Genomic DNA, 57550 nt, shown 5'->3' on the forward strand with positions numbered 1-57550 from the left:
TAGGTCGTGAAGGTGAGCCGGTGCGCCTGTTCGCGGGGGAGCACCGTGCAGGCGAGCGCGATCCACCGGGCCACGTCCGCGCTGTCGTGCTCCACCACCACGAGCTGCCCCGCCCCGGGGTTCGCGGCCACGTCCCGCAGATCGGCGAAGAACGCGGCGAGCCGCTCGGCCCGGGACACCGCGAACGGCACCAGAGCCTCCCCGCGCAGCAGCCCGGAGGGCTCGACACGGCCGACGGGATCGGGCCTGCCGTCCGGGGGCGTCGACTCCGCCCAACGCGGCGACTCCCAGGTGGAGATGGGCAGCACCCCGTCCGGCAGCCGCGCACCGGCCGACAGCAGCAGGGCGTGCGTGTGGAAGGAGACCGGGCCGCCCGCCCAGTCCGTGCCGGTGCACACGGCACGGCTCAACAGCCGCCCGCCGTCCGCGAGTTCACTGAAGCCGAAGACCGTGGGAAAGCCCTTGAGCTGCTCGGCGTCGGCGTGCTGCGGGCTGTCCGGCGGCGGCTCGTACCCGAGCAGCGACTCGGCCTCGCGCAGCACCCCCGGCGGCACCTCGGCGCCGACCACCGTGAACCGGGGACCGGGATCCGCCGAGCCGGACGGCCCCGAGGCGTAGTGCAACTGGGCGGGCGCAGCCCCCTCACGATGCCCGAACTCCTGACCCGCCACGTCCACTTGCTCCCCACTAACCCTCAGAGACACCATCCCAGCAGATCCGGGCGCCGAGGGAGACCCCTTTCCCGGAATGTTGGCAGGTCGGTGCCGCTGAGGTTTGCCGAGGGTCTACCGCGCGCCGACCGCTGCCCACACGGGCGCAGGACGGCGCCACCAAGGCGGCTGTGTGATGGCACCGGTCAACGTATCGCGCATTCTGGCCCGTCGGCGGTGATCCTGTGCTGCTCGACCTTTCCTGAGGGCCCGACACTGTAGACGCGTCCGTTCGGAACTGTGAACGCACTGTGGGCGCGGATCTTCGTCTCGGTTCTCTCACCTTTCGGAGAGACAACGGCCAGCTTGCTGTTCGAGAGCACGACGCCGCAGGTCTGGAATATTCCGATCTCGCCGTCACTCTCGACCTGGATTTTCTTGACGGGAGCGGATCGGCCCGCCGATGTGATGGCGATCTGCTGGGTTGGCTCACCTGTACCTGCGGAAAACGCTCCGATGATCGTCGAATTTCTGGAGCTGGCGCAGTCGCTTGAGTACTGCGAGACTTCCCGGATCTTCTTTCCGCTTGCCAGGTCGAATTCGTATGCGTCGTTGCCGAGGGTCCACATGGTTCTCTGATCAGGAGAAAGACAGCCGACACTTCCAGGAAGGTCGGCGGAAATCAGGGAAGGGGAAAGCATCCCGCCCTTCAGCGGGAACCGGAACGCGCTCCAGGAATCCGAGGAGTTGGGCTGGACCGAGATCACCAGTGTGCTGCCGTCCGCGGAGACCCTCCCGAGAGAGTCGGCCAGGCCCTTTGTGAACTTTTTGGCGGACACTTTCCCGGCAGTCGACCAGACGATCGACGTGTCCGTTGTCGCGACCCAGGTAGCCTTGTTCATCGCCCAATGGACGATCATGGACTTGCTGGGGAACGACCGAACGGTGGAACCGTCCGAGGTCTGCCAGACAGTATGAGTCCGGGATTCGTGTTCGTTGGTGTCGGCCGTGGCAGATATAACGGCGTTGGGGCATGATCCGGCGCAGTGGACGTCGGTGGGAAAATACTTGCTTTCCTGCCATTCCTTGGTGCCGTCGCTGGTATATCCGGTGAGGACTTCCCGATCGGTGTCGTATGTGATGTATCCGTCGCGGTCTCCGTCGACCAATACTATTGACTGGTTCGAGGTCTGCTGCTCGACAGAGTCCGTGGACGGCGACGAGCAGCCGCCGGCGAGGAAGAGGCAGATGAGCACCTGGGTGAGCGTGATGAGTTTATTTTGATTACTCATGTGTTTCCTGGCTTTTGCTGATGTGGGTGCACGGCTCGCGTCGCGCACCCACATGACCGTCAAGAAACTAGAAAACCCAGGACTGGGCCTTGCACTCGGTGGGCCAAGTGTTCAGCGCGTACCAGTTGTGGACGACGAGCCGGGTCTTTCCGCGCGGAGTGATCGGGCCCTTCCCCTTGCCGTAGTCGTAGGAGAACGACTGCATGTCCCAGCGGATGGTGCCCTTCTTCTGATGGTCCCAGTCATAGCGATGGGCGCCGACCAGGAGCCAGCTGGTCACATCGTTGTCGGACCGAGATTTCTTGATGCCGTGACTGCTCGGATAGAAGTAGCGACTCTGATGCTGCCAGGTCGTGCTTGTCTTCTTCGTGTAGTACGTCCGCACCGTGATTTTCGCGTCTGCGGTTGGCGTGAGTGAGGCGGAGCAGGTCGCATCGGCCTTGGACGTGGTGGCTGCGGACGCCTGGGGTGCGGACACGCTGGTCAGCAGAATTCCGGCGACAACTGGAGCGCCCAACAAAGTGAGCCACTTCTTGGTGGTACTCAAAGTAATTCCTCCCGTTGACTGCACGATCATACTTACGCATGAGGATGGGCTGATCAAGGGAGTTGAGGGTTCTCTGAGGAAGGAGTGATTCAGGCGATGCTTTGAAGCGGGAGTCGAAGCATCGCGGTCTCGACCTGTTTCAGTATGAGGGTGGCCACCTCGGGGGCGGCGCCAAGGACATTCCCGAGGACGTCTGCCTCGACCGCCCCTCGCCGGATGCGATCGGGCAGGAAGCCCGGGGCCAGAACGTACTGTGCGACTGCGACCTTCTGGCAGCCCAGAGCCCGAAGGTCCCGTACCGCATCCTCCGTGCGTGGAAGCGATGCGGAAGCGAATGCGGGGAGCACGGCCCGCCAGCCCGTCTGCCGCCACTCCCGGGCGATGCCGGCGATCACCGCGATGGCCTCGGGGTCGGTGGAGCCTGCCGAGGCGAGCACGACTCCGGTCGAGGATTTGTCCGCAGGCGTCAACCCGGCCTCGTACAAGCGCCGTTCAAGGGCTCGCAACAACAGCGGCGACGGTCCCAGCACCTCCGTCTGCCTGATCCGCAGCTGCGGCGGTGCGTCCCGCAGCACCGCCGGGATGTCGGCCTTCGCGTGGAACGCTCGCGTCAATAGCAGTGGAAGCGCCACGACGTCACGCACGCCTTCAGCGGCCAGTGATTTCAACACCCCGTGCACGGACGGGATGTTGAAATCAAGGAAGCTTGTTTCTACGCGCAGCCCGGGTCGGAGCGACCGTACCTGCCTGATCAGGGCGTGCACTGTCGCGGCGTGCCGTGGATCGCGGCTGCCGTGGGCGATGACGAGGAGAACGGGCCTTTGGCGCATGAGGTGTCAGCTTTTCACCAGGAGACCACGACTGCGCAGAACCCGCCGTTCCAGCGGGCTGAAGATCAGCAGGTCGATGGCGATGCCGACGAACAGGATGAGGAGGATGGCGAGGAATACCTGAGCCATGCTGCTGTTCGAACGGGCAATCTCCAGCAACTGGCCAAGGCCCACCCCCATGTCGGGTGAGTAGGCGATGATCTCGGCCGCCATGAGGGAGCGCCAGGAGAATGCCCAGCCCTGCTTCAGGCCCGCCACATAGCCAGGGAAGGCGGCCGGCAGGATGATGTGCCAGGTACCGCGCAGGCCGGTTGCCCCCAGAGTGCGTCCGGCGCGGAGGAACAAGGGGGGTACCTGATCGACGCCCGACACCAGGCCGTTGGCGATCGAGGGGACGGCACCCAACAGGATCACCGCGTACATCAATGAACTGTCCAGGCCCAGCCAGATCACGGCGGGCGGCACCCAAGCGACCGAGGGCAGGGATTGGAGGCCCGAGAGGACGGGGCCGATCGCCGCACGAATGACCTTGACGCGAGCCACGAGGAGACCGAGCGGTGTGCCGATGACCAGCGCGAACAGGAAGCCGAGCAGACCGCGGGAGACGCTGGTCCAGATGTAGCCGAGCAGGGTGCCCTTGAGCCAGGCGTCCTCGGCTTCGCCCCAGACGTCGGCAGGGGACGGCAGCTTGGAGGGGTCGGTGACGATCTTGAAGGTGATCAGCCCCTGCCAGACCGCGAGGACCACGCCGATGGCGATGAGGGGTGGCAAGATCTTGCTGACGAAAGTCTGCGAAAAAGGCGGGCGATCTACGGCTCTGGTCTCCAGGGCGTCGAGCCCTGCCTCCACGCTCCCACTCTGCTGGGCCGGTGTTGTATCAGTGTTGGCCATGACGGCGGATCTCCCCACGCAGTACTTCGGTGATCTCGACTGAGAGTTCCGCCACCGGGGCGTCCTCGATACGGCGCGGTTGTGGGATGTCCACCGACCACTCACGTGCGATCCGGCCGGGACGGGACGAGAGCAGAACCACGCGCTGAGCGAGCCGTACCGCCTCACGCACGTTGTGCGTGACGAATAGGACGGACAGCCCGGTCTCTCCCCAAATTCGGGTCAGTTCGTCATGCAGAACGTCCCGTGTGATCGCGTCCAGCGCCGCGAACGGCTCGTCCATCAACAGGAGTTGGCTCTCCTGGGCCAGCGCACGGGCCATCGCCACTCGTTGCCGCATCCCGCCCGACAACTCGTGTACACGTTTGTCGTATGCGCCCTTCAGCCGGACGAGTTCCAACAGTTCCTCGGTCTTGGGGCGCCGCTCGGCCTTCGGAACTCCCCTGAGCTTCAGGGCGAGTTCGATGTTCTTGCCCGCGGTCAGCCACGGGAAGAGAGCGTGCTCCTGGAACATCAGGGCGGGGCTTCCCTGTGTGGTGATGGACCCCGTGGTGGGTTTGTCCAACCCCGCCACCAGGTTCAGCAATGTGGATTTGCCGCAGCCCGAGGCCCCCAGGAGGGTGACGAACTCGCCTGGAGCGACATCAAGGGTGATGTCGTCCAGGGCCAGTTGTTGTCCACCTGGTCCCGCGAAGGACTTCGAGACGTGCTCAAGGCGGGCCGCGTACTCGACCGACTCCTCGGCCTTGGCCAGAGTCGTGGACATGGTCGTCACCTCCTGGGAACTCATCGGATCGATCCGGGCTTACTTGACGCCGAGTCCGGCATCGCTGACCGCGCTGTCTCCCTCGGCCTTGAGGACCTTGTTCAGGAGCGTGAGGTCGTAAATGCCATCCAGCTTCGGCTTGTCGAGCAGACCGGCCTTCACCGCGTGCTCAGCCTCGGAATTCAAGGTGGAGGCCAATGGGTCGTCGATGAACTGGATCGACTTCCAGGCCGGGTCGATGACATTGGCGGGCAAGGCCTTGCCCGAATCGATCGCCAACTGCTTGTTCGCCGCCGCCTTCGCAGCGTCCGAGTTGGCATTGATCCACTTATTGGTCTCGACCGAGCCCTTGAGTACGGCCTCGACGACCTTCGGGTACTTCTTGAGGAACTTCTGCGACACGATGATGTTCGTGATCACGAATTTCTTGTCGGGCCAAAGCGACGATTCGTCAAGCAGAACCTTGGCACCTTCGGCGACCAGTTTGGACGCGGTCGGCTCCGGTACCCAGGCGCCGTCGATGGAACCGGACTTGTAGGCGTCAGGGGTGACCTTGTTGTCGGTACGGATGACCGAGACATCGCCCTTGCCGCTCTGCGCGTCGACCTTCCAGCCCTGGTCCGCGATCCAGTTGAGGAACGCCACGTCCTGCGTGTTGCCCAGCTGAGGTGTCGCGATCTTCTTGCCCTTGACGTCGGCGAGAGACTTGATCTTCTTCGGGTTGACGACCAGCTTCACGCCGCCTGAGGCTGATCCGCCGATGATGCGCAGGTTGGTGCCGTTGGACTTGGTGTAGCCGTTGATGGCCGGGGACGGGCCGATCCAGCCGATGTCGATCGAGCCCGCGTTCAGCGCTTCGATCTCGGACGGGCCGGCGTTGAAGATCGAGTACTTGGCCTTGGTGGCGCCGAGCGCTTTCTGGAAGAAGCCCTTTTGGTTTCCGACCAGCGCGGTGGCGTGGGTCAGGTTGCCGAAGTAGCCGATCTTCACGGTGTCCAGGCCGTCGATCTTCTTGGACCCGGCGGAGACCTTTGCGGAGCTGTCCTTCGCGGCGTTCGACCCGTAACCGCAGGCGGCGAGGGTGAGCAGCGGGAGCGCGGCGGCCACGGCTATGCCGCGGCGCAGAAGAGTGGAGCGGTTGGCAGGCACGGGAGGTGTTCCTCTCGTTGGCCCGGCTGGTCACGGTCTCTCAGGTCGTGGCCGGGAGGTCGGCAGGTTTTCGTCGTCGCTTCCGGGACGTCGGGTGGGGGGACTGGGCGCGCAAGCGGTGCGCGTACGTCAGCACGCACATCGCGCCACTCCGCCCTGTCCGCTGCCGAGGGCGCCGCTGCCGACCCGGCCGCCCTCCTTGGCGAACGTGGAGTAGAAGTCCCTGGACGTCATGTCAGAAGTCCCAACCGTCGTCGTCCGAACCGTCCTTGACCGGCTCCGGCGCCGCGAACGACTCACCGACCATGCCGGCGGTCAGCGTGGTGCCGTCCGCCGGGTCGATCAGGATGAACGATCCGGTACGGCGCGAGTCGGCGTACGAGTCCACCGGCAGCGGCTCCGCGGTGCGGATCTTCACCCGGCCGATGTCGTTGGCGACGAGCTGTCCCGGATGCGGGTGCAGGGACAGGTCGTCGAGCGTGAGGCGGGACGGGATGTCCTTGACGATCGCCTTGACCGTGCGCGTGCCGTGCTTGAGGAGCACCCGGTGGCCCACGGTCAGCGGCTGGTCGGCGACATGGCAGACCGTCGCCTCGATGTCCTGCGTGGTCGCCGGGGCGTCCTTGCTGGGCACGATCAGATCGCCGCGCGAGATGTCGATGTCGTCCTCCAGCAGGAGGGTCACCGACTGCGTGGTCCACGCGGCGCCGACCGGCTTGCCGAGCAGGTCGATCCCGGAGATCCGCGTGGCCCGCCCGGACGGCAGCACCGTCACCGCCTCGCCGACCCGGAACGTACCGGCCGCGATCTGGCCCGCGTACCCCCGGTAGTCCGGAAGGTCGGCGCTCTGCGGCCGGATCACGTACTGCACGGGCAGCCGCGCGTGGCAGTGGCTCAGGTCGTGGGCGACCGGCACCGACTCCAGGTGTTCCAGGAAGGTCGGCCCGCCGTACCAGTCCATGTGCGCGGACGGCTCCACCACGTTGTCCCCGGCCAGCGCCGAGATCGGGATCGCGGTGATCTCCGGGACGCCCAGCTCGCTCGCGTACGCCGTGAACTCCTCGGCGATGGAGGCGAACACGGACTCCTTGTACTCGACCAGGTCCATCTTGTTCACGGCCAGCACCACGTGCGGCACCCGCAGCAGCGCGGCGATGGCCGCGTGCCGCCGGGTCTGCTCGACGACACCGTTGCGCGCGTCGACGAGGATCACCGTCAGCTCGGCCGTGGAGGCACCCGTCACCATGTTGCGGGTGTACTGCACGTGACCGGGCGTGTCGGCGAGGATGAACCGGCGCCGGGGGGTGGCGAAGTAGCGGTAGGCCACGTCGATGGTGATGCCCTGCTCGCGCTCGGCGCGCAGCCCGTCGGTGAGGAGCGCGAGGTCGGGCGCCTCCTGCCCGCGGTCGGCCGACACCCGCTGCACGGCTTCGAGTTGGTCGGTCAGCACCGACTTGGAGTCGTGCAAGAGCCGTCCTACGAGGGTGGACTTGCCGTCGTCGACCGAACCGGCCGTCGCGAACCGCAGGAGGGTCGTCTCGGTGAGTTCCGTGATGGTGCTCATGGTTAGAAGTACCCCTCGCGCTTGCGGTCTTCCATCGCGGCCTCGGACAGCTTGTCGTCGGCACGCGTGGCGCCCCGCTCGGTCAGCCGGGAGGCCGCGATCTCGGCGATGACCTGCTCCAGCGTCACCGCGTCGGAGTCGACGGCGCCGGTGCACGACATGTCACCGACGGTCCGGTAGCGGATGAGCCGCTTCTCCACGGTCTCCTCCGCCTTCGGGCCGCCCCACTCGCCGGCGGTCAGCCACATCCCGCCCCGCGCGAACACCTCACGCTCGTGCGCGAAGTAGATCTGCGGGAGTTCGATGCCTTCGCGGGCGATGTACTGCCAGACGTCGAGTTCGGTCCAGTTGGAGAGCGGGAAGACGCGGACGTGTTCGCCGGGTGCGTGCCGCCCGTTGTAGAGGTTCCACAGCTCGGGCCGCTGTCGGCGCGGGTCCCACTGCGAGAACTCGTCCCGCAGGCTGAACACCCGTTCCTTGGCGCGTGCCTTCTCCTCGTCCCGGCGCCCGCCCCCGAACACGGCGTCGAACTTCTCGGCCTGGATCTTCTCGGTGAGGGGGAGGGTCTGGAGGGGGTTGCGGGTCCCGTCGGGTCGTTCGCGCAGGACTCCGCGGTCGATGTAGTCCTGTACGGAGGCGACGTGGAGGCGTAGTCCGTGCTGTTCGACGGTGCGGTCGCGGTACTCCAGGACTTCGGGGAAGTTGTGCCCGGTGTCGACGTGCAGGAGCGAGAAGGGGACCGGGGCGGGCGCGAACGCCTTCAGGGCGAGGTGCAGCATGACGATGGAGTCCTTGCCGCCGGAGAAGAGGATCACCGGCCGTTCGAACTCGCCCGCCACCTCGCGGAAGATGTGCACCGCCTCGGACTCCAGAGCGTCCAGATGCGAGAGGGCGTACGGGGTGTCCGTACCGTCCTCGGCCTTGGCGACGGTCGCCGTCATGCCAGTCCCCTCTCGGTGAGCAGCGCGTGCAGTGCCGCTGCCGACTCCTGCACGGTCTGGTGCTGCGACTCGATCCGCAGGTCCGGCGACTCGGGCTCCTCGTACGGGTCGTCGACCCCGGTGAGCCCGGTCAGTTCACCGGCGGCCTGCTTGGCGTAGAGACCCTTCACATCGCGTACGGAGCACACGTCGACCGGGGTCGCCACATGCACCTCGATGTAGGCGGTGCCGCTCTCCTGGTGCCGCTTGCGGACGGCCTCGCGGCTGTCGGTGTACGGCGCGATGACCGGGACCAGCGCCTTGACGCCGTTGCGGGCGAGCAGTTCGGCGAGGAAGCCGATGCGCTGCACGTTGGTGTGCCGGTCCTCGCGGGAGAAGCCGAGGCCCGCCGAGATGAACTCGCGGATCTCGTCGCCGTCGAGCACCTCGACGAGGTGGCCCTCCTCGCGCAGCCGGCCGGCCAGCTCGTACGCGATGGTGGTCTTGCCGGCACTCGGCAGACCCGTGAGCCAGACGGTGGCTCCGGTCGTCACGTGGATCTCCAACTCTTCGGTGGGGGTGGGCACTCGTGTGGGGGCGGTCATTCGTGCAGCCCGCACTCGGTCTTCCCGCGGCCCGCCCAGCGGCCGGCGCGCGCGTCCTCGCCCTCAAGGACCCGGCGGGTGCAGGGCGCGCAGCCGACGGACGCGTAGCCGTCCATCAGCAACGGGTTGGTGAGGACGCCGTGTTCGGCCACGTAGGCGTCCACGTCGTCCTGGGTCCAGCGGGCGATGGGGGAGACCTTGACCTTGCCGCGCTTCTCGTCCCAGCCGACGACCGGGGTGTTCGCCCGGGTCGGGGACTCGTCGCGGCGCAGCCCCGTCGCCCAGGCCGCGTACGCGGTGAGGCCCTGTTCCAGGGGCTGGACCTTGCGCAGCTTGCAGCACAGGTCCGGGTCGCGGTCGTGCAGTCGCGGGCCGTACTCGGCGTCCTGCTCGGCGACGGACTGGCGCGGGGTGAGCGTGATGACGTTGACGTCCATCACGGCCTCGACCGCGTCGCGGGTGCCGATGGTCTCGGGGAAGTGGTAGCCGGTGTCGAGGAACACCACGTCGACGCCGGGCATCGCGCGGGAGGCGAGGTGGGCGACCACCGCGTCCTCCATCGAGGAGGTCACACAGAACCGCTTGCCGAAGGTCCGCACCGCCCACTGGAGGATCTCCAGCGCGGAGGCGTCCTCCAGGTCGCGGCCCGCCTGCTCGGCGAGGGCTTTCAAGTCGTCGGTGGGGCGCGCTTTCTGAGTCGTCGTCATATCGTGTCTCCCCCTGCGTCGGTCGGCTGGAGACCCCGGGCGAGGAGCCCGAGGAACTTCAGCTGAAAGGCCCGATTGCATGCCGCGCATTCCCACGCGCCGTGGCCCTGCTCGTTGGGACGCAGGTCCTCGTCGCCGCAGTAGGGGCAGTAGAAGGGGGCGGCCCGCTCGCTCACGACAGGGCCTCCTCACTGGCACGCGTGGCCCAGGCGGCGAACCGCTCACCGTCCTCGCGCTCCTGCTGGAACCGGGTGAGGACCCGCTCGACGTAGTCGGGCAGTTCCTCCGAAGTGACCTTCAGGCCGCGGACCTTGCGGCCGAAGCCGGCCTCCAGGCCGAGGGCGCCGCCGAGGTGCACCTGGAAGCCCTCGACCTGCTCGCCCTGGTCGTTGAGGACCAACTGGCCCTTGAGACCGATGTCCGCGACCTGGATACGGGCGCAGGCGTTCGGGCAGCCGTTGATGTTGATGGTGATCGGCTCGTCGAACTCCGGGATGCGGCGCTCCAGTTCGTCGATGAGCGTGATGCCGCGCTGCTTGGTCTCGACGATCGCGAGCTTGCAGTACTCGATGCCGGTGCAGGCCATCGTGCCGCGCCGGAACGGCGAGGGCTTCGCGGTGAGACCCAGGGCCTCCAGGCCCTCGACCAGAGAATCGATCCGGCTCTCCTCGACGTCGAGCACGATCATCTTCTGCTCGACCGTGGTGCGCAGCCGGCCCGAGCCGTGCGCCTGCGCCAGCTCGGCGATCTTGGTGAGGGTGGTGCCGTCGACGCGGCCGACGCGCGGGGCGAAGCCGACGTAGAAGCGGCCGTCCTGCTGGCGGTGGACGCCGACGTGGTCGCGCCAGCGCTGGACCGGCTGCGCGGGGGCGGGGCCGTCGACGAGCTTGCGCTTGAGGTACTCGTCCTCCAGGACCTGGCGGAACTTCTCCTGGCCCCAGTCGGCGACGAGGAACTTCAGCCGGGCCCGGGTGCGCAGCCGCCGGTAGCCGTAGTCGCGGAAGATGCCGATCACGCCGGCCCACACGTCCGGGACCTCGTCCAGCGGGACCCAGGCGCCGAGCCGGACGCCGATCTTCGGGTTGGTGGACAGACCGCCGCCGACCCACAGGTCGAAACCGGGGCCGTGCTCGGGGTGGTCGACGCCGACGAACGCGATGTCGTTGATCTCGTGCGCGACGTCCAGGAGCGGGGAGCCGGAGATCGCCGTCTTGAACTTGCGCGGCAGGTTGGAGAAGTCCTTGTTGCCGATGTACAGGCGGTGGATCTCGTCGATCGCGGAGCTGCCGTCGATGATCTCGTCCTCGGCGATGCCCGCGACCGGGGAGCCGAGGATGGTGCGGGGCGTGTCACCGCAGGCCTCGGTGGTGGAGAGACCGACCGCCTCCAGGCGGTTCCAGATCTCGGGCACGTCCTCGATGCGGATCCAGTGGTACTGCACGTTCTGCCGGTCGGTGAGGTCGGCCGTGCCGCGCGCGAACTCCTGCGAGATCTCGCCGATCACCCGGAGCTGGTCCGTGGTCAGCCGGCCGCCGTCGATGCGGACGCGCAGCATGAAGTACTTGTCGTCCAGCTCCTCCGGCTCCAGGATCGCGGTCTTGCCGCCGTCGATGCCGGGCTTGCGCTGGGTGTACAGCCCCCACCAGCGCATACGGCCGCGCAGGTCGTTCGGGTCGATGGAGTCGAAGCCGCGCTTGGAGTAGATCGTCTCAATGCGTGTCCGCACATTGAGACCGTCGTCGTCCTTCTTGAACTGCTCGTTGCCGTTGAGCGGGGTGAAGTGCCCGGCTGCCCACTGCCCCTCACCGCGGTGACGGCTCACCTTGCGGCGGGGCGCTGCGGCAGCAGGGTTCTCGGGGGTGGCGGCCATGGTTCTACGTCCTCCGGGACAGGCGGGTTATCGGCTCTGACCTGCGCGTACGGGCGCATGCGGGCATACGTGCGCGTCATTGCGCAGGGTGGGGCAGACAGGGGAATTCCGGGGGGTCGCGGCTCGGCTAGCCCGCCGGACAGATGGCGCTGGACATACGGCCGAGGTCGACGTGCCGCCGACTCACCAAGGCAATCCCAGTTCCAGACATGACGGAAGCGTGTCACGGCAATCTGGACACAGTCCAGCTTCGTCCGTCATGCGGACACCTTCGTCTCGATATGCGAGACGAAGGTGTTGTCAGTCACATGACGTGCGCGCGGTCTTGTCGGCGCAGGTCAGACCGGGTAGGCCCCGGGCCACGGACCCGGGGTGGGCACCACCGCCACCTCCTCGACCTGCGTGTCGAACAGCTTGAAGCCCCGGCGCTGGTAATTGTCCATCGCGTGCACCCCGTCCAGGCTGCACGTATGCACCCACACCCGGCGGGTCGGCGTCCGCCCCGGCCAGCGGTCCGCGAGGTCCCAGGCGCGGGCGGTGCCGTAGGAGAGGAGGTGGCCGCCGAGGCGTCGGCCACGGAAGGCGGGGATCAGGCCGAAGTAGGCGATCTCGACGACGCCCTCGTCCTGCGCGTCCAGTTCCAGGTAGCCGGCGGGGGTGCCCCGGTCGTACACGACCCAGGTCTCGGTGCCCGGCCGGTCCAGGTACTCCTGCCAGTGTGCGAACGTCCAGCCGAGCCGGTCGATCCAGAGGATGTCCCCGCCCACGGACGCGTACAGGAAACGGCTGAACTCGGGGGAGGGCACCTCGGCGCGGACGATCCGCACGTCTCCGTCCGGCACGACGGCCGCGAGGAGGTCGCGCGGGTCGGTCTGCTCCAGGGACCAGGTGGTCACGGGGGTGTTCGTCATGCCCGCCAGGGAATCATCCGGCCACGCGATCTGTCGATCAGTGGATCAGTGGGGTGGATCAGTCGAGGGAGCGGTCGATCGACGTCAGCGGCAGCGCGAACAGCATCCGGCCGGACACCGACCAGACCTCGCCCGTCTCCTGCCAGTACGAGAGGGAGTCGCTCAGCGCGCTCCAGCACTGATGCGTCTCGTCGGCCCCGCACTCGGTGGCCCGCGCGTCCTTCGCGTCCTGCCGCCACAGCGAACCGTGCCCGCTCTGCTCCTGGGCCGCGCCGCCCAGGTACCAGGAGGTACCGGTCGCCAGCACACCCCCGACACCGCTGACCTTTGTCGTGTACGCCTCCTCGGGCACCGCGCGCCCCGCCGAGTCGGTGGCCAGCAGCCCCGGCCGCGCGGGATCGCGGCTGAAGGGATAGCGCCACAGCAGCTTCCCGCCGCCGGCGACCAGACTGTCCGGGACCGTGCTGCGGTCCAGCGAGAGACCGGCCGGCGCGGTGGCGGAGCCGCCGCCGGCCAGCCGGTACGACCCGACCGCGGGCAGCACATACCGGTACCCGGCGGCCGACCAGCCCCCGCGCACCCGGCCGACCGCGGAGGCGGTCACCGTGGCGCGCTGGACGCGGTTCATGTCGTACACGTACAGCGCGTCGCGGCTCCCGCCGGTGGTGGTGACCAGCAGCTTGTCCTGGTACCAGACCATGCCGGAGACCTTGGAGACGAGCCCGCGGTAGTCGCGCCCGCCGTCCGTCGGCACGGCGAGGAGGGCCCAGGTGTAGGTGAGACGCGTGGGGTCGCCGGCGTTCACGAAGGCGACCTTGGCCAGGCCGCGGCTGTTCTCGGTCCAGCCGGAGAGGATCACCCGGTTCGAGCCCCACCAGCCGTCCTCGTCGGCGTCGCCCGAGGTGGTCACCGAGCGCGGGGTCCACGCCGGGTCCGCCGCGTCGCCGCTGTCCCAGCAGTACGCGCGGGTGGCCGCAGGTTCCAGGGGCAGCGCCGCCTTCTCGTCCGCCGTGCAGTCGGCGGCGTCGCGCAGGGTGTGGTCGGCACTGCGCAACACGGTGTCCACGCCCACCGGACGCCCCATCGCGGAGGCCAGCCGGTCCAGTGACCGCTGCGGCTCCAGCGTCTCCCGCAGCTCCAGCTTCCCCAACTCGGAAGCCGAGGTCAGCGGCTTCAGCGGCCCAGGGTCGGAACTCACCGTCGCCTGCGAGGCACTGATCATCGTCGCGGCGGCGGTCAGGCCGAGCGCGGCCCCGGCCAGGGCCGCACGCAGCGCCCTGCCCCGCTTGCGCCGGCGATGTCGCCCACGTGCACCCATAAGTGTCCTCCCGAGGCGAGCCAACTGCGCCTGATGATCCGTGCGTTGACCAGGGAGCAGGTGGGGTGGCCCGTAGAGGGATGCTACGGCAGTCGGGGCCGCCCCATGGGCAAGACCCTGCAATTATGCGGAAGATGCCGCCCGACGTGTCTTTTGCGCCACCTGTCCGCTACGGCGCCGGGACCGGCCCGCGCGCCCTGGCCACCGCCGGTGCAGTCGAGAACGGCAGCAGTCCGCGCGGGTCGTCCGGCAGCACCACCTCGACCTCCGCGTCCTCGCCGAAGCGGTACGGCCGGTGCTCCAGGAACGCCCCGAGATAGCGCCGTACCCGGGACATCTCGGCGCGTACGGTCACCGTGCGGCCCGGGTCGCCGAACATGTCCTCGGCCAGGCCCGCCGCGCTGCGGCCGGTGCGGTGCAGGGCCAGGAGATAGAGCAACTCGGCGTGCCGGGGGCTCAGTTCGTGCGTCCACGAGCCGGCGCTGCCGGTCACCGTCACCGACCAGCGGCGCGGCTGCGCGAGATCGAGGACGATCCGGGTGGCGGCGCGCGGCCCGGGTTCGTCGGCGGCCCGCACCAACCAGCCCCCGGCCAGCGGCTCCAGGGAGCACAGCCCGAGCGAGGGCAGCCAACGGCGGCCCGCCGAGAGCGACTTGGGCAGCGCGATCCGCTTCACATACGGCATTCCGGTCACCGCGGCGGTCCAGCCGTCCCGGTCCACCACCAGGGCCTGGCCGCCGATCCGGGGCAGGATCGGCGCGGCCACCGCGCGCAGCCGCTCCAGCGAGGTCATGTGCAGTTCGCGCAGCCGGGCCTCGGCGAGTTTGGCCACCGAGTCGACCCAGGCGAGGGTCGCCGGATGCATGGTCTCCAGCGGGCCGCTGACGTCGACGACACCGATCAGCCGGCCGTCCCTGGGATCGGTGATCGGGGCGCCCGCGCAGGTGAACGAGGCCAGCGCGCGCGAGAGATGCTCGGTGGCGAAGACCTGCACGGGCCGCCGTACCACCGCCGGGGTACCCACCCCGTTGGTGCCGATGACGTCCTCGCGCCAGTCCGTGCCGACCTCGATGCCGACCTCGTCGGCCTTGCGCAGCACGGCCGCGCTGCCCTCGCGCCACAGCGCGCGGCCCTCCTCGTCCGCGATCAGCACGATGTGGTGGGCGGCGTCCGCGACCGACACCAGGCCCTCCCGCAGCACCGGCAGCACGTGCCGCAACGCGCTGGCCCCGCGCCGCCGTTCGACCTCCTCGCGGGAGAGCACCCCGGTGCGCAGATCGTGGTCGGGGTGGGTCCCGCCGCGTAACGCGCGCTCCCAGGACTCCTCGATCACCGGGCGCGGCGCGGTGCGGGCGCGCTGTCCGAGGAGCGTGGTGTGCCGGGCGTCGCTGAGCATCCGCGCCGTCCGCGCCGCGTCGAAGGCGGCGCGCGGCGTCGGGGCGGCCGGCGGGTTCACCATGGGTCCTTCTCTCCGGTCCCGTGTCGACTGTTGTTCTCATAGTGCCGTCCCGCGGTGACGGAGGGAGACAGTCCGACCACAGTGACCGCCAAGTTGCAACCCTCTGCAACCCTGGTGAACGGTCCTGTGGTGTCTGAAACTTGTCCCACGCTGCGAGGGTGGTGCCGTGTCGGCGCAGCACCACCCTCGCGTTGTGCCCCCGCGGCTCAGGCCGTCGGCCGGGCGCGCGCCACGATCGAGGCCAGGTCCAGAGTCGGCGGCAGGGTGCCGAAGCTGGCCCCCCAGTCGCCGCCCAGCCGGGACGCGCAGAACGCGTCGGCGACCTCCGGCGGCGCGTACCGGACCAGCAGCGCCCCCTGGAGCACGAGGGCCATCCGCTCGACCACGCGCCGGGCCCGGCCCTCGATGCCCGCCAGGTCGGCGAGGTCGACGAGCAGGTTCTTCATGGCCCCGTCGAGCCGGTGGTCGGCGCCGCGCACCCGGCCGACCTCGACCAGGAAGGCGTCCAGCACCCGCGGTTCGCGCCGCAGCGCCCGCAGCACGTCCAGGGCCTGGATGTTCCCGGCGCCCTCCCAGACCGAGTTGAGCGGTGACTCCCGTACCAGGCGCGGCAGTCCGGACTCCTCCACATAGCCGTTGCCGCCCAGGCACTCGGCCGCCTCGACGGCCACCGCCGAACAGCGCTTGGTGACCCAGTACTTGGCGACCGGCACCGCCAACCGCAGGAACGCCAGCTCCTGTTCACCGCCGTCGTCGCAGGCCGCCGCGAGTCTCAGGCCGAGCGTGGTGGCGGCCTCCGACTCCAGGGCGAGGTCGGCCAGCACATTGCGCATCAGGGGCTTGTCGAGGAGCCGGCCGCCGAACGCCTCGCGGTGCGCGGTGTGGTGGACGGCCTGGGCGACGGCCTGCCGCATCAGACCCGCCGAGCCGAGCACACAGTCGAGCCGGGTCGCCGAGACCATCCCGATGATGGTCCGCACACCGGCCCCCTCGTCCCCGACCCGGCGTGCCCAGGTCCCGTCGAACTCGACCTCGGCGGAGGCGTTCGACCGGTTGCCCAGCTTGTCCTTGAGCCGCTGGAGCAGGAAGACGTTGCGGGTGCCGTCCGCCAGCACCCGGGGCACGAGGAAACAGGTCAGCCCGCCCGGCGCCTGCGCCAGCACCAGGAAACCGTCGGACATCGGCGCCGAGCAGAACCACTTGTGGCCGGTCAGCTCGTACGTCCCGTCCTCGGCGAGCGGCCGTGCGGCCGTGGTGTTGGCGCGGACGTCGCTGCCGCCCTGCTTCTCGGTCATGCCCATCCCGAAGACCGCCCCGGGCTTGAGGTGGGCGGGCCGCAGCTCACGGTCGTAGACCATGGACGTCAGCCGGGGCTCCCACTCGGCGGCGAGCGCGGGGTCGGCGCGCAGCGCGGGGACCGCCGCGTGGGTCATCGACAGCGGGCAGCCGTTCCCGGCCTCGACCTGGGTCCAGACCAGGAAACCGGCGGCCCGTCTGACATGTCCGGCCGGGCGGTTCCAGGCGGCGGTCAGGCCCGCCGCCACGCCCTTGCCGAGCAGCCGGTGCCAGGCCGGATGGAACTCGACCTCGTCGATCCGGTTGCCGAAGCGGTCGTGGGTGCGCAGGCCCGGGGGGTTGGCGTTGGCCTGCGCACCCCACTCCTGCACCTGGGCCGAGCCGGCCGCCCGGCCCAGGGCGCGGAGTTCGTCCCCTACCTCGGCGCGCAGTTCGGGCGCGGTGTGCCGCTCGACCGCCGAGGTCAGGACGCGGTCGGCGCCGAAGACGTCGTACCCGGCCAGCGGGGGAGGCTGGTTCGTCACGGAGTGGGTGGTGCGTGCCATGGCTGGAACCTACCCGTGCGGACGGCGGTGGTCCGGATCTCCGCGGCGAAACAGCCACCGCCGCCGCCCTCAGGCCGACCGGGACATGGCCGCCAGTATCTCCGTCCCGGCCGCCTCCTCCTCCAGCCAGCCCGTGCGGTACACGGTGTCCAGATAGCGTTCGCCCAGGTCAGGGGCGATGGCCACGGCGGTCGTGCCGTGCCGCCGGTCCGGTCGGCCGTTCCGGGCCAGCCACTGGGCGGCCCCGCTGACGACGGTGCCGGTGGACCCGCCGAACAGGAAGCCCCGCGCGGCCAGCCGACGGCAGGTCTGCACGGTGTCCGTCTCCTCGACATGGATCACGTCGTCGACGTACGACGCGTCGAGGAACGGCGGCGCCACGCTGGTGCCGAGCCCCGGGATCAGCCGGGGCCCCGGCTCCCCGCCGAAGGTGACGGAACCCGCCGCGTCCACGGCGACGATCCGCACCCGGCGCCGCCACTGCCAGAACCAGCGCGCGCAGCCCATCAGGGTCCCGGTGGTGCCCGCCCCCACGAACAGCACGTCCAGCTCCGGGAACCGGCGGGCGATGGCGGGTGCCGTGGTGCGGTAGTGCGCCCGCCAGTTCCCCTCGTTGGTGTACTGGTTGAGCCACACGTACCGCTCGTCCGAGGCGCACAGCGCCCGCACGTACGCGATCCGGGCGCCCAGGAAACCGCCGTGCCGCGCCGGCTGGTCGATGACGTGGACCCGGCTGCCCAGCGTCTCCATCAGCTGCACCGTGGGCAGGTTGCACCGTCTGTCGGTCACACAGAGGAACCCGTAGCCGCGGCTCGCCGCGATCACGCTCAGGGCCACCCCCAGGTTCCCTGACGACGACTCGACCAGCACCGAGCCGGGCCGCAGCACCCCGTCCCGCTCGGCGGCGTCCACCATCTCGGTGGCGGCCTTCAGCTTGATCGAACCGGCGAAGTTGAACCCCTCGCATTTCAGATAGAGCGGCAGCCCCAGCGAGGCCCGCAGATCGACGTAGAGCTCGTCCTCGTTGAACTCCGAGGGATCGGAGATCACAGCCATGAACATTCCCCCTAGTGGTGCGCCACGATCGCCGTCAGCCGTACCGGCGCAGCTCGTGGAAGAACCCGTCGACGACGCGCAGTTCGCCCCGCCGAGCCACTTCGTCGTGGACGAACCTGCCGACCGCGAGGTCCAGCACCCCCAGGCCGAAGGGCGAGAAGACCACCGTGCGGTCCGCCGGTACGGCGACCCGCCCGGTCAGCACGTCGTCCAGCGTGCCGTCGATGAACTCCCGCCCGCCGGTGGCCTGTTCGGCCAGATGCGGTGAGGTGTCGGCCTTCAGGCAGTGCTCGACGTCGTCCACGAAGTTCGCGGACGCGAGCAGGACCGCCGGGTCGAGATCCCGCAGCGACACGTGCAGGACCAGCGGACGGTGGTCGAACCAGGCCGGATCGTGGATGTGCGGGGTACCGGCGATCGTCGCGAAGACCAGCAGGTCGCTGGCGCGGACCAGCCCTTCGGCCTTGTCGTGCACGGTGATCCGGCCCGGCGCGCCCGACCGCTCCAGATAGCCCCGGAAGCCCTCCGCGCTGTCGGCGGACAGGTCGTACACGCCCGTCTCCTCGAACTCCCAGCCGGTGGCGCGGAGATGGGTGTGGATGTAGCGGGCGATCAGGCCCGTCCCGACGAAGCCGACCCGCGTCGGACGCGTCCGCCCCTGGCTCAGCGTCCGGGCGGCGAGCGCCGCCGAGCTCGCCGTGCGCGTCGCGCTGATCACCGAACTCTCCAGGCAGGCATAGGGATAGCCGGTGTCGGGGTCGTTGAGGATCAGCACCGCCGAGGCCCTGGGCAGCCCCGAGCCGGTGTTCCCCGGGAAGCTGGAGATCCACTTCAGGCCGTCCACCCGCAGCGGCCCGCCCAGCGACGCGGGCAGCGCGATGATCCGCGACGAGGGGCGGTCCGGGAACCGCAGGAAGTACGACGGCGGGTTCACCGAGTCGCCCGCGCCGTGCAGCCGGTAGGTGGCCTCCACCAGCGCGCCGATCTCTGACTCCCGCCCGGCCAGCGCCTGTTGCACCTGCTCGCCGCTGACGACCGCGAACGAGGGGGCGCCGAGGTCTGTGGTGAAGTCGCTCATGCCGCACGCACCCCTCCGGTCGGCGCGCAGTCCGTGAGCCGCACCGGGTCGCCGAGTCCGGCGAGCACCTCGCGCGGTCCCTCGAAGGGGTCGCGGCCGTGCGCGGTACGGATGTTGTCCACCAGCAGCAGATCCCCGGAGCGCCACGGAGTGCGCCGGACGTGGGTGTCGTAGGCCCCGTTGATGGCCGACACGATGTCCGCGTCGACCGGATCGCCGTTCCCGAAGCGGGTGTTGAAGGGCAGCGCGTCGGCCCCGTAGACGTCGATGAGGTACTCGCGGACCTCGGGCTCCATCGTCCACTCGTTCAGGAACGCGATCTGGTTGAACCAGCAGCGGCGGCCGGTGACCGGGTGGCGGAGCACGGCGGCGCGGTGCTGCCGGGTGCGCAGCGAACCGTCGGGCTGCCAGGCGAAGTCGATGCCCTGGGCCCGGCAGTAGCGCTCCACGACACCGCGGTCCTCGGTGCCGAAGGCCTCGGCGACCGAGGCCCCGATCTCGTCGTGGTAGGTGCGGGTCAGCAGCCAGCCCTCCCGCTCGAAGCGGTCCACCAGCGTGGCGGGCAGCGAGGACAGGACGGCCTCGGCGTCGGCGACCGGGGTCGCGCCGCCCTCGGTCGGCGCGTCCAGGCAGGCGAAGAGCAGCAGTCCGGGGAAGTCCAGCGCGTAGCTCGACTCGTGGTGCAGACACATCGGCTGGTCGGTCGGCCACTTGGTGGCGGAGTACACGCCCTCCGCGTAGGTGCGGCGCGGCGCGAACGGCTCCCGGTCGGCGGTCAGGGAGTCGGTGAGCCTGCGGAAGACGGTCTCGGTCCCGGCCGGGTCGGCGAGGCCGAGGCCCCGGACCAGGACGCAGCCGTGTTCGGCGACGACGGCCCGCAGCGCGCCACGGTGCCGGTCGGCCCAGCCGACCGGGTCAGCGCCGGCGTCGGCGCGCAGCAGCGGCGGACCGTCCGGGCTCAGGGTGACGGCGTGGAGAAGGGTCGCGGACGATAGCGACATCTCGGTGTTCCTTTCGGTGGTGCTGTCCATCGTTCGGCCGGGGGTGCGGCGGGTCTCAGGAGGAGACCGGCGGGTCCAGCAGTCCGGCCAGGTCCGCGAGGACCGGGTGACGGGTGACGTCCTTGAGGCTGATCGCCCGGTCGAGGGCGACCGCCAGCTTCACCGCGGCCAGCGAGGTGCCGCCCCGGTCGAAGAAGTGGTCCTGGCGGCCGATCCGGTCGGCCGGGATGCCCAGCACCGCCGCCCAGGCCGCCGCCAGCCGCCGTTCGGCCGGTGTGCCGGGCCCCTCGCCCACCGCGTCCAGGTCACCGGCGAGCCCGGTGAGCGTGCGGCGGTCGGTCTTGCCGTTGGCGGTCAGCGGCAGCGACGCCCGCCAGTGCACGACCGAGGGCACCATGTACGCGGGCAGCCACTCGGCGAGCCGTGCGCGCACGGCGTCGGCTTCCACCGGCCGCGCCCCGGTGCAGAACGCCACCAGCTGCGTCCCGCGTACGACGACCACCGCGCCGTCCCGGACCCCGTCCACCCGCAGCAGCGCGTTCTCGATCTCGCCGATCTCGACGCGGAAGCCGCGGATCTTCACCTGGCTGTCCCGGCGCCCCAGGAACTCCAGCTTGCCGTCGGGGCGCCAGCGCCCGTGGTCGCCGCTGCGGTACAGCCGCTCGCCGGGCCGGTAGGGGTCCTCGGTGAAGGCCGCCGCCGTCCGCTCGGGATCGTTGACGTAGCCCCGGCCCACGCACACCCCGGAGAACACGATCTCGCCGGGCGCGCCCAGCGGCACCGGCACCAGGTCCTCGTCGACGACGTAGACCCGCACATTGCCCACCGGCCGGCCGAGCGGGACCCGGGGTCCGTCCGGCGCCCGGTCCATCACCTCGTGGTTGGTGTCGTCCGAAGTCTCGGTCAGGCCATAGGCGTTGACCAGCCGCACCCCGGGCCGCGCCGCGAACCAGCGCTCCACCAGCTCCTTCTTCACGGCCTCCCCGGTCACCGACACACAGCGCAGCGCCGGGAGCGCGCGCGGCGCCCGCTCCAACTCGGCCAGTACGGCCTCCAGATACGACGGCACGACCTGGAGCACGTCGACCCGCCCCGCCTCGATCGTGTCGACGAACCGGGGCACGTCCAGGATCACGTCCTGCTCGACCAGCAGGGTCCGCCCGCCCACGAGCGGCGCGCAGACCAGCTGCCACAGCGAGATGTCGAAGCACTGGGGCGCGGTCTGCGCGACCACCTGCCCGGCCCCGATCCCGAGGTCGTCGAGCTTGGCGAACACGTGGTTGACGAACCCCGCGTGCTCGCACATCGCGCCCTTGGGCTCGCCGGTGGAGCCCGACGTGAAGTAGATGTAGGCGAGTTGACCCGGCGTGACCTCGATCCCGGGGTTCGTGTCGGGGTGTCCCTCGGCGTAGGCCTCGTCGACGTGGAGCGTGCGGTCCGGCGCGTCCAGCGAACCGTCGCTGCCGTGCTCGGTCAGCACCAGCTCGCACCCGGCGCGCTCCAGCACCCGCGCCACCCGGTCCGCCGGGAAGTGCGGCTCGACGGGCAGATAGACCCCGCCCGCCTTGAACACGGCCAGCACGGCGGCCATCCAGTCGAGGGTGCGCTCCATCACCACGGCGACCACGCCCTCGCGGGTCAGACCGCGCGCCAGCAGTGCCCGACTGAGTTGATTCGCCCGGGAGTTGAGCTCGCGGTAGGTCCAGCTCCGCTCGCCCCGCACGGCGGCGACCGCGTCCGGGCACACCGCCACCATGTCCTCGAACAGCTCGTGCACCCGCCGGTCCGGCAGTTCACGCCGGGGCCCCGCCAACTCCTCCAGCTGGAAGCGGACTTCGGCCTCGGACAGCAGGCTCGTCCGCTTCGGATCGGCGAGGACGGTGAGGTGGTAGCCCGCGATCCGGGCGGCGGCCTCGGCGTCCAGCACGTCGGTGCGGTACCGCAGGCGCAGTGTGCGGCCGGTGACACTCACCCGCACCGCCGGGTCCTCCTCGACGCTCTCGCCGCAGAGCGCGGCGAGCACGGTCGCGTGGGCCCGCTTCACAGCGCCGGGCTCGATCAACAGCCCTTCTGGCAGGGACACTTCGTACTCCGCCACACCGGGCACCGGAGTGAGCGTCCACCGCGGAACGATCTCCATCGTTGTCTTCCCCCCTGTTTCCTTCCCCCTGCGGTCACGCCGTCAGGGAGTCATGTGCGGGGCGGGGCCGCGCTGGGCCACCGCCGGATTGCCGCCCCACCGCGACAGCGCGGGCATCTCCTCGCCCTTCATCAGGAACGAGTCGGCGGCGAGTACGGCCCCGTCGCCCATCGACACCCCGTAGTGCACGAGCGCACCCACCCCGAGGGTGCAGCCGGCGCCGATGGTGATGAGTTCGGACTTGAACGTGCCGTCCTCCTGCGAGTGGGACTGCACCTTGGTGTGCGCCGACAGCGTGCAGTCGTCGCCGATCGCGGTGAGGGTGCGCTCGGTGATGTAGGCGCCGTCGTCGAAGACCCGCCGGCCGATGCGCACGCCCAGCAGCCGCCAGATCAGGTTCTTGAACGGCGTCCCGTTGAAGACCTGGAGGTAGGTGTCGGGCACCTTCCACAGCCGCTCGTGCCACCAGAAGTACGGGTCGTAGATCGAGCACAACTTGGCCTCCAGCGGCCGGAATCCGCCGACCAGCCGCTCCACCAGCACGTAGTACGCGGCGGTGAAGCCGAGCCCGAGCATCAGGGACGCGCCGATCAGCAGCCCCCCGCCGATCCCCTCGCCCCCGTACAGGTCGACGGCGGCGAAGCCGAGGACGGTGAGCACGAACCAGTGCAGCCAGCGCACGAACAGATACAGGCCCATCGAGCGCAGGTTGGCGCGGTTCTTCAGGGTCAGCCGGCGCTTCAGCTCGGCGCCCTCGCGCAGGTGGTCGAAGCGGCTGTCGCGCTCCACCGAGCGCGGGATCTCGAAGCAGGGCGAGCCCAGCAGGCCGACACCTTCGCGGACTTCGCCGTCGAGCGGCACCATCACCTTCGTGGCGAGCAGGCAGTTGTCGCCGGTGCGGCCCCCGGAGGGGTAGGCGATGTTGTTGCCCAGGAAGTTGCGCGGCCCGATCGAGGCGCGCGAGAGCCGGAACGACGTACTGGAGAAGTCCGCGTTGACGATCGACAGACCGTCCGCGACCATCGTGCCGCTTCCCACACTGGCCAGATACGGCGTCTCGTGCTGCACCTCCGTACCGAAGTTGGAGCCGGTCTGCTCCACCTCGCCGAGCTGGTAGCCCAGTGCCTTCAGATAGCCGACGATGTACGAGCTGTCGCCGCACAGCCACTTGAAGAACTTCAGGTTGGTCAGACGGGCCACCGCGCGCTGCACCGAGTAGTGGAAGCCGTAGAGCGGATACACCCGGTCCGGGCGCAGCAGCGGCCGGAGCAGCCGGGGCAGCAGGGTCACGGAGGCGAGGCCCAGCAGCACGAAGGCGGCGAACGCCACCAGCGACAGGGCCAGCGCCTCGCCGTAGAAGCGGGCCGAGCCGAGGTCCCTGCGGTTCGGGTCGAGCAGGTGGTCGAGGGCCGGCACCACGGTCAGTGCCATGTAGGTGCCGCCGACCGCGAGCGGGACGTAGACCAGCACCATCTGGAGGAGCGCGGCCAGGCCGTAGCCGAAGCGGCGCGCGGTGGAGCAGTCGGCCGTCGGGACGCGGACGTAGTCGACGTCCGTGGCCTGCGCCGGGGAGCCGTGCACCCGACCGCCGGCCGGGACCCGGGCCTCGTCGTACAGGGCGCTGGAGTGGCCGAGTTGGGCGCCGTCGCCCATGACCGTGCCGATGTCGAGGACCGTCTTCTCGCCGACGTACACCCCGCTGCCGAGGGTGACCCGGCCGGTGCGGATGCGGCCGGCGTGCGCCTGGTAGCAGAGGAAGAAGGAGTCCTTGCGGATGACCGTTCCGGCGCCGACGGTCAGCAGGTCGGTGCAGACCGGGACGGAGTGGGACAGGATCGTGACGCCCCTGCCGATCCGGGCGCCGAGGGCGCGCAGATACAGGACGTACAGCGGGTTGCCGGCGAACAGGATCATCGGGTTGGCGTGCAGCAGCGCCTTGACCGTCCAGAACCGGACATAGGCGAGGCTCCAGACCGGGAACTCGGTCTCCTTCCAGCGGCCGACGAGCACCCACTTGGCCACCACCGGCACCGTGCACACACCGATGAACACCGCGCCGCCGAATATCGCGGAACGCAGATAGACCTGCGCCACTCCGGAACCGCCGGAAACCCATTCGTAGCCGCGCCCGGTGACAAGTCCGGCGAGGGCGCAGTAGAGCGCGAATACGAGGAACTGGAGCAGCCCGCAGAACAGATAGCGGGCCGTGCTGCCGGGCGGCGGCGGTTCGGCGACGGCCGGTGCGGAAGGTTCGGCGGTGCCGGCCAGCGCCGCCGCGAGACTACGGATCGTCGGATTGCCGTAGACGTCCCGCATCGAGACCGACGGCAGGTCCTCGCGTTTCCTGACCCGGGCGCAGAAGTGCGCCATCACCAGCGAGTTCGCGCCCAGGTCGTCGAAGAAGTGACTGTCGAGGGGTATTGCTTCCTTGCGTACGACACCGGCCAGGACCTCTGCGAGAACGGTCTCGGTGCCGGTGCCGGGTTTTCCCACCACGTGGCTCCTTGGTGCTGAACATTTCCTTTGAATTGCCAAAATCGGCAAAGACGAATACGGCACATGCGAAACGGGTGGGACAGAAATGGGTGTCTGGGACGGGGTCCCGGTCATGGACCCGATGTGATTTCCCCCGAGTCGTGTGCGCCGACGTCGTCCCAACGCGCGCAACGAATGCAGTCCGGATTATTTCTGGACATTCTGGAACGGGTCAAGGTCGTTCTGGGCAATGGCGCTTTTTCGACTTCACGGGGTGCGGGGGTGGTCAATCAGGATTGACCGACGCGGTCCTCACCGGGAAGCTCTCCGAAACAACCATTAAAATCTCGAATACCAATTCGAATTCCGGACCGAAAAGTTTCGGCCAGCGCGGGCATGACACGCCTGTCCGACGGGCGCCCGGTCCCGGCCGACGCACCCGGGGGATGAGTGCATCCCGGCACGGCGGATACCTTTAGGGCGTGCAGTCAGCAAGTGATACCCCCGAGCGGCCCACCGGCCGGTTCCACCGGGCGCGCGCCCTCTACCGGAACGTCTCCAAGCGCAGGACCGCCTGGCTGCTGGTCAAGGACACCGTCAACTCCTGCATGGAGTACCGCATCCTGGGCCTCGCGGCCGAGGCCGCGTTCTTCACCCTGCTCTCCGTCCCGCCGCTCCTGCTGAGCCTCATCGGCCTGCTCGGCTACGTCGACAGCTGGACCGGCGCCCACAGCATCGCCGGCCTGGAGAACAACATCCTGGAGGCGTCCCGCACCGTCCTGACCGACAAGGGCGTGCACGAGATCGCCCAGCCGATCCTGCACGACGTCATGAAGGGCGGCCGGCCCGACGTCATCTCCATCGGCTTCCTGTTCGCCCTGTGGTCGGGCTCCCGCGCGGTCAACGTCTTCATCGACACCATCACCGTGATGTACGGCCTCGACGGCGTACGCGGCATCGTCAAGACCCGGATCGTGTCCTTCGCGCTGTTCGTCGCCGCCCTGCTCATCGGCTCGGTCGCGCTGCCCCTCATGGTCGCCGGACCGGACGCCGTGGTGAACGTCGTGCCCTGGTCGGAGACGGTCGTCCAGGTCCTGTACTGGCCCGTCGTCATCGTCCTGTCCGTCGTCTTCCTCACGACGCTGTACCACGTGTCCGTGCCCGTCCGCTCCCCGTGGATCGAGGACGTGCCCGGCTCCCTGGTCGCCCTCGCCATGTGGGTCCTCGGAAGCTATCTGCTGCGCATCTACCTCACCGGCACGGTCGAGGGCCCCACCATCTACGGCTCCCTCGCCGCGCCCGTCGCCGTCCTGCTGTGGATCGGCGTCTCCGCGTTCGCCGTCCTCGTCGGGGCCGCCGTCAACGCGGCCATCGACCGGGTCTGGCCGGCCGCCGCGACGGCCGCCGCCCGCGCGGCCAACGAACGCCGGCACGAGGAGCAGGCCGCCGAGTACGTCGCCCGCATGGCCGCCGCCCGCACCCAGGACGACGACGAGGACGACCCCGACGACGGCGCCATGCCCTCCGAGTTCCCGGAACGCTGGTCCCGCTTCCTGCCGCCCGAGGACGTCACGTCCCGGCTGCGCACCCACGCGAAGAGCACCCACAAGACCGGCGGGGACACTCCGGGCCCCGTGAAGTGACGCTCCGGCCGCTCCCGCCGGCGCCCGCACCCGGGACGACAGCCCGGCAGGAGCAGCGGGCGCGGTCGGCGTAGCCTGGCCGGTGTGTACGTGGAGAGGGCGTCGCGGCTGCCGGGCGCGGTGCTGTGGACCCGCACCGTGGAGGGTCCCGTCCCGGCCCCGGCCCACCCCGTCCTGCCCGACGGCTGCATGGACCTCCTCTGGAACGAGGGACGCCTGCTGGTCGCCGGCCCCGACACCCGCGCCCACGTCCCCGGGACCGGACCCGCCCACTGGACCGGCCTCCGCTTCGCCCCCGGCACCGCCCCCACCTACCTGGGCGTCCCCGCCCACGAACTCCGCGACCGCCGCGTCGACCTCACCGACCTCTGGCCCGCCGCGACGGTCCGCCGCCTGCGCGCCCGCCTCGCCGCGGCCCCCGACCCGGCGACCGCGCTGGAGGACCTGGCCCTGCACCGCGCCACCGAGACCCCCACCCCCGACCCGCTCCTACGGCACCTCGTGGCGGCCCTCGACGCCGGCCGCCCCGTCGCCGCCACCGCCGACGAACTGGGCCTCGGCGCACGCCAGTTGCACCGCCGCTCACTGGCCGCCTTCGGCTACGGCCCCAAGACGCTCGCCCGGGTGCTGCGCCTGCAACGCGCGCTCGCCCTGGCCCGCGCCGGAGTCCCCTTCGCCGGGACGGCGGCCCGGTCCGGCTACGCGGACCAGGCCCATCTCGCCCGGGACGTCAGGGAGTTGGCGGGGATGCCGTTGGGAGAACTGCTCGGCCGGAGCGACTAGGCGGGACCGGTCAGGCAGGACCGGATAGGCAGGACCGGTTAGGCGGGGTTCAGCGGGGCGAAGAGGTCCACGCCGTTGCCGTCCGGATCGTGCACGACGGCGTACCGCTGGCCCCAGAACGCGTCCCACGGCTTGAGCTCGCCATGGTGTCCGGCGCCGACCAACTCCTCGTAGACCCGGTCGACTTCGCCCGGGTCGTCGCAGCGCAGGGCGAGCGCGGCCCGCCCGCCGCCCCCGGCGGGCGGCTGCCAACCCGCGTGGAAGGAACGGACGGTGTCCTCCGTGTCCAGCAACAGGCGCAGCCCGCCCGGCAGCAGGGCCTCGGCGTGCGGCAGGCTCTCGGCACCCTCGGGGAACCCGAAGCCGAGCCGACGGTAGAAGGCGACAGAGGCGGCCATGTCGGAGACGACCAGGCCGATCGCGTCGAATCGTGGAGTCATGGGGCCACGGTAGGCGGGGGCGGCCGGCGGGTCTTGAACGAATCGGACACGTCCTCGCCCGATCGGAGCACCCCGAGGAACCACGTGTCGGCGGACGGGCTCCGGCGGTAGAAGGTGTGCGGCTGCACCGGATCGCACCGCGCGACCAGGACGTCACCCTCCCGCAGTTCCACGACCCTGCGGAACGAACTGGTCCCGCGCGCCCGCCACCGCAGGACGGAGAACTCCAGCTCGTGCCGGCCGGGCGGGAGTTCGACGAACGTCGGTGCCTTGGCGAAGCGGGTCCGGGAGCAGATCTCCTGGCCGTCCTCGTGAATGCCCACGATCCCCGCCCGGTCGGTGAAGCCGCGCACCGGCTCCCTGATCTCGGCGACCAGCACGACCCCCGTCCCGCCCCTGCCGCGCACCGCACGCAGCCGCCTCCTGGCCCGCCAGGGCATCCGCCCCGCCTCGTCGAGGCCGCCGACGGAGAACGGCGCACGGGCACCCCTCATCGCCGCACCCCCGCTCCACGAGGCGTGAAATAGGCTGCCCCGTATGGCTGTCGTACCCCGTCTCCTCGTCTTCACCCGGACCACCGCCTACCGCCACGACTCGATCCCGGCCGCGGTGGCCGCGCTGCGCACCCTCGGCCCCTTCGAGGTGACCGCCACGGAGGACCCGGCCGCCTTCGAACGCCCCCTGGAGGACTGCGCGGCCGTGGTCTTCCTCTCCACCAGCGGCGAGGTGCTCACCCCGGCGGGCCGCGAACACCTCACCGCCCACGTCGAGTCGGGCGGCGGCTTCGTCGGCGTGCACGCGGCGGCCTGCACGGAGTACGACTGGCCGTACTACGGCGACCTCCTCGGCGCCCGCTTCGACCGGCACCCCGACTACCAGCCCGGCAAGGTGGTGGTCGAGGACCGCTCCCATCCGGCCACCCGACACCTGCCCGCCGTATGGGAGTTCACGGACGAGTGGTACGACTTCCGCGCCAGTCCCCGGAGTTCGACCCACGTCCTGCTCACCGCCGACGAATCCTCCTACCAGGGCGGCGGGATGGGCGCCGACCATCCCCTGGCGTGGTGTCACGACAAGGGGGAGGGCCGGGTCTTCTACACGGCCCTCGGCCATGCGGCGGAGGCGTACGAGGACCCGGACTTCCGCGCCCACCTGCTCGGCGGCATCACCTGGGCGGCGCGGCTGGGTTAGGGCCCCCGCCAGGTCACCGCCCGTCGCCCGGCGCGGCCGTGCTCGCCCGTTCCACCAGCCGTGTCGACAGCTCGGTCCGGGTCCCCTCCGGTCGGTCGCCGGCCATCAGCCGCAGCAGCAGCCGCAGCGCCGTGGCCGCCATCTCCGACAGCGGCTGGCGGACCGTGGTCAGCGCCGGTGTCACCCAGCGGGCCTCGGGCAGGTCGTCGAAGCCGACCACGCTGATGTCGTCCGGCACCCTCAACTCCCGCTCCTTCAAGGCCTCGTAGACGCCGAGCGCCATGCGGTCGGAGCAGACGAAGACCGCGGTCGGCGGCTCGGGCAGGTCGAGGAGTTCACGCATCCGGGTGCGGGCCATGGCCTGGTCGAAGCCGCCGTGGCGGACGTAGTCCGGGCGCACGGACACCCCGGCCGAGGCGAGCGCGGAGCGGTAGCCGGACACCCGGGCGCTGCTGCACATCTTGTGCCGGTGACCGGCGATCACGGCGATCCGCTCGTGGCCCAGCGCCAGCAGATGTTCGGTCGCCGTCACCCCGCCGTGCCAGTTGGCCGCGCCGACCGACACCACACCCGGCGGTGGTTCCCGCACCGGGTCGATCATCACGAACGGAATCCGGTGCTGGTCCAGCCACGCGTACTGCGACGGCGTCAACTCCGCCAGATTGAACAGGACTCCGGACGAACCCCGGCCCACCAGCTTGTCCAGCCAGCCCCGTTCGGGCCGCTCGGCCCGGGTGCGGGTCAGCCCCGCCGAGACCACCACCTCAAGCCCGGCCTCGTACGCGGCCTCCTCTACGCCGTGCAGGACCGCCCCCGACCAGGAACTGTCCAGCGAGTGCACCACCAGGTCGACCAGCCCCGGCGCCTTGTTCGCGTCGAAGCGCGGCCTGCGCACATAGCCGAGCCGCTCCAGCGCCTCCGTCACCCGCCGCCGGGTCTCCGGCGCCACGTCCTGACGGCCGTTGACCACCTTCGAGGCCGTCGGCACCGACACCCCCGCCTCACGGGCCACGACCGCCAGCGTCGGCCCTGCCGTCATGCTCGCGCTCCCCGCACGGACCATCGGGAACCACCTCTCCGGCCCGCCCGAGGGCCATCGAAAGTTTCGACCAGCGCTGTTCCACGGCCCGGCCACCAACCGATCAGAAAGCGCTTCCTAAGATAGGTGCGCGTCAACACGGCGGGAAGAGCGGGGAATTCACGTGATGGACGGCACCTGGTCTTTCGAAACCTCGAACAGCTCAGCGGGCCGGGACCGGGGCGCACTCCAGGCGAAAGCCGCCGAAGTCGGCGGTGAACTCCGCCCCGACCAGATCCACGGCATGGACACCGGCCATCGCACCGGTGAAGCGCAGCCGCGAGCCGTGGTCGTCCGAGAGTCTGCTGAAGTCCGACACCGGCCCCACCGGCACGCGTTCGCCGTCACGGACGTACCAGAACCGCGCCTCGGCGCCGTCGACCGTCGCCCCCAGCGTCACCGGCACCCCGGACTCGACCTCGACGACGGCCACTTCACGCGTGACGTCCTCGTCCCGCTCCACCAGCCGCAGCACCGTACGCCCGGCACCGCCGAGCCACTGCTGCCCCCGCTGCCCCTCGCCCTCCGGCTCCGCCCAGGTCAGGTCCAGGCACAGATAGGCGTCGGCGCCGTACCAGAGGACCAGCCCCGCCGCCTGCGTGAACGTCGACGGCCGTGCCTCCACGGTGACTTCGGCCTCCGCCCGATGCTCCGTGAACCGCTGGGCCAGCAGACTGTGCGCCCACCGCGACTCCGGCCCGTGCCGCCCGCGCAGCCGGATCCAGCCGGGGCGGCTGGTGGCGTCGGCCCAGGACGGGTCCGGGTAGCCGCGCGGACTGCTCCACGGCCACCCCAACGGCGTTGCCGAGCCGCTGACCTGGTCGGCCCGCGTGGTGGGGCGGGTCGGTACGGCGACCTCCACCGCCGGGTGCCGCCCTCCGTGCCGCAGCCTCGGCCAGCCGTCCGCGTCCCAGGTCACGGCCTGGATCGCCGTCTCCCGGCCGAGCGTGCACCGGGGTCCGGCGGGCGTCCGCACGGGCCGCGCCGCCAGATGGCTCAACACCCACTCGCCGCCCGGCAGTTCGACCAGCTCGCCGTGCCCCGCCTTCTGCAACGGCACCGACGGGTCGTCCCGGGACGTCAGCAGGGGACGGTCGTCGACCTCGTACGGACCGGTGACCGAACGGCCGCGCGCCGTCAGCACCCCGTGCTCGAACCCGGTGCCGCCCTCCGCGAGCAGCAGGTAGTACCAGTCGCCGCGCCGCACCAACTTGGGCCCCTCGACCAGCCGTTCGTGCTGGAGCAGCAGACGGGTCGGGCCCGCCGCGGCGAGCGTGTCGCGGTCCAGCTCGGTCGCGACGATCCCCGCGAAGCGCCGGCCGCCGGGGCGGTGGTCGTTCTGGAGGTTGAGCAGCCACAGCCGGCCCTCGTCGTGGAACAGCGCCGGGTCGAAGCCGTGACTGGCGACCCGCCGCGGAGCGGCCCACTCCCCGGCGACGTCCGTGGCCGTGGTGATGTACGTGTCGGCGTCGAAGTACGGCGTACCGACCGAGCGGACGACCGAGTACGTCATCCAGAAGCGCTCGCCGTCCCAGCTCAGCGAGGGCGCCCAGACACCGCCCGAGTCGGGGACACCCGCGAGGGAGTCGCCGGGGACCGCGCCCCGGACATGGCCCGCGTACTCCCAGTGCGCGAGGTCGTGCGAGCGGTGGATCGGGATCGTGGGGAACCACTCGAAGGAGCTGGTCGCCAGGTAGTACCGGTCGCCGACCCGGACCATGGAGGGATCGGGCGCGAAGCCCCGGACAACGGGGTTGTGCAGCAAGGTCACTTGAGGGCTCCCAGCGTGACGCCCGTGCGCCAGTACCGCCGCATCGCCACCATCAGCACGGCCATCGGCACGATCGACAGGAGCGCTCCGGTCAGCACCAGGCTGGTGAGGTCGACGCCCGACTCCAGGCGTTTTCCCGACCAGTTGTAGAGGCCGATGTTGAGGGTCCAGTTGTTCTCGCCGCGCAGCACGGTGAGGGGGAGGAAGAAGGCGTTCCAGGTGTTCACGAAGGCGAGCAGGAACACGGTCGCTCCGCCGGTGACCATCATGCGCAGCACGATGCTGAAGAAGACGCGGAGTTCGCCCGCGCCGTCGAGGCGGGCCGCTTCGAGGAGTTCGAAGGGGATCGTGGCCTCGGTGTAGACCTTGGCGAGGTAGACGCTGAACGGGTTGATCAGGCAGGGGATCAGCATCGCCCAGGGGGTGTCGACCAGGCCGATCTTCGAGAACATCAGGTACAGCGGCAGCGTGAGCAGGGCGATCGGGATCAGGAACGAGCCGACCACGCACGCGAACACCGCGCTGCGGCCCGGGAATTCGAAGCGTGCGAGGCCGTATCCGGTGGCCAGCGCGATCAGGGTGCCGCCGAGGGAGCCGACGCCCGCGTAGAGGAGGGAGTTGGCGGTCCAGCGCAGGAAGATGCCGTGCTCGTAGGTGAACACCTGGCGCAGGTTCTCCCACAGGTGCATGCCCGAGAACCACAGGCCGTTGCTCTGGTACAGCCCCGTGCGGTTCTTGGTGGCGGCGACGATCAGCCACCACACCGGGAACAGACTGTAGGCGCAGGCCAGCACCAGGCCGACGAGCAGGAAGCGCTGGCCGCCGCGTGACCGGGCCGCCGGATCGGGCCTGTCGAGGCGGCGGAGCTGACGGGTGGTCCGGCGGTCTTCGGTGAGGGTCATCCGTCGGCCTCCTTCGCGGTGAGCCGGTAGAAGAGGAAGGAGGCGAGGCCGAGGACGAGGGCGAGCAGGACCGAAAGGGCCGCCGCGTAGTGGTAGTTGCCCGCGTTGAACGCCTGGTTGTAGATGATCATGATGGGCGTGAAGCTGTCGTCGACCGTCTGCGGGGTGACGTTGCGGAACAGCGCCGGCTCGTTGAAGATCTGTAGCATCTGGATGATCGACAGCATCCCGGTCAGCACCAACGCCCCGCGCACATAGGGGATTTTGATGCTCGTCGCGATCCGGAACTCGGAGGCGCCGTCGAGCCGGGCCGCCTCGAAGAGGTCGCGGGGCACGCCCTGGAGCGCGGAGTAGATGATGACCATGTTGTAGCCGATGCCGTGCCAGGTCAGCAGATTGCCGATGGAGGGCCACACCATCGACGGCGCGAAGAAGTTCCAGGACAGGCCGAACACCCTGCCCAGCGGGGTCAGCGGGCCGACGTCGGGGCTGTAGAGGTTGATCCACACGATCGCCGCGACGACCCCGGGGATCATGTACGGCACCAGCAGCAGGATGCGGAAGCGGCCCGCGACCTTCGAGGACAGCGCGTCGAGGAACAGGGCGAGCAGCAGGCTGACGAGCAGCATCACCGGGATCTGCACGCACGCGAACACCACCACGCGCAGCACCGAGTTCACGAACGCCGAGTCGGTCAGACCCTGCTGGTAGTTGTCGAGCCCGGAGAACCGCTGGGTGGAGCCGCCGAGGCCGAGCCCGGACTGGTGCTCCACGAACAGCGACTCGTAGACGGCGTACCCGATCGGGATCAGGTAGAGGAACACGAAACCGAGCTGGAAGGGCACCGTGAAGGCGGCGCCCTTCCAGCGCTGGGAGCGAGTCATCTGCGCTGCCTCAGCCCTTGACGCTGATACCGCGGGACTTCAGGTCCTTGACCGTCCATTCCTGCATGTGGGCCAGCAGATCGGTGACCTTCTGCTCCTTGTTCATCACCTTCGCCCAGCCCGCCTGGAGTTCGGTGAACATGGCGGTCCAGTCCGGGCCGAACACCCAGTCCGAGGTGACCGTGCCCAGGCTGTCGGTGACGACCTTCTTCGCGGGCTCGTAGTTCGTGCCGAGCAGTTTGTCGGAGATCGCCTCGGCGACATACGCGTCGCTGTCCGCGAGCGCCGGCATCACGCCGTTGCCGGTGGTCGGGCTCGCCATCGTCCTCACCGCGCCGGTGTCGGTCGACATCCACAACGCGGCCTCGGCGGCCTGCTGTTGGTGCGCGCACTGCTTGGTCACCAGGGTCACGCCACCGCTCTGGTTGGTCCCGGCGGGGGTCTTGGGGGCCTCGCCCGCGAACGTGGGCCAGGGCGACAGCGCCCACTTCCCGTCGGACTTGGTGAAGTTCTGCACCATGCCCGCCATCTGCCAGGTGGAGATCTGCCGGGTCGCGGTGCCGCCGTTGTCGTAGTTGCGCTGTACGGCCGCGTAGTCGGCGAACGACAGCTTGGAGGCGAGGTCGTCGTCCACGATGTCCTGGATCACCTGGGCCGCCTTGAGGCTGCCCGCGTCCTGGAAGTCCACCTTCCAGGAGTTGCCGTCGATGGCGTACCAGTGCGCCCCGGCCTGCATGGCGAGCACCTCCAGGGTGCTGGGGTCCTCACCGGCGTAGTTGGTGATCTTGATGCCGTGCTTCTTCAGCACCTTGCCCGCGGCGATGAACTCGTCCCAGGTCGTCGGCGCCTTCAGGCCGTACTTCTGGAAGATGTCGGTGCGGTAGATCGTGAAGGCCGGGGCCGAACTGGTGGGCACGCCATAGGACTTGCCCTGGACCTGCGCGCCGGCCCAGGAGCCCGCGTTGAACTTGTCCCGGTCGGCGGAGACGTAGCGCGAGATGTCGGCGAGCGCGCCCTGCGAGACCCAGGTGGTCACGTACTCCGCCGTGTTCTGCACCAGGCAGGGCGCGTTGCCGGCCTTGACCGCGTTGGTGAGCTGCTTCTGCATCGTCAACTGGTCGGTGACCTTGGTGTACTTGAGCTGGACGTCCTTGTGCGAGGCGTTGAACGCCTTCACGACCGCGTCCTGCCCGTTGGCCCAGCCCCAGAAGGGGAGGGTGACCGGGCCGGAGGACGCCTTGTCTCCCGAGCCGGATCCGCCGCAGGCGGAGAGCAGACCTGTCAGTGCGAGGCCCGCGACGGCTGCCCGGGCGAACCTTCTCCGGGGGCTGGTGAAGTTCATCAGACCGTGTTCCTTCGGAAGAGAAGAGGTAGAAACCGGTTGCTTGGAAGGTAGGCATCGGGGCCGGTGCGGAGCAAGAGGTGTGCAGCGACTTGTTTCGACGGCCCAGGACAGACCCCGTCCGGCCTGGGATTTTGAAGAGAAACCGGTTACGTAACGCCCTGGTTCCGTGTGCTGTTCTAGGCCCGCCGGGCGGGCGGACGCACCGAATTCCGTACGACGACATGCGTGCCCAGCACCAGATGGTCGCCGTCACCGCTTCTGCGCCGGCCCGCGCCGCCGCCCTCGCGCCGGTCCGCCACCGCGCGCAGCGCGACCCGGCCCATCTCCTCGTAGGGGACGTGCACGGTGGTCAGCTGCGGGGTGAGCTGGGAGGCCAGCGGGATGTCGTCGTAGCCGACGATCGACACGTCCTCGGGCACCCGCAGGCCCCCCGCGCGCAGCGCCTGCATGGCCCCCGCGGCGACCACGTCGGTGCCCGCGAGCACCGCGGTGAAGTCCACGCCCTCCTTGAGACTGTCCTCGACCGCCTCGAACCCGTGCTCGTAGTCGTAGGGGCCGTGCCGCACCATCCCCTGGTCGAACGGCACGCCGTACGCCTCGAAGGCTCGTTGCGCTCCCCTCAACCGGCCCTGTGCCGTGGTGAGTTCGGCGTGTCCGGGCAGCAGCAGGACCCGGCGGTGGCCGGCCGACAGGAGGTGGCTGGCCATCGCGTAGGCGCCGCCCTCGTTGTCGTAGTCGACCGTCGTGGCCGGGACGTCGCCCTCCAGCGGCGGGCGGCCGACCAGCACGAGGTGCGAGCCGGCCGCGTCGAGGGAGCGGGCGAAGCGGGCCATGCGCAGCTGGTACTCGTCGACGTCGTAGGCGCCGCCCAGCAACACCACTGCGGCGACGCCCTGTTGGCGCATGAGGTTGACCAGCGCGAGTTCGCGCTCCGGGTCGTCGCCGGTGGTGCCGACCAGCGAGAGCCAGCCGCGCAGGGTGGCCGCGCCCTCGACTCCCTTGGCCACATGGGCGAATGCCGCGCCGGTGATGTTGTTGATGAGGATCGCCACGGTCGGTGTGCCGCCGCCGGCCAGCGAACGGGCGTGCGCGTTGGTGACGTAGTCCAGGTCGCCGACGACCTTCATCACCCGGCGGCGCAGCTCCTCCGACACCGGGTAGTTGCCGGACAGCACGCGCGAGACGCTCGCCACCGAGACCCCGGCGCGCTCCGCCACGTCCCGGATCGTGGCCCGGCCGACGTCGCCCGACGTCCTGCGCTGACTCACCGTGGCGACTCCTTCGCGGTCTCGGCTCTCCCACCGGGCGCGCGAGGCCGCGCTCCCGCGCCGGTCGGGAAACCGTATCCCATCGTTGTGCCAGGCAGGCGGCCCTGTGGACGGCCCCGGTCAGGCGACACGGGCCAGGTCCGCGTGCCGTACCTCGTGGGCCAGCGGCAGGCCCGCGGCCAGCCGCTCCACCTCGTCCACGACGATGCCGCCGAGCCGCGCCAGCTCGTTGCCGAGGGAGCCCGCGATGTGGGGGGTGAGGAAGACGTTCGGCAGCTGGTACAGCGGGGACGCGGAGGGCAGCGGCTCGGGCTCGGTGACGTCCAGGACCGCGGTCAGCCGGCCGGAGAGCAGTTCGTCGGTGAGGGCGTCGTGGTCGATCAGGGCGCCCCGGGAGGTGTTGATCAGCACCCCGCCGTCCCGGATCAGGGCGAGCCGCCCCCGGTCGAGCATGCGCTGTGTCTCGGGGATGTCGGGGGCGTGCACGCTGACGATGTCACTGCGACTCAACAGGTCGTCCAGCGGCAGGAGTTCGGCGCCCAGCGCGAGCGCCTCGGACGTGCCGACGTAGGGGTCGTGGAGGAGGACCTCGAAGTCGTGGGGGCGGAGCAGTTCGAGCAGCCGGCGGCCCACCCGGGAGGCGCCGATGACGCCGATCCGGCGGCCGAGGTTGCCGATCGCGGCGGTCTCGGCGGGCGTCGGATGCGTGTGCGTGCTGCGGAAGCGCTCCCGCTGCGCGAAGGTGTCCTTCCCGGCGAGCAGGACCATGGCGAGGGTGTACTCGGCGACCGGCAGCGCGTTGCCGGTGACGGCGCTGGAGACGGTCACGCCGTGTTCCCACAGCGCCTCGCCGACCAGCGAGCGGATCGACCCGGCCGCGTGCAGCACGGCGCGTGTCCGGGGCGCCGCCGCGAGGACGCCCGCGTCCAGGTGCGGGCACCCCCAGCCGGTGATCAGCACGTCGGCCCCGGCCAGCGCGCGAGCGGCCTCCGGGGCGGCGAAGTCCCGGACGACGAGCCCGGGGTCGATCTCGGCGCTCTGCCGGAGCCGTGCCATCAGGGGTGGGGGGAAGAGCAGGGGCAGGTGCACCGGATCCATGGCGAACACGGCCCTCGGCGGCTGGGCGCTGGGCATGACCCTCCCGTAGTGCGGCGTGGAAAGCTAGGTCGGAAACGTTTTCTGAAAGCGTCTTCTACCGTAGATCTGCGAGGGAGCGGGGGTCAATCGGTCGGCGGACACGCGGTCCCGCACCCCTCCGCCACGACACCGCGCCGCATCCGCACGGCACCGTCCGGGCACCCGCACCGATAACCCGTCCAGCCGCGCTCGTCCGCCGGAATAGCCGGGTGCGGTGTGATGCTCTGATGAGCATGGTTCACGAGCGCGGTGAGGAGCTGGTGGGCGGATGACGGTCATGGCGGCGGAGCAGGCGGGGCCCGTGGTGGGCACGCCCTACGGGGCGGTGCGCGGGCGGTACGAGAGCGGGATCGCGGTCTTTCGGGGCGTCCCCTACGCCGCGCCGCCCTTCGGGCCGCGCAGGTTCCGCCCGCCGGTACCGCCCGAGCGCTGGGACGGGGTGCGGGACGCGGTCGACTTCGGGGCGACCGCGCCGAAACCGCCGTACTCCGACGCCTTCGCCAAGCTGCTCTCCGACCCCGTCGTGCCCGGCGACGACTGTCTCAACCTCAACGTGTGGACCCCGGAACCCGGCCGGGGCGCCCGGCTGCCGGTCATGGTGTGGCTGCACGGGGGCGCGCTCACCCGGGGCTCCTCGGCCGTCCCGGTCTACGACGGACACGCCTTCGCCCGGGACGGAGCCGTCCTCGTCTCGGTCAACTACCGCCTGGGCGTGGAGGGTTACGGACTCTTCCCGGACGCGCCCGCCAACCCCGGCCTGCGCGACCAGCTCGCCGCGCTGCGCTGGGTGCACGAGTCGATCGCGGCGTTCGGCGGCGACCCCGACCGCATCACCCTCTTCGGGCAGTCCGCCGGCGCGATCAGCATCGGCGCCCTCCTCGCCGCCCCGCAGGCACAAGGACTCGTCCGCCGCGCCGTCCTCCAGAGCGGGCCGCCCGAGGCCTTCGACCGCGACAAGGTGCGGCGCATGGTGCGCCGGATGGCCACCCGGCTGAAGGTCCCCGCCACCGCCGAGGCCTTCGCCGCCGTCGACCGCGACCTGCTGCTGCGCACCCAGGCCGACGTGGGCCGGCTCAGCAGCCCGGTGCTCGGCGGACCCACGTTCGGCATCGTCATCGACGGCGAACTGGTGCCCCGCGACCCGCTGGAGGCCCTCGTCGAGGGGCAAGTCGCCCGGGACGTCGACCTGTTGATGGGCTGGACCCGCGACGAGTACCGGCTCTGGCTGGTCCCCGGCGGCCTGCACGAGCGCGTCGACCGGCTCGGCGCGGTCGCCCTGGCCGGCGCGATGGCCCGCTGCCACTGCGGTGTCGAGGTCCCCCGCGGCTACCGCGCCCTGCACCCCGGAGCCGGCACCGCCGAGACCGTCGGCCAGCTCGTCACCGACCACCTGCTCCGCTACCCGCTGCACCGCCTCGCCGACGCCCGCCCCGGACACTCCCACGTCTACGAGTTCGCCTGGCCCTCCAACCTCCCCGGCCTGGGCGCCTGCCATGCCCTCGAACTCGGCTTCGTCTTCGACACGGGCGATGCCCCCGAGGCCGCGAAACTCGCGGGCGAGGGCGCGCCCCAGGACCTCGCCGACGCCATGCACGGGGCCTGGGTGCGGTTCGCCGCGGACGGCGACCCGGGCTGGCCGGCCTGGGACGACACGCACCCGGTCCGGATCTTCGGCGAGGGCGCGCCCTACGTCGCCCACGGCCCGCGCGATCCCGAGTTCGCCCTGTGGGCGGCCGACCCGGCCACCCGCGAGCCGGCCGCCCCGGTGGTGGGCACGCCCGCGCGCGGCGCCGTCGAACTGCGGTCGGTCGTACGGCGGTTGCGGCGGACCGGGGACGTGCCGAAGTCGTCCTGAGGCGGCCCGGCCGAGGACGGATAGAAACCGGTTGTGCAACGCGTGGTCACGACCGGGGAGCGGGCGGCGCGGGCGTGAGCCGGACCGGCAGTTCGCGCCAGCCCTGGGCGATGAGCGACGGGACCTGTTCGAGGGCGTCGTCGTCGACCGCGAGCGAGATGCCCGGGAAGCGTTCGAAGAGCGCGGGCAGCGCGGTGAGTGCCTCCATCCGGGCCAGCGGGGCACCGACACAGCGGTGCACCCCGATGCCCAGGGCGAGATGCCCGTCCGCGTTCCTCGACGCGTCGAAGAGATGCGCGTCGGGCCCGAAGCGCTCCGGGTCGTGCCCCGCCGCCGCGATGGTCGTCAGGATGGCCTCCCCGGCCCGGATCGTCGTCCCCTCGGCGAGCGTGATGTCGGTGACCGCGTAGCGCAGCGGGACGTTCGCTATGGACGGCGCCCAGCGCAGCGTCTCCTGCACGATCTGCTCCCACTCCAACTGCCCGGCCAGCACCCGCTTGAGCTGCTCGGGGTGCCGCAGGAGCGCGTGGACGGCGTTGCCGATGAGGTTGACCGTCGTCTCGAAACCGGCGCCGATGACGAGCAGCAGGGTGTGGATCAGCTCCTCCTCGGAGAGCCGGTCGCCCTGGTCGCGGGCCGTGATCAGCTCGGTGGTCAGGTCGTCGCCGGGCTCGCGGGTCGTCTCCGCGATCAGCTCGGGCAGCACCGTCACGATCTGTTCGAAGACGTTCGCGGCCTGCTCGGGACCCCCGGTGGTGTCCATGATCGACTCGATGAGCCGGGCCACGGCGGCCCGCATACGGTCGGGCACGCCGAACAGGTCGCAGATCATCCGCATCGGCAGCGGATGCGCGAACTCGGCCCGCAGGTCGACGACTTGACCCTCCGGAACCTCCTCCAGCGCGTCGAGCAGAGCGGCGGTGATCCGCCGCACCCGGGGCAGCATGGTCTCGGTGCGGTGCCGGGTGAAACTCGGTGCGACGAGTTTCCGCAGCCGGGTGTGGTCCGGGCCGTAGGAGCTGAGCATGTTGACGATGCCGGTCCAGCTGTAGATCCAGCCCCATCCGGGTTCGCTGCCCGCCTTCTCGTAGAGGGCCCAGTGGCGGCGGGCGTCCCTGCTGACGCGGGGGTCGAGCATCAGTGACTTCAGCAGTTCGTGGCGGGTGACGGCCCAGGCGGGGATCCCGCCGGGCAGTTCGACCGGGACGACCGCGCCGAGTGCGCGCAGCCGGGCGACCTCGGCGGGGATGTCCCGGCCGTGGGGGTCGAGTACGACGGTCCGGCGGTTGTCCACGAGCTCTCCTCAAGTCGGGGTGTCGGCAAGGCGGTCGGGGTCCGCGGAGGTGTCGCGCCTGCTGCCGGTGAGCCGGATCTCCGCGCCCAGCAGCCCACGCAGGATGAGGCCCATGCTCTCGTCCAGCGCGCGCATCGCGACCGGGTTGATGATCGGTTCGAGACTGGGGATGCCCAGGTCGAATGCGCAGGCGAACAGCACGGTCACGTCCCGGCCGGCCTGGGTGATGTCCCAGGTGCCGGTGAACCGGGCGAAGTCTCCGGTGAGTTGGTCGAAGGTGATGCGCCGGGCGGCCGGGTCCATCACGTCCCGCTCGGTCCAGCGCAGCAGCCCGCCGCGGAAGCGCACCTCCCACGCGGACTCCAGGGTGTCGGCCGGGCCGGGCGTCACGGTGACCGACCGGACCGTCTCCGTGTACTCGGTGTACCGCTCGTAGTCCTGGACCCGGTCGAAGACACGGGCGGCGTCCTGGTCCGGGACGATCGCCTCGACGGTTACGTGGCAGGTCACTTGGGGTTCTCCCAGGGTGTCAGGGGTGAGAAAGGGGATCGGTCGGCGCAGTCCCGGCGGGCCGGTCGGCGCGGTGCCGGCGGGCCGGTCGGTGCGGTGTCGGCGGGCCGGTCAGCCCAGGACCAGCGGGCCGCCCGTGAAGGCCGCGCACATGCCCTCGGCGGCCCATCTCCGCGACGGCGGATGGAACTTGAGCGCCGCCGAGCACGCGGCGAGATACGCGGTGTCGTCGCAGGAGACGTACGCCATGCCGCCCAGCGCCTCCAGACAGCGCGGCACCACCCGGTCGATGGCGTCCTGCGCGGCGAAACGGCAGACCAGGGCCCGCAGCAGATCGTCCTGGCCGAGCGGCCGGCCCGTGTCCAGGGTGGCCGCCGCGCCCCGGACACCGCCCATGGCCGACTCCAACTCGACCAGGATCGCGGCCAGTTCGGCGGGACCCGTCTTCTTCGCCGACAGCGCGCGCTCGGCCAGCGCGCTGGCCATCCCGATGTAGGAGGCGGCCATCAGCAGCTCGAACCAGACGAAGCCCACCGTCTGCACGGGGTCCAGCGTGCGGTCCGCGCCGAGCCCGGTGCGGACCACCAGATCCGGTGGGACACGGACGTCGCGCAGTCTGACCTCGTCGCTCTCCGCGCCGGCCAGCACGAAGCTGCCCCAGAACGGATGCACCGAGATCCCGGGCGTCGCCACCGGGACCACCGCCACGGCCAGTTCCGGGGCCGTCTCCGCGTCGAGCGTCACCGACACGCTCAGCAGGTCCATCGACGCCGACAGGCTGCACGGCTTCTTGACGCCGTTGAGCACCAGGTCCTCGCCGTCCCGGCGGGCCGTGATGGAGGAGGCTAGGATCGACTGGCCCGACCGGCCCTCGGCGAACCCCGAGGCGACCAGCAGCCGTTGGTCGGCCACCGCCTCCAGCAGCATCCACTCCATGCCCTTGGCGACCTCGTACGCCTGGACGAGCCCGGCCACCGACAGATGGTGCATCGTGGTGGCCACCGCCAGGGACGGACTGCGCGCCCCGACCGCGCGTTGCAGCGACACGGCGTCCTCCGCGCCGACGCCGAGACCGCGGTGCTCCGCCGGGACCAGCAGCGCCGGGCCGCCCGCCGCCCGGAACAGGGGCAGCGCGGGGCCGCCGGGGCGCTCCCGTTCGGGCTGCGGCAGCGCGGCGAGTTGGTCGTCCAGACCGGGCAGGAACCGGTCCAGCACCGCGCGCTCGGCTTCAAGAAAGTACATCGCCCTCTCCTCCTCGATGAGCTGAACTCCGTTGGGAACGGCGGGAGTTCATGCCGACGCCCGCGCGCCGAGCCGGTCGGTGATCAGGCGTCGTACCGACACCCGCCAGGCGTTCTCGGCGGCCCGCGCGCCGGTCGCCGACGCGCATCCGGGGATGTCCGCGAGCGAACTGGGCAGCGGCTTCTCGTTGAAGAGGACCGACGACATGTCCAGCAGCCGGTCCAGCCGGGTCCGCGCCCACGCGGGCACCACGTCGAAGAACGCCGGGCGGACCAGCCGGTCCACGACATCGGGCGCCAGCACCCGCAGCGGGCGGACCGCGATGCCCGCGTCGGCCGCCTCCTCGACGATCACCCGCACCAGCCGGTCGCAGGTCAGCGCCCCGGCCCCGCCGCTGAGCCAGTGCTCGGCGGGGCGCGGACCGTCGTCCAGCAGCGAGACGACCGCCCGCGCCACCACGTCCTGCGGGACGAAGTCCACATAGCTCGCCGGGTCGCTCGGCACGAACGGCAGCCGGTCGCGCAGCACCTGCTGGGCGAACGTGTGCAGCCCCTGAGGTGCGGCGATCTCCCCGGTGACCGAGTCGCCGATGATGATCGACGGCCGGACGACCGTGACCCGCCCGCCCGCCGCGGCGACCGCCTCCTCACCGGCGATCTTCGAGGCCACGTAGTCCGCGGGACTGTTCCCGGCCCGTTCGGCACGGTTGCCGCCCGCTGCCGCGATCTCCCGGTGGCGGGCCACGTACGCGGTGCTGACGTGGATCATCGGGGCCCCGGCCTCGGCCGCGAACCGGGCGACGCGCCCCGCCCCCTCGACGTTCGTCGCGCGCATCGTCGTACGCCCGGATCCGAAGGCGACCGTGCCGGCGGCGTGCACCACCGCGTCCGTGCGCGCGCACAGCCGGCGGTAGGCGGTGGCGTCCAGTCCCAGCCGGGGCCGGGTGACATCGCCGGCCAGGACCTCGTCGCAGGGGGACGGCCGCCCGCGGTGGGCCAGCGCGATCACCCGGTGGTGGCGCAGCAGCGGCAACAGGGCGCTGCCCAGGACACCGCTGCCCCCGGTGACCAGCACGGTCCTGGGCTGCGCGGTCTTGTCGGAGCTGTTCATGTGCGTCGTCGGCCTTTCGGAAGGGTCAGGTCAGGGACTTCGCCAGCGCGGACAGGGAACCCTCGACGGCCGTCCGCAGCCGGGTCTCCTGCGCCGGGGTGAGCACGGCGGGCGGGGTCAGCCGCACGACCGGATGGGCGTTGAGGGAGTGGTTGACGACGACCCCGCGCTCGACCATCTCCAGCAGGAACTCACCGGCCGCCCACGCGTCCGCCCACTCGATCCCGATCAGCAGCCCGGCCCCGCGCACCTCGCGGACCAGACCGGGCGCGCGCTCGGCCGCCGCCGCCCGCAGCGCGGGCAGCAGCCGGGCGCCGATGGCGGCGGCCCGCTCGACCAGCCCCTCGTCGCGGACGACCCCGATGGTCGCGGTGACGGCGGCCATCGCGATCGGCGCCCCGGAATACGTGGAGGTGTGCAGGAAGGGGTCCGCGTCGAACGGCTCGAACGCCGCCTGGGTGGCGAGCATGGCGGCCACCGGCAGCACCCCGCCGGACAGCGCCTTGCCGGTCACCAGCACGTCCGGCACCACGCCCTCGGCCGCGCAGCCCCACCAGGAGCCGAGCCGGCCGAGCCCGGTCATCACCTCGTCGACCACCAGGAACGCGCCGTGCTCCCGGCACAGCGCGGCCACCGCCGCCAGATAGCCCGGCCGCGGCACGATCACCCCGGCCTCGCTCTGCACCGGCTCCACCACCACACAGGCGTCCTCGCCCCCGTCGGCCAGCGCCGCCGCGAGCGCGTCCGGGTCCCCGAACGGCAGATGGCGGACGTCCGGCAGCAGTGGCCGGAACGGGTCCTGGTAGAGCGGGTTCGCGGTGAGCGACAGCGCGCCGAGGGTCTTGCCGTGATAGCCGTTCCGCATCGAGACCAGCCGCCGCCGGCCGTGCGCGCGGGCCAGTTTGACGGCCGCCTCGACGGCCTCGGTCCCCGAGCCGCAGAAGTACGCCCGCTCCAGACCGGCCGGCGCGACCCCGGTGAGCGCCTCGGCGGCGGGCCCGGAGACCGGGTCCAGGAACAGCCGGGTGGACAACGGCAGCCGCGCCGCCTGCCGTTGGACGGCCGCGACGACCGCCGGATGCGCGGCGCCGGTGAGGAAGACGCCGTACCCGCCGCAGTTGAGGTAGGTCCTGCCGTCCGAGCAGGTGACCTCCGCGCCCCGCGCGGACTGCTCCACGACGTTCCCGAACATCGCCGCCAGCCGGGCCCGGCCCGTGCTCAGATGCCGGGCGTGCAGGGCGACCGCTGCCCGGTCGGAACCGGCGGGCGGGACTGTCCTCGTGCTGCTCACTGCGCATTCCCCCGTGGTGACGAGCCGGCTGCCGGGACCGGCGGTCGGTGGGCCGCGACGAGCATGGGCCGCCGCCGTACGGTGGGGCGCGCTCCGGTCCGTTGAGCGGAACTGGCCGACCGCGCGCGGAACTTGACCGACGCACGCCTCTCCTCCCGGCCGCCGCCCACTGCTACGCTCCGCGCAGGGAACCGGTTGTCGACGTGTTTCCGCAGGCGGGGGAGGGGCGGGGCGGCACATGACCAGGAAGAGCCAGGACGCGAACGGGAGCACCATCCGGGACGTGGCGGCCCGCGCCGGCGTGTCCGCGTCCACCGTGTCGCGGGTCCTCGGCGGCGACTACCCGGTGAGCACCGCGACCCGCACCCGCGTGCTGCGGGCCGTCCGCGAACTGGACTATGTCGCCGACGCCCGCGCCAAGGCCGTGGCCGGCGTCGGGACGCCGACCCTCGCCTTCGTCCTGGAGGACATCACCGGACCGTCGTTCGCCCTGATGGCACACGGCGTGGAGCGCGAGGCGACCCGGCTCGGCCATCTGTGCCTGGTGTGCAGCACGGAGGGCGACGTACAGCGCGAACTGGACTTCATCGAGACCATGCGCGCCCAGCGCACCGCCGCCGTGATCCTCGTCGGCGGCACCGCCGACACCCCCGAGTACCGCACCCGCACCCGCCGTATCGCCGACTCCCTCGCGGCGGCCGGCTCCCGGCTGGTGCTCTGCGGACGCCCGCCGCTCGGCCCGGGCGCACCCGTCACGGTCATCGAGTACGACAACGAGGGCGGCGCCTACGCCCTGGTCGCGCACGTCCTGGCCCGGGGCCACCAGCGGGTCCTGTTCCTCGGCGGCAAGCCCGACCACGCGACCGCGCAGGGCCGCGCCCGCGGCTACCTCGCCGCCCACCGCGCGCGCGGCCTCGAACCCGACCCGGAACTCCTGCTGCACGGCGACTTCACCCGCGACTCGGGCCACCGGCTGATGCGCCGGGCGCTGAGCCGCAAGCTGGAGTTCACCGCCGTGGTCGCCGCCACCGACATGGTCGCCGCGGGCGCGCTGACCGCGCTGCACGAGGCGGGCCTCGACGTCCCCGGCGACGTCTCACTGGCCGGCTACGACGACATCCCCTTCGCCCGCGACCTGTACCCCGCCCTGACCACGGTCCACGTCCCCTACGAGGAGCTGGGCCGGCTCGCGGTGCGCACCGCGCTGGGCCGCACACCGGAGTCCCCGGACGAGCACCTGCTGCTGGGCACGCACGTGGTCGTACGGAACTCGATCGCGGCGGTCACCGCGGGGTGAGCGTGTGCCGGATCGCCGTGATCGCCCCGGGCCCGACCCGGCAGCAGCCGCCGATCAGCCGCGCGCCCGAGGCCCGCCAGCCCTCGACCTGCTCGCCGCTGAAGGTGGCACGGCCGGTCCAGGCGCGGACCCCGGCGTCCCAGGTCTCACCGCTGTTGGGATAGACGACGACGGGCTTGCCGGTGACCCGGGCCGCGATCCCGACCGCGCCGTCCACGTCCTCGGGGGCACTGCAGTTCACGCCGACCGCGATGACCTCGTCCGCGTCGGCGGCCGGCCCGAACGCCTCCTCCAGCGGCTGTCCCGCGCGGGTGCGGTCCCCGGCGATCGAGTACGACAGCCAGGCGGGCACGTCCAGCCCGCGCAGCGCCCGCAGCAGCGCCTCGGCCTCGTCGAGGTCGGGGACCGTCTCCAGGGCCAGCACGTCGGGGCGGGCGGCGGCGAGCGCCTCCAGCCGGGGCCGGTGGAAGCGCGCCAGCTCGTCGACCGTCAGGCCGTAGCGCCCCCGGTACTCGGAGCCGTCCGCGAGCATCGCCCCGTACGGGCCGACGGAGGCGGCCACCCACAGCGGCCGTACGACACCCTTCGCATGCGCCCTTGTGGCCGCCTCGCGCGCCAACCGCACGCTCAGCGCGAGCAGTTCGGCGGCCCGTTCCCGGTCGACCCCGCGTTTGGCGAAGCCCTCGAAGGTGGCCTGGTAGCTGGAGGTGATCGCCACGTCGGCGCCCGCCTCGAAGTACGCGAGGTGCGCCTCCACGATCGCCTCGGGCCGGTCCGCGAGCAGCCGGGCCGACCACAGTTCGTCGCTCAGGTCGTGCCCGGCCGCCGCGAGCTGGTTGGACAGCCCGCCGTCGAGGACGAGTGGTCCGGCGGCCAGGGCGTCGGCGAGGCGGGGCGGGAGGTCGCTGGTCATGCCACGACGCTAGTCGATGGGGCCGCGAGAGCGCCTGTCGCTCCGGGCCGAGTGCCTCCCGCCCCTGGCGCCCCTGCCGCCCGCGCCGCCGGGTCCGCCGTCGCTCCGGGTGCGCCTGGCCGTCGCCGGGACCAGCAGGGCGCCGAGGAGACCGAGCCCGAGGGCGTAGGGCCACCAGCCGAAACCGGCGCCCCGGGCGGTGTTCTCGGCACGGGTCTCGGTGCTCGTCGTCCCGGACGAGGACGTGGGGCGCGCGGTGGGCGCGGCGGAACCCTTCGCGGTGGCGGCGGTCAGGACGACGTCGTTGCCGTCGCCGCCCCGGTAGCTGATGCGGTACGTGGTGCCGGCCAGCTTCACCTTGCCGCCCTCGCGAAGTCCCTTGAACGCGCCGGTGGTCGGGGCGCCGCCCGTGTGGTCCACGATCGTCACGGTCCGCGCGGGGCGCTTCCCGGCGGCCGAGACATCGAGGCGGCCGGCCAGGGCGACCTCGCCGGTCACCTTCAACGGCCGGGCGCCCAGGGCCAGTTCGCCCTTCGCGCGCTGCGTGTAGTTCCCGGTGACGGTGGGGCCGCCGGAGACCACGCCGTCGTTGGTCACCGAACCCCGCACCGTGCCCGGCCCGCTGAGCGCGGTCGCCACCCGCAGCCCCGCCGTCCCCACGTCCAGCCGTGCGCCCGCCGAGGCGAGCCGGATCGCCCTGCTGTGGGCGAGCGTCGCCCCGGACCGGAGCGCCAGCGTGCCCTTGGTGACGGTCGTCGTCCCCGTGTAGGTGACCGCCGTGCCCGTGAGCGTGGTGGTCGCGGCGCCGGACTGGACCAGGGACCCGCCGCCGGAGAGGTAGGACAGTGTCACGGGAAGCGACACGTTCCGCGAGACGAGCGTCCCGTCGTCGACGATCCGCCGCACCGGGGTACCGGTCAGCACCCCGCCGTCGCCGCCCCGCTTCCCGGACCCCAGCCGCAGCACCGCCCCCTTCTCCACGGTCGTCGACCCGTCGTAGTACTGCGGGGCCGCGAAGGTCACGTCGTTGCCGCGCGTTCCCGCGACGACGATGTCCCCGGCGCCGGGCGCGGCCAGCGTGTCGTGGTACCGGCCGCCGCCGATCGGCGCGCCGAGGGTGACGGGACCGTCGTAGTCGAAGGTCAGCCGGGAGCGGACCCCGCTGGCCATGTGGAGGTTGATGTAGACGGTGTCCTTGGTGCCCGGCATGAAGATCCGGTGGGTGGTGCCGTCGCCCCACTGGACGTCCGCGCCCTCGATGTTGGTGCCGCGCTTGTTCAACTGGTGGGGGATCGCCCGCCAGTTGAGGCCGGGGTCGCTGAGCGAGGGGTGGGTGTCGCCGCCCTGGTCGGTGTAGCTGTACTGGCCGGTGAGGACGACCTTGCTGCCCGGCCGGGAGTGCACGTTGACGTCGCTGCCGTAGGCGCGCTGGTAGAAGTCCTGGCGCAGGGTGATCGTTTGGTACAGCGGGGTGTCGATGATCCAGGAGCCCTGGTTGAGGATCGCGCGGGCGTCGGGCAGCGCGACCGGGTACTCGGGGCGGCCGACCGCCATACCGGTGCCGTTGTCGATCACCCCTGAGAAGGGGTGGGTTCCGGCGAGGTCGAGGGTGCCCCACATGCCGCGCGGCTGTGTGACCAGGCCCGAGCCGCTGATGGTGCCGATGTTGAAGGTGCGGGTCAGGGAGAGGCGCAGGGTCCCGTCGACCCGGACGTTGAGCTGGTTGAGCTGATAGCCCGGGGTGCTGTACGGGAAGTGGCCGATCAGCCCGGTGCCACCACCCGTCCCGTACTGGAGCGTCGCGCCCCGCTCGACCGTGATCGCGGGCGGGTCGGGGTCGCTGACCGTCGTGTACGGGTGGTTGCCGCCCTGGGTGGTCACCTTCTGCCGCTGCCGGGCCGCCGGGAGCGTGAAGTCGCTGTCCTTGGTGAGGACCAGCGTCCCGCCGCCGCGCACGGTGAGCGTCCCCTCGCCGCGGAACACCCCGTCGTACGTCGTCGTCCCGGCCGGCACGGTGACCACGGTGTCGCCGGTGAGCGTGACATCGCGGTCCGCGAGGACGTCGGCGGTGGCGTCGCGGGTGCCCGCGGCGGAGGCGGGCGGCACCGCGACCAGGAGGGCGGCGGTCGCGAGGGCGCCTACGGCGGCTGCTGTCTTGTGGGTATGGCTGCGCACGTCAGTGGAGACGGGCGCCGGACGCGCCGATAACAGAAAACTCGTGACCATCTTTGTCACGCGCGACCCGTTGACCTTCCCGTAACACACCCTTACCTTTTCGGCGTTCGTAATGGCAGATGGCGTACGAAATCCCGAACCCCCCACTATTTTCAGCCGTGTTGTCCCCCCACCTCCGAGAGGCGTCAGATGAGACGTGTGTACGCGATCCTCGTCGCCCTGTGCTGCGCACTCGCCGCCGCACTGGTGACCGCAGGACCCGCCCAGGCCGCCGCCCAGACCATCACCAACGGCGTTCAGTTCACCGACACTTCGGGCAACGCCGTGCACGCGCACGGCGGCGGGGTGATCAAGGTCGGCAGCTACTACTACTGGTTCGGCGAGGACCGCAACGCCGACAACACCTTCAAGTACGTGGACGCCTACCGCTCCACGGACCTGAAGAACTGGGAGTTCCGCAACCACGTCCTGAGCCAGTCCAGCGCCTCCGAGCTGGGCACCGCCTACATCGAGCGGCCCAAGGTCATCTACAACGCGTCCACCGGCCAGTTCGTGATGTGGATGCACAAGGAGAACGGCGTCGACTACAGCGAGGCGAAGGCCGCCGTCGCCGTCTCCTCGACCGTGGACGGCAGTTACACCTACCAGGGCAGCTTCCAGCCGCTCGGCGACAACATGTCCCGGGACATCACGACCTTCGTCGACACCGACGGCACCGCGTACATGGTCTCCGCCGCCAACGAGAACTACGACCTGCACATCTACAAGCTCACCGCCGACTACACGGCGATCGACAGCCTGGTCGCCAACCCGTGGGTCGGCGGACACCGCGAGGCACCGGCCCTCTTCAAGCGCGACGGCGTCTACTTCATGCTGACGTCGGGCGCCACCGGCTGGAGCGCCAACCAGCAGCAGTACGCCACCGCCACCAGCATCACCGGCCCCTGGACGGCGTTCACCAACGTCGGCGACTCGACCGCCTACAACTCGCAGACCGCCTACGTCCTCCCGGTCACCGGCACTTCGGGCACCTCCTACCTCTACATGGGCGACCGCTGGGGCAACTCCTTCGGCGGCACCGTCAACGACTCCCGTTACGTCTGGCTGCCGTTGACCTTCCCGACCACCACCTCGATGTCCATGGCGTCCTGGTACCCGGAGGTGTCGATCGACACGGCCGCCGGCACGATCACCGGGACCAGCGCGACCTACAACACGCTCGTGTCCCGCAACAGCGGCAAGTGCGCGGACGTACCGAACCAGTCCCTGTGGCAGGGCATCGCGATCAGCCAGTACACCTGCAACAGCGGCACCAACCAGAAGTGGTGGTTCAAGGACCTCGGCACCGGCTACTACGAACTCATGGGCCGGGGCAGCTCGTTGTGCCTCCAGGAGAACTCGGCCAACGTCACCCAGGAGAACTGCACCGGCGCCACCACCCAGCAGTGGAGCCTGACCACGTCCGGCAGCTACGTCCTCGTCAAGGCCAGGACGAGCGGCGAGTGCCTGGACGTGTCCGGCGCCTCCACCGCCAACTCCGCCGCGATCATCACGTACGCGTGCAGCGGGGCGACCAACCAGCAGTGGACACGCGGTAGTTGATCGCGGTCCGGCACCGGGCGGGGGAGCGGTGACGTGCGGTCGGCCCGGTCGTGCCGACAAGTCGCCTCCCCCGCCCGGACGTTGCCGCACCTAGGCGAGCAGGTCGATCGCGTCGATCGACGTGCCGGCGCTCAGGAACGACGTGGTCCCCGACCCGCTCGCCACATAGATCTTCAGCGTGTTGTAGGCGCTCGCGTCCGTCAGCCAGGCGGACGCCGGGACGCTGTACGTGAACGTGTTGTTGTTGCCCCGGTAGGACCCCACGGTCAGCGACCGCGTGCTCGGCTGCGTGGGCGGTGAGGGCACGGCCGAGGTCCAGGTGTCGTTGACGACGACCTGCGGCCGGCCGTTGGCGTACGCCGTTGTCACCCCGATGCGCAGGGTGTGCGCGGCGGCGAGCTGGGCGGCCGTCAACTTGAAGTAGACGACGATGCCGCTGTTGACGTCCTTCCACAGATAGCAGGGGAACGCCGAGGTCTCCGTCCCGCTGCCGATGACGACGTTGCCGGTCCAGGCGGCGGCCCGGACGTCCGAGGGATGCGCGTACGTCATCAGGTCGGCGTTCTTGAACCCGCCCGGAGTGCCGTCCCAGTCGCCGATCCGCCAGATCGCGCTCGCGTTGGACGGGTCGTTGGAAGAGGGGATCGCGATGCTGTTCAGCGTCGTCGTGCCGCCCGCGGTGACCGCCACCGACCCGGTGTAGACGGCGAGTTCACCCTTGAAGACGGTTAGCGTGTACGTCCCCGGCAGGATTCCGGTGAGGGAGTAGTAGCCGTCCGAGGCCCGCGCCGAGCCCCAGTACTGCGCCGCCGAGTTGGCCAGCCCGACCGTGTACGCGTACGCCGTGTCCCGCCCGGTGATGCCCACGCCCGCGACCCGGCCCCGGCCGCTCGCCGCCGTGTACCCGGAGATGCCGAGCGCATCGGCCCACGTGGTGGTGAGGTTGGCGTGGTAGAGCGCGGAGGAGGGCGCCCCGCCGTCCGTGAACGCGATGACGTACGGGCCCTGGAGACCGAACCGCTGCGCCTCCGTCTGGTTCTCGCCGTAGTACAGGATCTCGTACAACCCGCCGCCGTCCGCGCTCTGGTGGCGCAGCAGGGAGCGGTAGAACGGGCCGCCGGACGCCTTCTCGTGGTTGCTGCGCACGACCCACAGGCCGACGCCGCCGGTGGTCCAGCCGATGTAGTCGTAGTCGACGACCCGGTTCTTGGAGTAGTGCTTGGAGCGGGTCTGGCCGTCGGACTTCGCGAACACGTCGGCGGACTCGATGGTGGTCGGCGCGTAAGTGTAGGAATCCGGCTGGTCGTTGAGGAACAGTCCGGCCTTCACGCGCACGATGTAGCGGGTCGCGCTGACCGAGTCGTCGGCCTTGTTGGTCCACAGGTAGACGTTGTTCTCGCCGCTGCGGGCCGCGTAGTAGTGCTTGAGCGTGCCGTACGCGACCGAGATCAGGATCGTCGAGCCCGACTGCGCGATCGTCACGGTGGAGGTGCCGAGGCCGGACTCGACATGCGAGTTCTTGCCGCCGTAGCCCTGGTACTCGGTGCCCTTGTAGACCAGTGAGGTCAGGTCGCCGTTCGTCTTGCTGACCTTGAAGACCAGGCTCGCGCCGGTGTCGACGACGTAGTTCGAGCCGTCGTCGCTGTAGCCGAAGGCCGCGGCGGACGCGCTCTCGGCGAGCGGCCCGGCGAGTGCCGCCGAACCGGCGACGGCCGCCGTGCCGAGGACGAAGGCGCGGCGACGGACCGGTCTGTTCACGGATCCGGACATGAGGGTGCCTCCTTCGGGAGGTGGGGGTGCGGGTGCTTTGGAGGGTGACAGTTGAATCGATTTCGCGAAAGGGCTTTCGCGGCTTGGAAGTTGGGTATGGCGAGAAATTCGGCAGAGGACTAGAAAGCGCTTGTCCGGAGCGGTACGGTCCACCGCCAGGCCTTGTCGTCGGACGGAGGAACCACCGGTGAGACGTTTCACCATCGCGTTGCTGACCGCGCTGACCCTGAGCACCGCCCTGCCGGCCGCACCCGCGCGGGCCCACGGCCGCACACCCCCGCCCGGCCTCGCCGACTGCACCGCCACCGCCTGCCACTTCGACGTCCCGCCCGGCACCTACGACGTCACCGTCCGCCTCGGCGGCCCCCTCGCCGCGAGCACGGCGATCAGCGGCGAGACCCGGCGCTCCCTGCTCCCCGAGACGGCCACCGAGGCCGGCCGGACGGTCACCCGGAGCTTCACCGTGAACGTCCGCACCCCCGAGGGCGAACCCACCGGCCCCGACGGCACCCCCGGCCTCGACCTCACCCTCGGCGGCACCGCCCCCGCGCTCGCCGGCATCCGGGTCACCCCCGCCCGCCACGCCCGCCAGATCGTCCTGATCGGCGACTCCACCGTCTGCGACCAACCGGGCGACCCGTATTCCGGCTGGGGCCAACAGCTCCCGCAGTTCCTGCGCAAGGGCGTCTCCGTCGCCAACTACGCCGATTCCGGGGAGAGCACGGTCACCTATCTGGCGAATCCCTTGCTGTGGGGGACGGTTCAGCCGCTGATCAACCCGGGTGACCTCGTCCTGGTGCAGCTCGCGCACAACGACAAGACGACCGACGAGGCCACCTACCGGGCGAACTTGGAAACCCTCGTGGCGGGTATCCGGGAGAGGGGCGGTCGTCCGGTTCTGGTGACACCGATCGTCCGACGCTGGTTCAATGCCGACGGCACACTGAACAACGACACCGCGCTGCTGGTGAACGGACTCGGCGTCGACCTGCCGGGCGTCGTCCGCTCGGTCGCCGCCGCCGAGCGGGTAACACTGATCGATCTCACGGCGCAGACCAAGGCGCTGGTGGAATCGCTGGGAGTGGAAGGCTCCAAGGCGATCTATCTCTACAACGAGAAGAAGGACAACACGCACACCTCCGCGCACGGTGCCACGGTGTACGCGAGCCTGGTCCGGGACGCGCTCCTCGCCCGGCATCTGCTGCCCAAGGACCGGGTACGGGTGGGTTGAGCACCGACAGACCCCTGGGGCGTTCCGACCGGAACCGGGGCGCCCCAGGCTCCATCCACCGCACCCGTCGCCCCTGAGAGTGAGCCGATGCACCTGCCCGCCGACGACCGCGGGTCGAGCCCCCGCACCGGCTACACCCGCGCCCACTGGGAGACCGCGGCCGACACCCTCCTCGCCGCCGTGGCGCCCTACGCCACCGAGGACCACGCGCTCTACCACCTCCCCGGCACCCGCACCAGCTGGTCCGGCCGGCTCTCCGACGGCCTGGAGGGCTACGCCCGCACCCTGCTGCTGGCCGCCTTCCGCCGCGACGAGACGGCACTGGAGCGCTACGCCGACGGACTCGCGGCCGGCGTCGCGGGCGTCTGGCCCCGCATCGAGGACCGCGGTCAGCCCCTCGTCGAGGCGGCCTCGATCGCCCTCGCCCTGCGCCTGACCCGCCCCCTCCTCTGGGACCGCCTCGACGAGCCGGTACGACAGCGCGCGGCGGCCTGGCTCACCGACGCCCTCACCGCCCAACCCTGGCCCTGCAACTGGGAGTTGTTCCCCGTCACGGTCGGCGGCTTCCTCCAGGACATCGGCCACGAGCCCGAGGCCTCCCGCAAGGCGATCGACCACGGCCTGGAACGCATCGAGCAGTGGTACGTCGGCGAGGGCTGGTACACGGACGGCGACGGCCGCAAGTTCGACTACTACAACGGCTGGGCCATGCACCTCTACCCGGTCCTGCACGCCTGGCTCGCCGACGACCCCCGGCTCCTCGACCACTACGGCAGCCGCCTGGAACGCCATCTCGCCGACTACGCCCGCCTGTTCGGCGGCGACGGCGCCCCCATGCACCAGGGCCGCTCCCTCACCTACCGCTTCGCGACGACGGCCCCGCTGTGGCTCGGCGCGCTGACCGGCCGTACGCCACTGGCGCCGGGGGAGACCCGACGACTGGCGTCCGGCGCCCTGAAGTACTTCCTGGAGCGCGACGCCGTCGACGGCCAGGGCCTGCTGACCCTCGGCTGGCACGGCCCCGACCCGGCCGTCCTGCAAGGCTATTCGGGCCCCGCCTCCCCGTACTGGGCCAGCAAGGGCTTCCTCGGACTGCTCCTCCCGCCCGAGCACGAGGTGTGGACGGCCGTCGAGGAACCCGGCCCGGCGGAACGCCAGGACGCGGTCACCACCATCGGCCCCGCCAACTGGCTGCTCCAGTCCACGAGTTGCGACGGCCTGGTCCGCCTCCACAACCACGGCAGCGAGGACGTCCGCTACGACCCGTACTACACGCGCCTCGCCTACTCCACCGCCACGACACCCTCCCCGTCGTACGACAACAGCGTGATCGTGGGCGGCGATCCGAGCCGTACGGACATCGTGCCGTTGGCGGGCGGGGAGGGACTGGTGGCCTCCCGGCACACGGCGGGCAGCGGTGCCCGGGTGACCAGTGTGGTGATGGCCGAGGGGGCGGTGGAGGTGCGGGCGCACCGGGTGGCGGGCGCGGTAGCGGGCACGCCGGTGCGGGTGACGGGGTGGCGGGCGGGAGACTCGACCCGCGCCGAACTCGTCTCCCTGCACGGCCTGTTGGACGGTGAAGGGGTCGTCGGTGACGGGCCCACCCTGTTCGTGGCCCTGGTCCGGCTCACCGGCGAGCCGGACCCCCGTCCCCTCACGGAACTGGTGTCCGTGGAGGTCGACGGGGATCACGGCGTCTCCGTTCGGTGGGCCGGAGGGCGGCGCACGAACTACTGGTTCACGGAGTCAGCCGGGCGATCCGCAGACTCGTGACGGTCGGCGAGGCCCCGTTGAGCGGGCTCGCGTAGGTCGGCGTCACCGGCGCGTACGCCCAGGTCAGCGTCGAGTCCTTGAGGACGGCGATGTCACCGCTGATCCGGGCGCCCACCACCTTGTCCGCGCTCTGGAACCTGCCGTTCCAGTCGATGAGCCGCAGATGGGTGCCCGTGAAGGTGCCGGTGCAGGTACCGGCCGCGCACTTGGCGCCCTTCAGGGACTCCCAGGACACCAGGAGCCGGTCCTTGCCGTACGGCGCGATGTGCACGTTGACGTTCTCGGTGCCGGCCGCGCTCGTGAGGTAGACCGCCTTGCCGGGACCGGAGTTGCGGTTGGCCATGAAGGCGACGGCGACCTGGTGGGTGCTCGTCCTCGGGGTCACCGTCCAGCCGCGCCCGCTGGAGTCGGCGGCGTTCTTCTTCGCCGAGGCCGCGCCGCGGGACGCGAACGCCGTGGCGTACCGGCCGCTCGCCGACTTCACCAGGTCACCCGTGCGGCCGGGGAAGGTACCACCGCAGTACCCCGCCCAGCACTGCTCGCGCTGCACGACCGGCGCGACGTCCGGGGCGCCGATCCCGGTGGAGACGAACAGGCCCGAGCGCCAGTCGTCGAAGCACAGCGAGGTGAAGGCGCCGGTCGTCTCGGCGTGCAGCGCGATGCCCTCGTTGTGGCTGCACCCCCAGCTCCAACCACCGCTCAGCTTCGCGCCCTTGGCGCTGACGTAGGCCAGCTTGTCGCCGAAGTGGCCGTCCGCGAATCCTCCCGCGCCGTGCACCACGAAGTACGCGCCGTACTTGGTGCCGTTCCAGGTGAGCTGGCCGTCGAGACCGGGCGAGGTGTCGTGGGAGGCCGTGCCGGTGAGCTTGGTGCGGAAGGTCTGCCTGCCGTTCGTGTAGCGGATGATCGCGGCGGCCGTCTCCTTCCACTTGTTGGTGTCCGCCACCCGGGTGAGCAGCGCGAAGCCGTCGTTGTGCGCGACCAGACCGCCGACCTCCTTGGCGCCCTTGACGACCGTGTCGGCGCCCGAGCGGGTGCCGGCGGCGGTGAGCGGGGTGACATGGACGCCGTCGGCGGCCGGCCAGGCGACCCGCAGGGTGCCGTTGGGCGCGACGGCCGTGGACGTCCGGGTCCACTGCCGGGTGTTGTTGTAACCGGCCGTCAGATAGGGGAACTTGGCGGCCAGCGTCACCGTGGTGGTGGTCGGCGAGAGCGTGCCGGTCGCGGCCTTCGCGGCGGCCGGGGTCTTCGTCGCGGCCTTGGCCGCGGCTGCCGGAGCGGTCTTCGCGGCGGCGGACCCGGACGTCGTGGGAGAGGCCTTGGCGTCGTCGGACGGGGACGCCGAGGCGGTCGTCGCCCCGGCGGCGGCCGTGCCGCCGCTCGTGCCGCCGCCGCTGTCCGACGCCGCGGTCGCGTACCACGCGCCGCCCAGCAGGGCCACGACGGCGAGCGAGCCCGCGAGCGGCTTGCGGGCGATACGGCGGGCGTCGCGGCGACGGTGGGAAGTGGTGCGTCTTGCGTTGGTCATGCCCCCAAGTCGCCGCCCGCACCGAGGAGGTTGCCGCGCTGCCGACGAAATGTTCCGGAGCCGTACGGAGGCGAGAGCCGTGCTGTACGGAGGTGAGAGCGGTGCCGTGCCGAGGCGGGACCGGTTCGGTACGGAGGTGAGACCGGCTCCACTGCCCGCAGGGGCCGATCCTGGTACGTTGGATGCTTTCCTGGGTATCAGACCCTTTGGACTCATCTCCGGCGAGGGACCGAGGAACCATGACCATGGACCCCGGCGACAAGCGGCTGGCTGCTGCCGTCGTGATGGACGACGACGGGCGCGTGCTCCTGGTGCGCCGCAGCGCGACCGAGCGGTTCCTGCCCCGGGTGTGGGGCGTGCCCTGCGGGAAGCTGGAACCGGACGAGCGGTCCGAGGACGGCGCGCTGCGCGAGCTCAAGGAAGAGACCGGACTGCTCGGCGAGATCG

General features: G+C 70.9%; 50 protein-coding genes (2 of these 50 only partly in view). 9 read left to right on the forward strand and 41 right to left on the reverse strand.

All coding sequences use genetic code 11. The features are described from left to right. The 23 genes from ACIQPR_RS14095 to ACIQPR_RS14205 all read right to left on the reverse strand — a co-directional run. Positions 1 to 671 carry the 5' end (the start) of a GTPase-associated protein 1-related protein gene (locus ACIQPR_RS14095; RefSeq protein WP_403646839.1) on the reverse strand. Its footprint begins 1813 nt before the window's first position, so 671 of the gene's 2484 nt are visible here — the first part of the coding sequence; the start codon lies at positions 669 to 671; its stop codon lies beyond the left edge, outside the window. A 185-nt stretch (positions 672 to 856) separates the two neighbouring features. After that, entirely contained in the window at positions 857 to 1990 is a 1134-nt protein-coding gene (locus ACIQPR_RS14100) for a hypothetical protein (RefSeq protein WP_403646842.1), read from the reverse strand. Positions 1991 to 2009: 19 nt separating this feature from the next. Continuing rightward, entirely contained in the window at positions 2010 to 2420 is a 411-nt protein-coding gene (locus tag ACIQPR_RS14105; protein ID WP_403646846.1) for a hypothetical protein, read from the reverse strand. A 158-nt stretch (positions 2421 to 2578) separates the two neighbouring features. Then, positions 2579 to 3319, reverse strand: a complete 741-nt coding sequence (locus tag ACIQPR_RS14110) for a sirohydrochlorin chelatase (RefSeq protein ID WP_403646848.1) — start codon at positions 3317 to 3319, stop codon at positions 2579 to 2581. Positions 3320 to 3325: 6 nt separating this feature from the next. Beyond that, positions 3326 to 4210, reverse strand: a complete 885-nt coding sequence (locus tag ACIQPR_RS14115; protein ID WP_403646851.1) for an ABC transporter permease — start codon at positions 4208 to 4210, stop codon at positions 3326 to 3328. Further along, positions 4197 to 5000 carry an ABC transporter ATP-binding protein gene (locus ACIQPR_RS14120; protein ID WP_403646854.1) on the reverse strand — a complete coding sequence of 268 codons (804 nt, stop codon included), beginning with the start codon at positions 4998 to 5000 and terminating at the stop codon, positions 4197 to 4199. Before ACIQPR_RS14120 ends, ACIQPR_RS14115 begins: the two co-directional genes overlap by 14 nt. A gap of 15 nt (positions 5001 to 5015) precedes the next feature. After that, a complete protein-coding gene (locus tag ACIQPR_RS14125) occupies positions 5016 to 6125 on the reverse strand; it encodes an ABC transporter substrate-binding protein (RefSeq protein WP_403646856.1) in 1110 nt (369 codons plus the stop codon). A 235-nt stretch (positions 6126 to 6360) separates the two neighbouring features. Beyond that, positions 6361 to 7689 carry a sulfate adenylyltransferase subunit 1 gene (locus ACIQPR_RS14130; RefSeq protein WP_403646858.1) on the reverse strand — a complete coding sequence of 443 codons (1329 nt, stop codon included), beginning with the start codon at positions 7687 to 7689 and terminating at the stop codon, positions 6361 to 6363. 2 nt (positions 7690 to 7691) lie between these two features. Continuing rightward, entirely contained in the window at positions 7692 to 8630 is a 939-nt protein-coding gene (cysD, locus tag ACIQPR_RS14135; RefSeq protein ID WP_403646861.1) for a sulfate adenylyltransferase subunit CysD, read from the reverse strand. Next, positions 8627 to 9163 carry an adenylyl-sulfate kinase gene (gene cysC / locus ACIQPR_RS14140; RefSeq protein WP_403647902.1) on the reverse strand — a complete coding sequence of 179 codons (537 nt, stop codon included), beginning with the start codon at positions 9161 to 9163 and terminating at the stop codon, positions 8627 to 8629. Before cysC ends, cysD begins: the two co-directional genes overlap by 4 nt. 47 nt (positions 9164 to 9210) lie before the next feature. Then, positions 9211 to 9921, reverse strand: coding sequence for a phosphoadenylyl-sulfate reductase (locus ACIQPR_RS14145; protein ID WP_403646864.1), 711 nt, complete (start codon positions 9919 to 9921; stop codon positions 9211 to 9213). Beyond that, entirely contained in the window at positions 9918 to 10097 is a 180-nt protein-coding gene (locus tag ACIQPR_RS14150; RefSeq protein WP_403646867.1) for a hypothetical protein, read from the reverse strand. Before ACIQPR_RS14150 ends, ACIQPR_RS14145 begins: the two co-directional genes overlap by 4 nt. Beyond that, positions 10094 to 11791 carry a nitrite/sulfite reductase gene (locus ACIQPR_RS14155; RefSeq protein ID WP_403646870.1) on the reverse strand — a complete coding sequence of 566 codons (1698 nt, stop codon included), beginning with the start codon at positions 11789 to 11791 and terminating at the stop codon, positions 10094 to 10096. Before ACIQPR_RS14155 ends, ACIQPR_RS14150 begins: the two co-directional genes overlap by 4 nt. 127 nt (positions 11792 to 11918) lie before the next feature. After that, on the reverse strand, positions 11919 to 12002 hold the full coding sequence (locus ACIQPR_RS14160; protein ID WP_309500612.1) for a putative leader peptide: 84 nt from the start codon (positions 12000 to 12002) through the stop codon (positions 11919 to 11921). Positions 12003 to 12129: 127 nt separating this feature from the next. Next, complete coding sequence (locus ACIQPR_RS14165) at positions 12130 to 12702, reverse strand: GNAT family N-acetyltransferase (protein WP_403646873.1); 573 nt, start codon at positions 12700 to 12702, stop codon at positions 12130 to 12132. A 58-nt stretch (positions 12703 to 12760) separates the two neighbouring features. Then, a complete protein-coding gene (locus tag ACIQPR_RS14170; protein ID WP_403646876.1) occupies positions 12761 to 14020 on the reverse strand; it encodes a hypothetical protein in 1260 nt (419 codons plus the stop codon). 169 nt (positions 14021 to 14189) lie between these two features. Continuing rightward, entirely contained in the window at positions 14190 to 15479 is a 1290-nt protein-coding gene (locus ACIQPR_RS14175; protein ID WP_403646879.1) for a GAF domain-containing protein, read from the reverse strand. Between the two features lie 206 nt (positions 15480 to 15685). After that, complete coding sequence (locus ACIQPR_RS14180) at positions 15686 to 17320, reverse strand: acyl-CoA dehydrogenase family protein (RefSeq protein ID WP_403646882.1); 1635 nt, start codon at positions 17318 to 17320, stop codon at positions 15686 to 15688. A gap of 69 nt (positions 17321 to 17389) precedes the next feature. Then, entirely contained in the window at positions 17390 to 18376 is a 987-nt protein-coding gene (sbnA, locus tag ACIQPR_RS14185; protein ID WP_403646885.1) for a 2,3-diaminopropionate biosynthesis protein SbnA, read from the reverse strand. A gap of 34 nt (positions 18377 to 18410) precedes the next feature. Then, positions 18411 to 19454: a 2,3-diaminopropionate biosynthesis protein SbnB gene (gene sbnB / locus ACIQPR_RS14190; RefSeq protein ID WP_403646887.1), complete on the reverse strand. Its 1044-nt coding sequence runs from the start codon at positions 19452 to 19454 to the stop codon at positions 18411 to 18413. Beyond that, complete coding sequence (locus ACIQPR_RS14195; protein WP_403646890.1) at positions 19451 to 20455, reverse strand: TauD/TfdA family dioxygenase; 1005 nt, start codon at positions 20453 to 20455, stop codon at positions 19451 to 19453. Before ACIQPR_RS14195 ends, sbnB begins: the two co-directional genes overlap by 4 nt. Before the next feature lie 55 nt (positions 20456 to 20510). Next, positions 20511 to 22595 carry an amino acid adenylation domain-containing protein gene (locus ACIQPR_RS14200; RefSeq protein ID WP_403646893.1) on the reverse strand — a complete coding sequence of 695 codons (2085 nt, stop codon included), beginning with the start codon at positions 22593 to 22595 and terminating at the stop codon, positions 20511 to 20513. Positions 22596 to 22637: 42 nt separating this feature from the next. Next, positions 22638 to 25088: a Pls/PosA family non-ribosomal peptide synthetase gene (locus ACIQPR_RS14205; protein WP_403647905.1), complete on the reverse strand. Its 2451-nt coding sequence runs from the start codon at positions 25086 to 25088 to the stop codon at positions 22638 to 22640. A 464-nt stretch (positions 25089 to 25552) separates the two neighbouring features. Here ACIQPR_RS14205 and ACIQPR_RS14210 point away from each other — a divergent pair, with 464 nt between their 5' ends. Together ACIQPR_RS14210 and ACIQPR_RS14215 are read left to right on the forward strand one after the other, a co-directional pair. Then, complete coding sequence (locus tag ACIQPR_RS14210) at positions 25553 to 26713, forward strand: YihY/virulence factor BrkB family protein (RefSeq protein WP_403646896.1); 1161 nt, start codon at positions 25553 to 25555, stop codon at positions 26711 to 26713. An 84-nt stretch (positions 26714 to 26797) separates the two neighbouring features. Then, a complete protein-coding gene (locus tag ACIQPR_RS14215) occupies positions 26798 to 27496 on the forward strand; it encodes a helix-turn-helix domain-containing protein (protein ID WP_403646899.1) in 699 nt (232 codons plus the stop codon). Positions 27497 to 27534: 38 nt separating this feature from the next. Here the strand turns inward: ACIQPR_RS14215 and ACIQPR_RS14220 are convergent, their stop codons facing one another. Together ACIQPR_RS14220 and ACIQPR_RS14225 are read right to left on the reverse strand one after the other, a co-directional pair. Further along, positions 27535 to 27936, reverse strand: a complete 402-nt coding sequence (locus ACIQPR_RS14220; RefSeq protein ID WP_403646902.1) for a VOC family protein — start codon at positions 27934 to 27936, stop codon at positions 27535 to 27537. Continuing rightward, a complete protein-coding gene (locus tag ACIQPR_RS14225) occupies positions 27933 to 28430 on the reverse strand; it encodes a hypothetical protein (protein WP_403646904.1) in 498 nt (165 codons plus the stop codon). The genes ACIQPR_RS14220 and ACIQPR_RS14225 overlap by 4 nt, the downstream gene beginning before the upstream one ends. A 43-nt stretch (positions 28431 to 28473) precedes the next feature. Here ACIQPR_RS14225 and ACIQPR_RS14230 point away from each other — a divergent pair, with 43 nt between their 5' ends. Further along, a complete protein-coding gene (locus tag ACIQPR_RS14230; protein WP_403646907.1) occupies positions 28474 to 29127 on the forward strand; it encodes a ThuA domain-containing protein in 654 nt (217 codons plus the stop codon). Positions 29128 to 29140: 13 nt separating this feature from the next. Here ACIQPR_RS14230 and ACIQPR_RS14235 read toward each other — a convergent pair whose 3' ends face one another. The 7 genes from ACIQPR_RS14235 to ACIQPR_RS14265 form a co-directional block, all read right to left on the reverse strand. Further along, positions 29141 to 30190, reverse strand: coding sequence for a LacI family DNA-binding transcriptional regulator (locus tag ACIQPR_RS14235; RefSeq protein ID WP_403646910.1), 1050 nt, complete (start codon positions 30188 to 30190; stop codon positions 29141 to 29143). Between the two features lie 178 nt (positions 30191 to 30368). After that, positions 30369 to 31976 carry a family 43 glycosylhydrolase gene (locus tag ACIQPR_RS14240; RefSeq protein WP_403646913.1) on the reverse strand — a complete coding sequence of 536 codons (1608 nt, stop codon included), beginning with the start codon at positions 31974 to 31976 and terminating at the stop codon, positions 30369 to 30371. Next, a complete protein-coding gene (locus ACIQPR_RS14245; protein ID WP_403646916.1) occupies positions 31973 to 32878 on the reverse strand; it encodes a carbohydrate ABC transporter permease in 906 nt (301 codons plus the stop codon). Before ACIQPR_RS14245 ends, ACIQPR_RS14240 begins: the two co-directional genes overlap by 4 nt. Continuing rightward, a complete protein-coding gene (locus tag ACIQPR_RS14250) occupies positions 32875 to 33762 on the reverse strand; it encodes a carbohydrate ABC transporter permease (RefSeq protein WP_403646919.1) in 888 nt (295 codons plus the stop codon). Before ACIQPR_RS14250 ends, ACIQPR_RS14245 begins: the two co-directional genes overlap by 4 nt. Positions 33763 to 33772: 10 nt before the next feature. Next, a complete protein-coding gene (locus ACIQPR_RS14255) occupies positions 33773 to 35104 on the reverse strand; it encodes an ABC transporter substrate-binding protein (RefSeq protein ID WP_403646921.1) in 1332 nt (443 codons plus the stop codon). A gap of 179 nt (positions 35105 to 35283) precedes the next feature. Next, entirely contained in the window at positions 35284 to 36375 is a 1092-nt protein-coding gene (locus ACIQPR_RS14260; RefSeq protein ID WP_403646923.1) for a LacI family DNA-binding transcriptional regulator, read from the reverse strand. 120 nt (positions 36376 to 36495) lie between these two features. Further along, a complete protein-coding gene (locus ACIQPR_RS14265; protein ID WP_403646925.1) occupies positions 36496 to 37509 on the reverse strand; it encodes a hydroxyacid dehydrogenase in 1014 nt (337 codons plus the stop codon). Between the two features lie 280 nt (positions 37510 to 37789). On the opposite strand from ACIQPR_RS14265, the gene ACIQPR_RS14270 reads away from it, so the two are divergent. Further along, on the forward strand, positions 37790 to 39367 hold the full coding sequence (locus tag ACIQPR_RS14270) for a carboxylesterase/lipase family protein (RefSeq protein WP_403647907.1): 1578 nt from the start codon (positions 37790 to 37792) through the stop codon (positions 39365 to 39367). Positions 39368 to 39413: 46 nt separating this feature from the next. Here ACIQPR_RS14270 and ACIQPR_RS14275 read toward each other — a convergent pair whose 3' ends face one another. From ACIQPR_RS14275 to ACIQPR_RS14295, 5 genes are all read right to left on the reverse strand, one after another. Then, complete coding sequence (locus ACIQPR_RS14275) at positions 39414 to 40661, reverse strand: cytochrome P450 (protein ID WP_403646928.1); 1248 nt, start codon at positions 40659 to 40661, stop codon at positions 39414 to 39416. Positions 40662 to 40670: 9 nt separating this feature from the next. Beyond that, complete coding sequence (locus tag ACIQPR_RS14280; RefSeq protein ID WP_403646930.1) at positions 40671 to 41171, reverse strand: type II toxin-antitoxin system RatA family toxin; 501 nt, start codon at positions 41169 to 41171, stop codon at positions 40671 to 40673. Positions 41172 to 41282: 111 nt separating this feature from the next. Continuing rightward, positions 41283 to 42413 (reverse strand): acyl-CoA dehydrogenase family protein, encoded by a 1131-nt coding sequence (locus ACIQPR_RS14285; protein ID WP_403646932.1) that lies wholly within the window; start codon positions 42411 to 42413, stop codon positions 41283 to 41285. 48 nt (positions 42414 to 42461) lie between these two features. After that, entirely contained in the window at positions 42462 to 43523 is a 1062-nt protein-coding gene (locus ACIQPR_RS14290; RefSeq protein WP_403646935.1) for an SDR family oxidoreductase, read from the reverse strand. Positions 43524 to 43548: 25 nt separating this feature from the next. After that, positions 43549 to 44814: an aspartate aminotransferase family protein gene (locus tag ACIQPR_RS14295; RefSeq protein WP_403646938.1), complete on the reverse strand. Its 1266-nt coding sequence runs from the start codon at positions 44812 to 44814 to the stop codon at positions 43549 to 43551. A gap of 238 nt (positions 44815 to 45052) precedes the next feature. On the opposite strand from ACIQPR_RS14295, the gene ACIQPR_RS14300 reads away from it, so the two are divergent. Next, on the forward strand, positions 45053 to 46111 hold the full coding sequence (locus ACIQPR_RS14300; RefSeq protein ID WP_403646941.1) for a LacI family DNA-binding transcriptional regulator: 1059 nt from the start codon (positions 45053 to 45055) through the stop codon (positions 46109 to 46111). Here the strand turns inward: ACIQPR_RS14300 and mmuM are convergent. Further along, positions 46098 to 47024 carry a homocysteine S-methyltransferase gene (gene mmuM / locus ACIQPR_RS14305; RefSeq protein WP_403646944.1) on the reverse strand — a complete coding sequence of 309 codons (927 nt, stop codon included), beginning with the start codon at positions 47022 to 47024 and terminating at the stop codon, positions 46098 to 46100. The genes ACIQPR_RS14300 and mmuM overlap by 14 nt on opposite strands. A gap of 9 nt (positions 47025 to 47033) precedes the next feature. Further along, the gene (locus ACIQPR_RS14310; protein ID WP_403646947.1) at positions 47034 to 49199 is read right to left on the reverse strand and encodes an autotransporter; all 2166 of its coding nucleotides are present in this window, start codon (positions 49197 to 49199) and stop codon (positions 47034 to 47036) included. Between the two features lie 189 nt (positions 49200 to 49388). Between ACIQPR_RS14310 and ACIQPR_RS14315 the strand changes: the two genes are divergently transcribed. Continuing rightward, positions 49389 to 50801: an RICIN domain-containing protein gene (locus ACIQPR_RS14315; RefSeq protein WP_403646949.1), complete on the forward strand. Its 1413-nt coding sequence runs from the start codon at positions 49389 to 49391 to the stop codon at positions 50799 to 50801. A gap of 90 nt (positions 50802 to 50891) precedes the next feature. On the opposite strand, the gene ACIQPR_RS14320 is transcribed toward ACIQPR_RS14315, so the two are convergent. Next, on the reverse strand, positions 50892 to 52571 hold the full coding sequence (locus ACIQPR_RS14320) for a rhamnogalacturonan lyase B N-terminal domain-containing protein (RefSeq protein WP_403646952.1): 1680 nt from the start codon (positions 52569 to 52571) through the stop codon (positions 50892 to 50894). A gap of 187 nt (positions 52572 to 52758) precedes the next feature. Between ACIQPR_RS14320 and ACIQPR_RS14325 the strand changes: the two genes are divergently transcribed. Together ACIQPR_RS14325 and ACIQPR_RS14330 are read left to right on the forward strand one after the other, a co-directional pair. After that, positions 52759 to 53802 (forward strand): rhamnogalacturonan acetylesterase, encoded by a 1044-nt coding sequence (locus ACIQPR_RS14325; protein WP_403646954.1) that lies wholly within the window; start codon positions 52759 to 52761, stop codon positions 53800 to 53802. A gap of 87 nt (positions 53803 to 53889) precedes the next feature. Further along, positions 53890 to 55575 carry a DUF2264 domain-containing protein gene (locus ACIQPR_RS14330; protein WP_403646957.1) on the forward strand — a complete coding sequence of 562 codons (1686 nt, stop codon included), beginning with the start codon at positions 53890 to 53892 and terminating at the stop codon, positions 55573 to 55575. Here the strand turns inward: ACIQPR_RS14330 and ACIQPR_RS14335 are convergent. Continuing rightward, the gene (locus ACIQPR_RS14335; RefSeq protein WP_403646959.1) at positions 55541 to 57103 is read right to left on the reverse strand and encodes a hypothetical protein; all 1563 of its coding nucleotides are present in this window, start codon (positions 57101 to 57103) and stop codon (positions 55541 to 55543) included. The genes ACIQPR_RS14330 and ACIQPR_RS14335 overlap by 35 nt on opposite strands. A 245-nt stretch (positions 57104 to 57348) precedes the next feature. Between ACIQPR_RS14335 and ACIQPR_RS14340 the strand changes: the two genes are divergently transcribed. Beyond that, on the forward strand, positions 57349 to 57550 hold the start of the coding sequence (locus ACIQPR_RS14340) for an NUDIX hydrolase (RefSeq protein ID WP_403647910.1). The gene runs 221 nt beyond the window's last position; only the first 202 of its 423 coding nucleotides appear in the window; its start codon is at positions 57349 to 57351; the stop codon falls past the right edge of the window.

It is taken from the genome of Streptomyces sp. NPDC091280 (assembly GCF_044768565.1).
Classification (GTDB): domain Bacteria; phylum Actinomycetota; class Actinomycetes; order Streptomycetales; family Streptomycetaceae; genus Streptomyces.

Excerpts from the sequence above, each read along its gene's own strand:
- ACIQPR_RS14220 (WP_403646902.1), bottom strand. The coding sequence starts at position 27,936 with ATGACTCCACGATTCGACGCGATCGGCCTGGTCGTCTCCGACATGGCC.
- ACIQPR_RS14290 (WP_403646935.1), bottom strand. The coding sequence starts at position 43,523 with ATGAACAGCTCCGACAAGACCGCGCAGCCCAGGACCGTGCTGGTCACC.
- ACIQPR_RS14110 (WP_403646848.1), bottom strand. The coding sequence starts at position 3,319 with ATGCGCCAAAGGCCCGTTCTCCTCGTCATCGCCCACGGCAGCCGCGAT.
- ACIQPR_RS14315 (WP_403646949.1), top strand. The coding sequence starts at position 49,389 with ATGAGACGTGTGTACGCGATCCTCGTCGCCCTGTGCTGCGCACTCGCC.
- cysD (WP_403646861.1), bottom strand. The coding sequence starts at position 8,630 with ATGACGGCGACCGTCGCCAAGGCCGAGGACGGTACGGACACCCCGTAC.
- sbnB (WP_403646887.1), bottom strand. The coding sequence starts at position 19,454 with ATGAGCGACTTCACCACAGACCTCGGCGCCCCCTCGTTCGCGGTCGTC.
- ACIQPR_RS14230 (WP_403646907.1), top strand. The coding sequence starts at position 28,474 with ATGGCTGTCGTACCCCGTCTCCTCGTCTTCACCCGGACCACCGCCTAC.
- ACIQPR_RS14225 (WP_403646904.1), bottom strand. The coding sequence starts at position 28,430 with ATGAGGGGTGCCCGTGCGCCGTTCTCCGTCGGCGGCCTCGACGAGGCG.
- ACIQPR_RS14200 (WP_403646893.1), bottom strand. The coding sequence starts at position 22,595 with ATGGAGATCGTTCCGCGGTGGACGCTCACTCCGGTGCCCGGTGTGGCG.
- ACIQPR_RS14335 (WP_403646959.1), bottom strand. The coding sequence starts at position 57,103 with ATGACCAACGCAAGACGCACCACTTCCCACCGTCGCCGCGACGCCCGC.
- ACIQPR_RS14195 (WP_403646890.1), bottom strand. The coding sequence starts at position 20,455 with ATGTCGCTATCGTCCGCGACCCTTCTCCACGCCGTCACCCTGAGCCCG.
- ACIQPR_RS14145 (WP_403646864.1), bottom strand. The coding sequence starts at position 9,921 with ATGACGACGACTCAGAAAGCGCGCCCCACCGACGACTTGAAAGCCCTC.
- ACIQPR_RS14330 (WP_403646957.1), top strand. The coding sequence starts at position 53,890 with ATGCACCTGCCCGCCGACGACCGCGGGTCGAGCCCCCGCACCGGCTAC.
- ACIQPR_RS14250 (WP_403646919.1), bottom strand. The coding sequence starts at position 33,762 with ATGACTCGCTCCCAGCGCTGGAAGGGCGCCGCCTTCACGGTGCCCTTC.
- ACIQPR_RS14120 (WP_403646854.1), bottom strand. The coding sequence starts at position 5,000 with ATGAGTTCCCAGGAGGTGACGACCATGTCCACGACTCTGGCCAAGGCC.
- ACIQPR_RS14165 (WP_403646873.1), bottom strand. The coding sequence starts at position 12,702 with ATGACGAACACCCCCGTGACCACCTGGTCCCTGGAGCAGACCGACCCG.
- ACIQPR_RS14155 (WP_403646870.1), bottom strand. The coding sequence starts at position 11,791 with ATGGCCGCCACCCCCGAGAACCCTGCTGCCGCAGCGCCCCGCCGCAAG.
- ACIQPR_RS14235 (WP_403646910.1), bottom strand. The coding sequence starts at position 30,190 with ATGGTCCGTGCGGGGAGCGCGAGCATGACGGCAGGGCCGACGCTGGCG.
- ACIQPR_RS14160 (WP_309500612.1), bottom strand. The coding sequence starts at position 12,002 with ATGTCTGGAACTGGGATTGCCTTGGTGAGTCGGCGGCACGTCGACCTC.
- sbnA (WP_403646885.1), bottom strand. The coding sequence starts at position 18,376 with ATGGCTGTGATCTCCGATCCCTCGGAGTTCAACGAGGACGAGCTCTAC.
- ACIQPR_RS14265 (WP_403646925.1), bottom strand. The coding sequence starts at position 37,509 with ATGCCCAGCGCCCAGCCGCCGAGGGCCGTGTTCGCCATGGATCCGGTG.
- ACIQPR_RS14115 (WP_403646851.1), bottom strand. The coding sequence starts at position 4,210 with ATGGCCAACACTGATACAACACCGGCCCAGCAGAGTGGGAGCGTGGAG.
- mmuM (WP_403646944.1), bottom strand. The coding sequence starts at position 47,024 with ATGACCAGCGACCTCCCGCCCCGCCTCGCCGACGCCCTGGCCGCCGGA.
- ACIQPR_RS14285 (WP_403646932.1), bottom strand. The coding sequence starts at position 42,413 with ATGTACTTTCTTGAAGCCGAGCGCGCGGTGCTGGACCGGTTCCTGCCC.
- ACIQPR_RS14300 (WP_403646941.1), top strand. The coding sequence starts at position 45,053 with ATGACCAGGAAGAGCCAGGACGCGAACGGGAGCACCATCCGGGACGTG.
- ACIQPR_RS14180 (WP_403646882.1), bottom strand. The coding sequence starts at position 17,320 with ATGGCACGCACCACCCACTCCGTGACGAACCAGCCTCCCCCGCTGGCC.
- ACIQPR_RS14320 (WP_403646952.1), bottom strand. The coding sequence starts at position 52,571 with ATGTCCGGATCCGTGAACAGACCGGTCCGTCGCCGCGCCTTCGTCCTC.
- ACIQPR_RS14130 (WP_403646858.1), bottom strand. The coding sequence starts at position 7,689 with ATGAGCACCATCACGGAACTCACCGAGACGACCCTCCTGCGGTTCGCG.
- ACIQPR_RS14245 (WP_403646916.1), bottom strand. The coding sequence starts at position 32,878 with ATGACCCTCACCGAAGACCGCCGGACCACCCGTCAGCTCCGCCGCCTC.
- ACIQPR_RS14270 (WP_403647907.1), top strand. The coding sequence starts at position 37,790 with ATGGCGGCGGAGCAGGCGGGGCCCGTGGTGGGCACGCCCTACGGGGCG.
- ACIQPR_RS14255 (WP_403646921.1), bottom strand. The coding sequence starts at position 35,104 with ATGAACTTCACCAGCCCCCGGAGAAGGTTCGCCCGGGCAGCCGTCGCG.
- ACIQPR_RS14170 (WP_403646876.1), bottom strand. The coding sequence starts at position 14,020 with ATGGGTGCACGTGGGCGACATCGCCGGCGCAAGCGGGGCAGGGCGCTG.
- ACIQPR_RS14175 (WP_403646879.1), bottom strand. The coding sequence starts at position 15,479 with ATGGTGAACCCGCCGGCCGCCCCGACGCCGCGCGCCGCCTTCGACGCG.